The following is a 47,415-nucleotide window of genomic DNA, read 5'->3' as shown; positions in this document are numbered from 1 at the left end:
CAACCTGGGAAATTCACCGAATTGTTTGCCACACGTAGTTGAACAGTGGGTCGCAACACGCCCGCACGACGACGCGCCGAAGAGTACCGAAGGATTTTCAGTTTCGTGATTGTGGAAATTAATCAGGCCTCTGACCTGGTCAAACAGGGTTGTTCACACCCTAATTCCTCAGGTTGTCCACAACGGTTGCACAATCGCTCCCCCGATCACTCACACCTCGTCCACAAGTCCTCCCCAGATTTGTTAACAGTCCGGTTTGAGTCGGCGGCGTCGAGGTCTTAATGTCTCGGCTCAGGTCTCAGTCCCGTCTCGCGCGCACGACAGCACTCTTTGTCGGAGCGGCCCGATAGGAATGGAGACGGACAGAGCATCAAGTGACAGGGCATGACGTCGACACCGGGGACTCGCGAGGTGGCCTACCGGGGCCGACACCACAGAGGTCGTACCCATCCGCCCCGGGCGAATGGATCGAGCGTTGCGAGAGGTTAGACACGCGTGGCTGTTGTGGATGACCGCGGGCGCGGTCCCGCCGCCGGAGACCGCGACCAGGACAGGGGTCGGGGTGATGACGCTCTCCCCACCGAGGACTTCGGTCGCCAACCCCCGCAGGACCTCGCCGCCGAGCAGTCGGTACTCGGCGGCATGTTGCTGTCCAAGGACGCTGTCGCCGACGTCGTCGAGAAGATCCGAACGGCCGACTTCTACCGGCCGGCGCATCAAGCCGTGTTCGAGGCGATCCTCAGCCTCTACAGCAAGGGTGAACCGGCTGACGCGGTCACCGTTGCCGCCGAACTGGAGCGGTCGGGCGAACTCAAGCGCATCGGCGGCGCCCCGTATCTGCACACCCTGATCTCGACGGTGCCCACCGCGGCCAATGCCGGCTACTACGCCGAGATCGTGGCCGAGAAGGCCATCCTGCGTCGTCTGGTGACGGCCGGTACCCGCATCGTGCAGTACGGCTACGCGGGCAACGACGGCCAGGACGTGGCCGAGGTCGTCGACCGCGCACAGGCGGAGGTGTACGAGGTCACCGAACGCCGTCAGGCCGAGGATTACCTCCCGCTCGAAGAGCTGCTGCAGCCGACGATGGACGAGATCGATTCGATCGCCTCGCGCGGCGGTATCTCGCTGGGTGTCCCGACCGGCTTCGCGGACTTCGACAAGCTCACCAACGGTCTGCATCCGGGCCAGATGATCATCGTCGCCGCACGACCGGGCGTCGGCAAGGCGCTTGCCCTCGACACCCCGCTGCCCACGCCCACCGGCTGGACGACGATGGGCAAGGTCGGGGTCGGCGACCAGTTGCTCGACGCTCACGGCCGGCCGACGACGGTGGTCGCGGCGACCGACGTCATGACCGAGCGTCCCTGCTACGAGGTCGAGTTCAACGACGGTGCCGTGCTGGTCGCCGACGAGCAGCATCAGTGGGCGGCCGAGATCGACGGCGAGCGTCAGGTCGTCACCACGGCGGGTCTGCGCGGCCACGTCGGATGTGCCGTCATCCGCAACACCGCGCCACTCGAGTTGCCGCGCAAACGTTTTGCCTATGGGCCGTACACCGTCGCCGCGCTCGCGGGAATGGCGTTCGACGATCCCGAGATCAGCATGCGTATCGACGCGGAAGGTCCCGTCGACGTCATGACGTTGATGGCCGACCTGGGTGGTCGCATCCCCTACGAGTACCTGCGCGGGTCGATCGCTCAGCGTCGCGCGCTGTTGGCCGGCCTCCTCGACGCGCGTGCCACCGTCGACGACGACGGGTGGATCACCGTGCCCGCAGCGACCCGACACATGACCGGGGTCGTGGCCGATCTCGTTGCCGGTCTGGGCTTCAACTACAAGCGTTCGGCGACGGGCTGGTTGCGCGTCGACGCCGATGAGGATGTCTTCACCGTCCACCACAAGGCATTGCGGCACAAGGAACTTCGTCGTAATGCCGGTGTTCGACGCGTCGTCGCGGTGCGGCCGGTCGACTCGGTGCCGGTGCGCTGCGTCGAGGTCGACAACGACGAACACCTCTACCTCGCCGGTGAGGCGATGGTCCCCACGCACAACTCCACGCTGGCCATGGACTTCCTGCGGTCCGCGGCGATCGGACACGGCCTCACCGCAGCCATGTTCTCACTGGAAATGAGTAAAACCGAGATCGTCATGCGTCTGCTGTCGGCGGAGGCGAAGGTCAAGCTGGCCGACATGCGTGCCGGCACCATGAGCGACGACGACTGGACCCGGTTGGCTCGTCGTATGGGCGAGATCTCGGATGCGCCGTTCTTCATCGACGACTCGCCGAACCTGACGATGATGGAGATCCGCGCCAAGGCGCGTCGTCTCAAGCAGCGTCACGATCTGAAAGTCGTTGCGGTGGACTACATGCAGCTGATGACTTCAGGTAAGAAGGTCGAGTCGCGTCAGCAAGAGGTCTCGGAGTTCTCCCGTCAGCTCAAGCTACTGGCGAAGGAACTCGAGGTTCCGGTGATCGCGATCAGTCAGCTGAACCGTGGTCCCGAGCAACGTACCGACAAGAAGCCGCAGGTCTCGGACCTTCGTGAGTCCGGCTCGCTGGAGCAGGACGCCGACATGGTCATCCTGCTGCACCGCCCCGACTCGATCGAGCGTGACGACCCTCGTGCGGGCGAAGCCGACATCATCGTCGGTAAGCACCGTAACGGTCCGACCGCCACGATCACCGTCGCGCACCAGCTGCACCTCAGCCGGTTCGTGGACATGGCGCGGGGGTAGCGCCGGGGCGGGCGATGAACCGACAGAGCTCATCCCGATGACCAGACCTCGATAGAAGTCTGGCCGCCGGATTGAGGTCTGCCGGTCGGCGCGTCCTTTCTGGCGCCTCAGCGCGATGGCTCGGCCGGCGTCGTGGTCGACCAGGCCGGAGGGCATTCGGGGTTGTCGCCGAGCCCGCACATGTCGTTCTCGATGTAACTCGGCACGGTGGGCTGGGTGGTGTCGGCGTGCTGGTTGACGACGTTGTACCCGAGGAAGAAGACCAGCATCGCGATGTTGAACACGGCGCCGAGCGAGAGCACGCGGAGGAATGTGCGTCCCCTGCGAATCTTCAGGCGATCGAGTCCGCGGTCGGTGATCATGCGTCCGCGCGAGTCTCGGAAGCAGTAGATCAGCGCGCTCAATCCCACCATGCCGCAACCCCATACGAGTCCCTCGTACAGCGGGAACTGGTAGTCGGTACCCGGGAAGAGTGAGATGCTGCCGCCGACCCACACATAGCGGTCCACGCCTTGCAGGAGTGTGATCAGCTCGCCGATGACGTCCTGGGCGAACATCAGCACCATCACGAAGGCGATCAGTCCGGCTCGATTGATCCGGGGAACATGCCTGCGCACCCATTTCAGGTACGCGTCGACTCCCATCATGTTCAGCGGCACGAAGAACAGGTAGATCCCGATCCACCAGAAGATGGGCTGGGGATTCACGCCGCCGTTGTCGAACCAACCCGGGATGAACTCGGCCCAGGTGCCGAAGTTGGGGAAGTGCGAGTTGTAGGAGTAGACCGGACGAAGAGCGTTGACAGCGGGTCCTGCCAGGCAGTGAGCATCCACGCCATCGCCACGATCGCCACCGGCGGAAGCTCGCCGTCGCGGATGCGTTTTCGCACGATCCACGTGACGAACACGATGCTGCCGACGATGCTCAGCCCGTCCCAGAAGTAGATCCACACCATGTTGGTGCCGTCGTCGGTACCGGGCATGACGCGTTGGAAGCTGTCCGACGTCACCCACCGGCCGAAGATGTAGAGCTCCAGAACGAGGAAGACCGCGCCGAGCCTGGCCAGCCACACGACAACCGGCGAGTCTGGGCCCACACGGCCGAGCCGACCGCCGAACGGCAGTTCTGTCCGGTCTTCAACGGTATCGGGGGAATCTTTCGTAGTCATGGATCGGCCGGTCCCTCCTAGCGGCTGCCGCTCACGGAGCGAGCGGAACATACACACCTGTATGTTGGGAGCGACGGTACATTCAGTTATCTCTTTACGTCCATGCCCCAACCGGCTTTGCTACGAAGGGCCGCCTTGGCGGAGTGCTCGTGCGAGCTCGGAATACATTGCGCGCATCTCGCTCTGATCGAGCGGCTGCCGGGTTACCTGGATCCCCGCCAGGGCGGCGATCGCGATGGCGGCGAACGCCGCGGCCTGCGTTTCCGGTATGCCGTAGCGTTGCAGCGACGCTGCCAGTCCCTGTCGGCGCAGTTCATCCACTCGACGCTGCGCTGTCGCCACCCGTGGCTCCACGGTGGCCCAGGCGCGCAACGCCGCCTCGGCCGCATGTGGCAACCCGATCGCCAGGTTGGCCTGCTCGTCGATCTGTGACCACAGATCGGGCGCTTCGGGCCGCGCGACCAGGTCGCGGCTGTAGCGCTCTTCCCAGTAGTCCAAGAACTTGGCCACGAAGTCGTCGAAGTTCTTGAAGTGGTGGTAGAAAGAGCCGCGGGTGGCGCCGAGACGCTCACACAATCCGGCGGCGGTCAGTGCGGGGAAGCCGGAGTCCTCCAGCACCCGCATCGCCTCATCGAAATAGTCGCCGGCCGACAGTCGACGGGATGCGGAGTCGGTCACGGGTGCCCTCGGTTTGCCATGGGCGCCATGCTATCCGTCATGTCCGAGGTCGTGGTCAACCCCGAGTTACCCCGGAGGTGAGGCCGCCCGAAAGCAGGGGGCGGACCCGGTCTCTTCAGCGCGATCCTGTGGCAGCTGAAAGCGCTCGCGCCCGCCCTGGAGTGGCTGGGCCGCAACGTCTTCGGTGTTGGCGCGATCCTCGATGTGAATTCCGGGAGCGAGGACCAGATGGCGATCTGGATCTACCTGTTCCTCATGGTGGCGGTCGCCCTTGTCGTCGCCGCGCTGTGGTCGATTCTGGATCGTCGACGTCCCGACTACGCACGGCTGTGGTCCTGGACGGCGCTGCTCCTGCGGCTCGCACTCGGGGGACAGATGCTGTTCTACGGTTTCGCGAAGCTCATCCCGTCGCAGATGGGTCCGCCTCCGCTCGCGGCACTGCTCGAACCGTTCGGGGACTTCAGCCCGGCGTCGATGCTGTGGCTACAGGTCGGGAGTTCGCCGGTCTACGAGATGCTGCTCGGCAGTGTCGAGGTACTCGGTGGCCTCCTGTTTGTTCTGGACCCGGACGGCCACACTCGGGGCGATCATCAGTCTCATCGCAATGGTCCAGGTGTTCATCCTCAACATGACCTTCGACATCCCGGTCAAGATCCTGTCCCTCCACCTGGTGGTCCTCTCGCTCATCCTGCTGGCGCCGCATGTGCGGAACCTGCTGGAGCTGTTTGTGTTCGGACAAGCAGCGAAGCCGCTGACTCCGACTGCACTGTTCCGGCGCGCCGGCTTCAACAGGTGGGCTGCGGGACTGCAGGTGGTGCTCGGCGTCTGGGTTGCGATCGGAGCAGCTCAGATCAGTTGGACCGGGTACCAGGAATACGGTGCCGGGGCACCGAAACCGGAACTGTACGGCATCTGGTCGGTCCAGGACTTCCGCGTGGACGGAACTCTGCTTCCCCCGCTCACGACCGACGAGAAGCGCTGGCAACGAATCGTTTTCGACACCGGCGGAGCGACGACCTTGCAGATGATGGACGGTGCGCTGGTGCCGGTGCCGGCCGACATCGCGGACGAGACACTGCAGATGCAACAGCCGCTCGCCTCGCTGGTCATCGAGCGCCCCGACGACGACACCCTGGTGCTGTCCGGCGAGCTCGACGCAACTCCGACCTCGATCGTCGCGCACCGTATGGACCACGACGCGTTGACGCTACGGAGTCGTGGGTTCAACTGGGTGCAGGAGGCGCCGTACTTCCGGTGAGGTTCACATTCAGAGCATCCACAACCACACGAACCGCAGCACGATGGCGCTGATCCCGAAGATCGCGGTGGCGACCAGCCATCGGCGGGCGCCGCGATCGGCGGTCAGCGGATCGCGCCCTCGGCGCAGGTAGGTGAAGGCCGCCATGATCGCGCACGCCGATGCGATCACCCCGGTGGCGAGGACGAGGACCAGCATCACCATGTTCACCAGCGCGCCCCATCGTCTCCGCACTGCCAGAACTCATTTCGACGTTGCGACCTCGATCGAAGTCGCAGCGTCGAAATGAGGTCTGTGAGTCGGAGGCTCACACCACCCGCTTCAGTTCCCCGGGCACCGCGTCGTTGTCCGCCGCCAGTGCGAGCACCTCGCCGAATCCGGCGACCAGGCAGTCGGCGAAGAGTTCCTGATCCGTCACCGCGGCACCGTCGGAGTTGATTCCGAGGCAGGCGGTTCCGTTGTGAGTGATCATGGTGGCCATCATGGCGCAGCCCGGGAGCGGGCCGAACGGGAACATGCGCTCGACCTTCGCCCCGGCGACGTAGGTGTCCCAGGGGATTCCGGGGACGTTGCTGGCCTGCAGGTCGTTCTGGCTCGTCGTGCCGCTGAAGCGCATGAGAACCGTGCCGGGTAGCCATGCCATCACCGATCCGAGGGTGTTGAAGATGTCGACCGCCGGTTCATGACGGGCCTGTCGTACCTGCTCGCGGATGGTGAGCACGCGCTCGAAGGGGTCCGCGATGCCGACCGGACCGGCCAGGCGGCCCACCGCGATCCGGTTTCCGCCCGCGGGATCTTCGGGACGCCGCACCGAGATGGGAATCGCCACCGGCATCGTGTCGACAGGTGAACCCATCTTCTCGTGGTAGAGCCGGAACCCGCCGATGAGCCCGGCGAGGTAGACGTCGTTGACCGACGAGCGGGCAGCGGTCGCGGCCGCCTTCAAGTCCGGAAACGGCACCTCGAAGGCGCTGAACCGCCACGACAGACTGCGGTGAGCCAACAGCGGTGATCCGGGCGGGCTCACCAGACCGGCGACCCTGGGGACCGAACGGCCATAGCGCAGAGCGGTACTCAGCGCCTGACGCGGGTTCGCCAGCGCGCGTACGCCGCGGAAGGTGGTGTCGATGCGATGCGGGACCCGTCGGACCTCCTCGGCGATCTGCCGTTGGAGCAGATCGAGCGGCGTGATGTTCACCGGGTCGGGACTCGGGGGCTGTGGCTTCTTCGGATTGTGTTCACGCGTCGGCGAATGCAGTTGTGCCAGGCCGATGATCGCGCCCAGACCGTCGGTGAGTGCATGGTGTGCCTTCAGGAAGTACGCGGCCCGGCCGTCGGGCAAACCCTCGATCAGCGTGCCCTCCCACGGCGGACGGGCGGCGTCGAGTGCGGTCATCGCGAGCTGTTCGCAGGTGGTCAGCAGTTCCCGCATGCTGCCGTCGCCGCCCAGCCGGATCCGGCGCAGGTGGTAGTGCAGGTCGAAGTCGGGATCGACCGCCCAACTGGGTGTTCCGGTGCCGAACGGGGAGTCGACGACCCGCTGACGGAAGCGCGGAGCCATCCGACTCGCCCACTCGTGGGCGGCGACCAGGCGATCCCAGTCCGGGTCGCAGTCGTAGATCTCCAGCATGCAGATCGTGCCGCGCATACGACGGTCGGTGTCACCGCGCCACATGATGGTGTCCACCGAACTCATGTGGGGGTCGCTTGCCCAGTCGAGGGGCCGGTCCATGCCCTCGGCCAGATCGGGGTCGTCGCTCATCGGTCTTCCTCCGGTTGTCTGCGCAGCGACTCCACCGCGTCGTCGACGAACGACTCCAGTGGCCAGTCGGCGAGTGCCGTGACATACATCTGCCGCACCTCCTCGGCGCGGGTGCCGATCTCGTCGGCGGTCCACTCGCTGGTGTCGACGGGTGGCAGGACCATCACCTCGACGGTCCCCGGTCTGATGAGTTGCGCACCGCGCCACATCAATTCACCAGTGTTGCGCAACACCACCGGGACGATCGGCACGCCGGCCTGCATGGCGATGTGGAACGGACCCTTCTTGAATCCCCCGATCCGCGGGGTCGGTGACCGGGTGCCCTCCGGCGCGACGATCAGCGACATGCCGTCATCACGCAGCGCCTTCACGGCCGGTGCCAGTTGTTCGATGGCCTTGCCCCGGTTGGTGCGATCGATGAAGACGAGTCCCGCCTGGCGCAGGATCTCGCCGAGGACCGGTACCCGCTGCACCTCCTTCTTGGCCACGCCGGTCGCATCCGACCGGACCAGGTTGATCATGACCGGGAGGTCCAGCTTCGACTGGTGATTGAACAGGAAGACGCACGGCCGGTCCGAGAACAGGTATTCGCCACCGTCGAGCACCTGGACATGAACGCCGGCCAACGACAATCCGACGTCGTTACCGGTGGGGAGCGCTTTGACGAGGGCGTGCGGATCGCGGCGTACCACACCCGCGGCCGCGCCCACGGCGGCCGCGCCGACGAACGACGCGTAGAACGCACCGGTCCGGGCCAGCATCCCCAAGCGGTTGTACGTGGGGTTCTTCAGATCGATGATCGGCCAACCGCGGGACTCCGCCTCCGCGCGCAGGATTCGGCGCGGCGATACGGCCGCCGGATTTCCCACGGACTCGAGGTAGGGGATGTCTTCGTTGCCGTCGCTGTAGGCAAAGGACGCGTCGAGATCGATGCCGTTCGCGCGCGCCAACTCTCGGACAGCCGCCGCCTTACCCGGTCCCCACAGCGGACGTCCCTTGACGTTTCCGGTGACCACGCCGTCGACGACCTCCACGTCGGTGGCGAGCGCGAAGTCCGCCCCGATCTCGCGGGCGATCGGTTCGATCTGGAATCGCGTGGCCGACGACGCGATCACGATGGTGTGCCCCATCTCCCGATGGGCACGCAGGATCTGCCACATCTGGGGACGTAGCTTGGCCGCGGTCTCGTACTTGAAGAGGTGCTCGCCGAAGGCGGTCAGCTCCGCATATGTCTTACCCGCGAACGTCGGTCTCGTGGCCGCGAGAACCTCGGCGTAGTCCTGCTCCGACACGACGCCGCGCAGACCGATCAACAGGAAGTCGGCGAGTTCCCCGAACCCGAACTCCATACTGCGCAGCCGCGCCCGCATTATCGCGGCGGCGGAGAAACCTTCGATCAGCGTGCCGTCGTAGTCGAAGAGCGCGGCCACCTTCGTGCCCGTCGGCGCGGAACGGATCGCCCGCATGCGATCGGTGAAGGCGCTCATTGCTCCTCCTCCTGCACGCCGACCGGCTGTAGGTCCTCGATCGCCGCGATACGTGCCAGTCGATCCCGCATCAGTTCGACCTCGTCGAGCCAGTCCTGGCGAGCGGCCCGCAGATCCACGACCTCCTCACCGTGGATCAGACCGCGGTTGTCGGCGAGGCGGTAGGCCCCGTCGTAGAGATCCTTGGACACCGAGTCCTTGCTACGAAGAACGGCTTGCAGTGCGAGTTGCCGTCCGAGACCCAGGCAGTCGGCGATCAGGGCATCCTTCTCCTCGGCGGTGTTGCCCAGCTCCACCAGCTTGGTCGCGACCACCAGCTGGGCGTCGAAGAACGGTTGCAGCGTGCGCCGCGCGAGAAGTGCTCCGGTGTGACCGTGCAGCACCTCGTAGGTCCATTCCTGGCTGGGGGTGACCGCACGCCAGCCGGGAGCCAGGAGATCGAGTTCGATGCCGAGGCGATGGAGGAACTCGGTCTTGGGCGGGAAGAAGAACTCGAACTTGAGGAGATCCCGGATGCGGAGGGCCTCGCGCTGGGCCGCGGTCAGAAGATTCTCATCCGGAGCCGGCGGGGACCCGACATGGTTGCTACGGATCGGCGTGCTCCCGGCCTTCACCTCGCCCTCGGCCAGCGCGAGCAACCCCATCTCGACGATCGCGCGGTCGACGAAATGGTGCAGCGCGCCGTTGCGGTAGTAGGCGGCGACGGCCCGATTCTCGGGAACCACCGACCAGACCTGTTCGGAACCACCGTCGTAACAGGTCACCACGCCGTTCCCGGCCAGCACTCGCAGAGTTCGGACGAGCCCGACGCCGCGGCACAGCGCGGGATCGGGGCCGGGTAGTCCGCGACGTTCGATGTAGTCGAGCAGGGGAGCGAGCACGGCTTCGATCTCGGGCAATGTGTACGCACGGTCCTGTGCGCCGAGCGCCGCGAAGCCGACCAGGGAGGTCGCCGTGATCGGCGTGGCCGCGTTGATCTCGTCCATGACGCGGAAGGCGACCTTCTCCAGACGTGCGGGCCCTTCACCCGCTTCGTCCAGCGCCTCCCGCAGCGAGATCGGTGTGCCGAAACGGACTCGCGCGTCGCCGAGGTAGCTGCGCTGCGCCTTGGCATAGCGCAGCAGCCAGCCGACGCCCTCGGGTTTCTTGACCCCGCCCGCGTCCTCGGCGGCGATCGCGCCGACCTCCTGCAGCTGGTCGTAGACAATCGACGTCGGCACGATCGACACATCGACGTCGTCGAGCTGGCCCACCGCGTCGACGACGTAGTTCAGGAGCCCGAGCATCGGCTTGCGCAGCTTTCCCGTTCGGCTGCGACCACCCTCGATGTACCACTCCAGGTTGAACCGCTTCTCGATGATGTAGGCCAGATAGGACCGCATCGCGAACTTGTAGACCGGGTCCGAACCGAACTTGCGGCGGATGAAGATCATCCCCGCGCGACGGGCGATCGGGCCCACCGGCCAGAACGACAAGTTGTTGCCCCCGAGTACGAGATTCGGTGGAAAGTCGTTGTTACGCAGAACCTTCGCCAGCACCAATGGGTCGACGTAGGAACGGTGAGAGGGCAGGAAGATCAGGCCGGTCGACTTGTTCAGCGTCCGTAGCGAGTTCAGGGTGTCGACGTCGACCGTGACATTCCACGCGAGTTCGTGGAGCCTGTTGAACGTCGCGGAGAAGATGTCGTCCATCAGCCTGCTCTGGGTGGCGACGAAACCCGAGAGCTTGTCGATTGCCTCGGAGACCACCGCATCGGTCGGTCGGCCCAGTTCGGCGGCGAGCTTGGCCGCCCCGCTCTGGAACCGCGCCGAGCTGCTGATCTGTTCGGCCACCAGCCGGGGGACCTTGTACCGGTCGCCGACGATCTGACGTTCCGCCCGTTCGGCCGACACCGACGCCTGGAGTCGGACGAACTGGTCGAAAGGCTCGCCCTCGGCCTGCTCGCGAGCCTGCCGTTCGCGAAGTTCGGCGATGGTGGCCGGTTCCCCCGCCACCACGCGCAGGGCGTCCGGGCGGCGCCTGCGGATGATGGGCTGCATGAGTCCGAGGGGGCGTCGGGGATTCGACAGCACCAGCACGTCGCCGAGCGTGACCCGCCGCTCACCCTGGCGGGCCGCGGGCAGCCAGACCGGCCGGACGGGTACGAGCAGCGTGCTGGGCGAGAGTGCATCGAAGTCGACGTCGGCACCTTGACGGATCTCGGCATCCGGGTAGGCCTTCGCCGCCCAATCGGTGACCGCTCGCATCTCGCACGACGTGCGGGCCTTCGTCAGGACCAGAACGGGATCGGACATCTGCATCACCCTCACGTCTCATCGTCGACACCGCGCCGGTTTGCTTCATGCCCCGGTGTCTCGCACGTCCCGTCGTCCCCATAGGGGGATAGCCGCCGGGCGAACCCGGCCGCATACCTCATTGTGACGTGGCTTACATCGGGCGGTGCGGGTTTCGGCGACCGCGGCAGGCGGCGGCAGCGGTGGCGACGGGGTCGCGCCGCCCGTCGCCGGCACGGTTAGGCTGTTCACGTTGCCTGGGGGAGGGAAACATGGGGATTCGGTTTCGCGCGTTGTTGGCGTTGGGGGCGTCGACAGCGCTGGTCGCAGCGCCCGCTGCCGTGGCGGATGCCGCGGTGCTCACCGTGAGGTCGGGGATGGCGGTCAGCATCGACGACTCCCTGGTCACAGCGAACAGCTGCACTCTCGGCGCGGTGATCTCTCGCACGAAGGCGCTGACCGCGGGCCACTGTGGGGATGTCGGTAGGCCGGTGTACGACCAAAAGGGCCACCGGATCGGGACGATCACCGCCAATCGCATCGCGCGACAACTCGACATCGCGGTGATCCGCCTGGCGCCGCGTGTGTCCGCCCGGATCGACACGGTGGACTGGGATGCGAAGTTCCACCGTGGCCAACTGGTCTGGAAGTCGGGGATCACCACGGGCTACGGCACGGGCAAGGTCACCGACCCGGCCGAGGTGCTGCGCACTTCGCACGGCGTCTCACTCACGCCGCCGTTCCTGACGAGCCACGATTCGTATTCGATTCAGACGAGTCTTCGGTCGGAGTCGGGAGACAGCGGTGCGGGTGTTCGGAACAGCCGTGGGCAGGTTGTCGGAATACTGTCGTCCGCAACCATCGAGGGAACCGTCGTGGTCCCCGTGTCACGGTTGCCGCGAGCGCTCCGCTGACGAGACCATCTGTCCAACCGGAGATGGACTCCTGGAACCCGAAACGACGAAGCGCCCGTTCGAAAGATCGGATTTTGGCCTGCGTCGACTCCGAACCGGCGTAGAATTCCCCCATCCGCATCGAGATCCACTCCGACAGTTGATGTTTCAGATCCCTTCAGGGTCGATCGGGTTCTCGTCGAGGAGGTGTGATCGGAAATGCCGGCGAGAACAGGCAGGCGCCTGGCCATCGGGCCGTCACGACGGCCCTGTTCGCGGCAGCGTCTCTGTTCGCCGGATCCGGTGCGCAGGCGAGCCCGCGGTCTGGCGGAGAGTGCGCGCCGCTCGGGAAGAACATCGGCTACACGGCCAGCTTCGCCGACGACACTGTGGTCAAGCTCGATCTCGACACGAATACGGTGATCGAGACGATCGAGGGATTCAGCCGTCCCTGGGGGCTCGAGCTGACCCGAGACGGGTCGCTGCTGTACGTGAATTCGGTGGCGCAGGCGAGCAAGCCCTCGCAGTACGAAGTCGATGTCGTGGACACGTGCACCGACAAGATCATCAAGCGGATCCCGACGATAGGCCCCGGATACATCCAGGTCTCGCCGGACCGTTCACGGCTCTTCGTGCCGAATCTGCTCTGGACCGGCCTTCAGGTGGTCGACACCGACACCGCGGAGGTCATCCGGCGATATACGACACTGCCGTTCACCCAGGCCGGCGTCAGCAACGATCAGAAGACGATGTGGCTGCAGTCGTTGCCGAACTTCATCTACACCATCGACATGCGTACCGGCCGCCGCAACGGCCCGGCCTTCGATCGTGAGGGGATTCTGCCGCTGCAGATGACGATGGCGCCCGATGGATCGGTCCTCGCCGTCGCCGACTTCGGCGACCGGGTGTCGATCATCGACACGAAGCCGGGCAGCCCCACCTATCGGACGGTCACGCAGGTGTATCGGACGGGTCGGCAGTCGCAGCCGGGCATCTCGGCATTCAGCCCCGACGGACGTTATCTGTGGGTGGGCGGCTACAGCGGCCAGGTGTCGGTGCTCGACCTGAAGAACCGCACGATGACCTGCTGGAACCTGCAATCGAACGCCTTCGGCACCACCGTGTCCGAAGACGGGAGGCGCGTCTACCTCACCGCCACACCCAACGGCACGGTGCGCAACGGCACCGGATTCGGCGTCCTCACGGCGGCGTATTTCGGTCTCGCACGAAACCTCGGTGGCGTGATCCACATCTATGACGCGCAGAATGTCTACGACCGCCCGTTCGCCAAGACACCCACCTGCTCGGCTGCGGTCCGCAGTGACGGCCCCGAGCTGGGTGGTATCCGGGTGGGCAACATGCCGATCGCGGTGGCCACGCTGGACAGTGCCGCTCATCTGGGCGGGTGATGGCGACCGCCGACCGAGACGGGGCCACGTGACGCGTCGCGGACCGGCGAACACCGTCAACGGCCCGAACACGACGAAGCGCCCCATCCGACCGGAGTCCGATGAGGCGCTTCGTGAAGTCAGGTGTGCTTAGAGCGCGCTGACGTTGGTTGCCTGGGGGCCCTTGGCTCCCTGCTCGACGTCGAATTCGACGCGCTGGTTCTCTTCGAGGTTGCGGAAGCCGCTACCTGTGATCGAGGAGTAGTGGACGAAGACATCTGCGCCCTGATCGTCGGGTGCGATGAAGCCGAAGCCCTTTTCGCCGTTGAACCACTTGACGGTTCCCTGTGCCATACTGCTGTACTTCTTTCTTCAGTTCAGCAGCCACCAAAACTGATGACCGCTCGACAAGTGTGGCACAGAAAATGTGTCCTGGGAAACGGTGGGTGCGAATTTCCACAAAACAGGTGCACAATGGCGGTTTTGCGGGTCGTGTCAGTCCGTCCGCTTCTGCAAACGGATGACGACCGCCTTGGAGACGGGGGTGTTCGAGTCGACGGCGACGTGGTCGAGAGGCACGAGCGGATTCGTCTCCGGGTAGTGGGCGGCCACATTGCCGACCGGCGTGGGGTAGGGCACGAGCAGGGAGTTGTCGGCCCGGCGTTCCTCTACGGACCCGTCGGGTCGCGTCCACTCGGAGATCAGGTCGACGCGCTCGCCCTCGGTGAATCCGAGTGTGGAGATGTCGTCGGCGTTGATGAAGAGCACGCGCCGTCCACCGTCCACGCCCCGATACCTGTCGGACAGCCCGTAGATCGTGGTGTTGTACTGGTCGTGGCTGCGCATGGTCTGAAGGACGAGTCGTCCTTCGGGGACCGGTACCCACTGCAGCTCGTTCACCACGAACTGCGCTTTGCCGCTTGCGGTTTCGAACCGGCGCTCATCACAGGGCGGGTGCGGGAGGACGAACCCGTCGGGTTGCCGTACCCGAGTGTTGAAGTCCTCGAAGCCCGGGATCACCCGGGCGATCGAATCGCGGATCGTGTCGTAGTCATCGCGGAAGGTGTCCCACGGCACGCTGTGGTCGTCGCCGAAGAGTGCACGGGCCAGGTCGCACACGATCGAGACCTCGCTGCGCAGGTGTTCACTCGCGGGTTTCAGGCCACCCCGCGACAGATGGACCACCGACATCGAATCCTCGACGGTGACCAGCTGGCGCTGCCCGTTCTGCACGTCTCGGTCCGTGCGGCCCAGCGACGGCAGGATGAGCGCGGTGCGCCCGGTGACGAGATGAGATCGGTTGAGCTTCGTCGAGATCTGGACGGTCAACGCGCAGTTACGGAGTGCGGCCTCGGTGACCGCGGTGTCCGGGGTGGCTGCGACGAAGTTGCCGCCCATGGCGATGAACACCCCGGCGCGCCCGTCTCGCATGGCCCGGATCGAGTCGACGGCGTCGAGTCCGTGATGGCGGGGTGAGCGGATGCCGAACTCGGTGTCGAGCGCATCGAGGAAGGCGTCCGGCATCTTCTCCCAGATACCCATCGTCCGGTCGCCCTGCACGTTGGAGTGCCCGCGCACGGGACACACGCCGGCTCCCGGTCTGCCGATCATGCCGCGCATCAACAGGAGTGCGACCGCGTCGGAAATCGTTGCCACGCCATGGGTCTGCTGCGTGAGTCCCATCGCCCAGCAGATGATCGTGCGTTCGGATGCGATGAGCGCCTCGGCGGTGCGGGTCAACTGATCCATGGACAGGCCGGTTGCTTCGAGGACGGAGTCGAGGTCGACCGTGCGGATGTGGTCGGCGTACTAGGCCCAGCCGTGGCAGGAGTTCGCCAGGAACTCCTGGTCCAGAACGGTTCCCGGAGCGCGGTCGTCGGCCTCCACGACGAGTCTGGCGAGTCCCTGGAACAACGCCTGGTCGCCACCGATGCGGATCTGGAGGAAGTCGTCGGCGATGGCGACGCCCTTGCCGAGGACTCCGTGGACCTGCTGTGGGTCCTTGAACCGCATCAGACCCGCCTCGGGGAGGGGGTTGATGGCGATCACGCGGGCGCCGTTGGCCTTCGCCTTCTCGAGGGTGGACAGCATGCGGGGATGGTTGGTGCCCGGGTTCTGTCCGGCGATGAGGATCAGGTCGGCGGCTTCGAGGTCGGGCACGGTGACCGACCCCTTGCCGATGCCGATGGTCTGGCCCAGTGCGGCGCCGGAGGATTCATGGCACATGTTCGAGCAGTCCGGCATGTTGTTGGTGCCGAAGGCGCGGATCATCAGCTGGTAGACGAACGCGGCCTCGTTGCTGGTCCGGCCCGAGGTGTAGAAGACGGCTTCGTCCGGGGAGGACAGCGCGCGCATCTCCGCGGCGATCAGGTCGAACGCGGCCTTCCACTCGATCGGCTCGTAATGATCGCTGCCCGGCATCAGGGCCATCGGATGGGTCAGACGACCCTGCTGTCCCAGCCAGTAGTCGCTCTTGCCGAGCAGTTCCGAGACGGGGTGTGCGGCGAAGAACGCGGGGTCGACGACTCGTCGGGTGGCCTCTTCCGCGACCGCCTTGGCGCCGTTCTCGCAGAACTCGGCGTGCTTGCGATGACCGGGTGTCTCCGGCCAGGCGCATCCGGGGCAGTCGAATCCCTTGCGCTGGTTCAGCTGCGCGAAGGCCTTCGCGGTCCGGACGACACCCATCTGTTCGACGCCGCGCCGCAACGACACCATGACTCCGGGGACACCGGCGGCATAGGCCTTCTCCGGTGAGACCACGACCCCGTTCTCGTCGAAGTCCTCAGCACCGCGTCGCATCGATTCTCGTTCCTCTCGAGGTGTCGGTGGACCAGAGCCGTCGGGTCATGTGGTGGGCCGCAGTCGGTTCGGGTCGAGTGGCAGGCCGTGCCACACGGCGAAGGATACCGCCGCCGCCGGACGAGACGGTGCATTGGGCCGCGTCGACGACCCACCGAGTGATGACTGCCGGCCTCATCACGACGACCACGAAACGGACCGCGCCGCGCCTCGCGCCGAGGTGCACAGCAGGCAACCCGACTCGACCTCGACCACACCCGGCCGTTCGGCCATGGCAACCCCGACGCGGCGGCCGCACCCTCGTTCTGACCCCGATCGAACAGAAACCGCCACGCACCTGGGTCGTCGATCCGTCATCGCAGACCGAGCAGCTCAAGGCTTGCTCAGCAGGTCAGAGGATGTGCAGGAATATCCCCGGTCCAGGCGTGCCTTGAACTGAACACGGTCGCGCGTCCCTCGGGCTCGGTTGCGCCATCATCGGCGACCCGGTGCCGAGGCACGCCCCAACGAAAGGACAGATCGCGCATGACAGTCCCGAACATCACACTCAACAACGGCATCACCATCCCGCAGTTGGGCTTCGGCGTCTTCCAGGTTCCGCCGGAGGACACGCGGGCAGCAACGCTGACGGCCTTCGAGGTCGGCTACCGCCACATCGACACCGCCGAGATGTACGGCAACGAGAAGGGCGTCGGTGAAGCACTGCGCGATTCCGGACTCGCCCGTGACGAAGTCTTCATCACCAGCAAGCTCAACAACGGATTCCACGACTTCGACGACGCGCTCAAGGCGCTCGACAAGACGAACGCCGATCTCGGGATCGACCAGGTGGATCTGTTCCTGATCCACTGGCCGCTGCCGGAGGTGGGCGACTACGTCCAGACGTGGAAGGCCCTGGAGAAGGCCTACGCCGACGGCAAGGCCCGTGCCATCGGCGTCTCGAACTTCCAGCAGGCGCACCTGCAGCGTCTGTTCGACGAGGCCGACGTGGTCCCTGCGGTGAACCAGATCGAGGTGCATCCGTATCTGTCGCAGAACCCGTTGCGGGTCTTCAACTTCGAGCACGGCATCGCAACCGAGGCGTGGTCGCCGATCGCGCAGGGCAAGGTCGTCGACGACCCGGTCATCGCGAAGATCGCGGAGGCCAAGGGACGTTCGGCCGCCCAGGTCACGTTGCGGTGGCACATCCAGCGCGGCGACATCGTCTTCCCCAAGTCGGTGACGCGCTCCCGCGTCGAGGAGAACTTCGCACTCTTCGACTTCGAGCTGTCCGACGACGAGGTCTCGGCCATCGACGCCCTCAACGCCGATGCCCGTATCGGTCCCGATCCGGATACGTTCAACTACGTGCCGGAGTGACCGGCCGATCAGGGAACCCGGAGCGATGCCCGCAGCTGGCCGAAGCGGAACAGCGCGGGTTCCCCGACCGCCGACTGGTATCGGTCGACCACGGCGGCGACGAACGCATCGATCTCCGTGTCGGGTAATCGGCTGGTCCAGTCGGAGGCGCCCACCGCGAACCAGTCACGAAAATCGTCGACCGAATCGAATTGCCAGGACAGGTCTTTCACCGGCAGGTCGTCGACGGTGAAGCCGGCCGCCTCGGCGAGGTGGCCGAAATGGGCCGGTTCGACGTGAACGTACGGTGCGCGGAATCCGTCGAATGCGGGGGCCCAACGCGAATCGGTCGCGACCTGCATCGCCACGTCCTCGATGCTCGGGGGCGCTCGGTCGCGCAGACCATCTGCAGCACCGCGCGTCCGCCGCCGACGAGACTCCTCCCGATCTGTCGCAGCGCCTCCCCCTGATCGTGGACCCAGTGGAGGGCGTTGAAGGAGACCACGATGTCGAAGTCGTGGTCGAACGGCAGCGCCAGCACGTCGTCGACGTGGAACTGGACGCGCAGCATGTCGAACGGCACCCGGGCCAGGGCACGCTCGATCATCCGGTGCGAGGCGTCGACCCCGACCACCGAGCCGTCGGGCAATCGTTCGGCCAGCAGCATCGTGATGAAGCCGTCCCCACATCCGACGTCGAGGAGTCGCTCGCTCGTCACCTGCAAGCGCGAGGCCGGTGATCGCCTCCTCGGCCACCATCCGCTGCAGGCCGCTCACCTCCGCGTACCGTTCACCGTCCCAGTCGACCATCGCATCTCCCGTCGTCGAGCATCGGCGTCAATGGTCCACCGCCGACCGCGCCGAGACATGGCATTCGCCACATCCGTGTGCTCCTGCGTGCAGGTTTCCATCCCGCGCGACCGCTTCCCAGCCGCTGATCGGATCCGATCAGCGCGAAGGAGACACGCCGGCGGGAAGAACGCCGGCGACCGTGTCCGCGATCTCGCGATAACGGTCGTACACCTCAGGAGTGGCTGGAGCGGTGAGGGTTTCGCGCGGCATGTCCCGTTCGGGCAGCTCGCCGGTCAGGGCCCAGGCCGCCTGACGCGCAGCGCCGAGCGCCACGTGCTCACCCTCAGTGGGGACCTCGACCTCGCCGCCGAAGAGCGCCGGCGCGATGGTCCGTACCGCAGCCGATTTCGCGCCACCACCGGTGAGCAGGACGCGGTCGACGTGGACTCCTTGCTCCTCGATCTTCTCCCGGCAATACACCAGGGACGAGATCAGCCCCTCGGTCGCGGCGCGGGCGATCGACGCGGAGGTGAAGTTGCCGGCCGTGATGCCCGTCAGGGTCCCGCTGGCTTCCGGGAGGTTGGGGGAGCGCTCGCCCGCGAACCATGGCACCATCGTCAGCCCTCCGGCGCCCGGTTCTGCCGAGATCGCCAGTCGCGCGAACTCGTCGAAGTCCACGCCGAGCATCTTCGCGGTCGACGCCAGCACCGGCGCCCCGTTGAGCGTGCAGACCGGCGGCAGGTGCCGGCCGGTCGCGTCGGCGAAACCGGCGACCAGACCGGCAGGGTCGCTGGGCGCGGTGTCCGAGACGGCGCAGACGACGCCCGACGTCCCCAGAGACACCACCGCATCTCCCCCTCGGGCATGGAGTCCGAGGGCTGCGGCGGCGTTGTCACCGGCGCCCGCGCCGACGACCACGCCGGAGGGAGTGGTTCCCGCCCGGTCGCCCGGTCCGACGACGCCCGGCAGAGCCGGACGACGGCCATGGAAAGCCAACTCCAGCAGATCTTTGCGATACTCGCCGGATGCCGCGTCGAAGTATCCGGTTCCCGACGCGTCGCTGCGATCGGTGGTCAGCCGGGCGATGTCGGTACAGCCACGAAGACGCCACGTGAGCCAATCGTGCGGAAGGCACACGGCGGCCGTGGCATCGGCGTTCTCGGGCTCGTTGTCGGCGAGCCAGCGGAGTTTGGCCGCGGTGATCGCGGCGACGGGGACGACGCCCACCGCCTCCGCCCACGCTGCCGGGCCGTCGAGGTCGTCAACGAGGTCGGTGGCGCTGGACGACGATCGAATATCATTCCACAGCAGGGCATCCCGTACCACCTGTCCGGAGCTGTCCAGGCACACCATCCCGTGCTGCTGTCCCGCAACCGCCACCGCGGACACGTCGTCGAATCCGCCGGCCGCGGAAACGGCCGCGCACAGTGCCTCCCACCAATGATCGGGGTGCACCTCGGTTCCGGGCGGGTGCGGTGCACTCGCCGTGCGGATGACCGCACCGGTTTCGGCGTCGCAGATGACGACCTTGCACGACTGGGTGGACGAATCGATCCCGGCGACCAGGGTCATGAGAGCAGTTCGGTGAGTGTGGCGCGGGCACCCTTGGTGCGCAGGGATTCCAGCGCGGACAGATAGGGCGTCGTGAACAGTTCCTCGTCGGCGAGGGTGCCGAAGAGGTCACGGTCGGCGACGAACGCCAACGGGTCGGTGCGCGATCGCTTGGCCCGCGGAACGAGCTCCGCAGCAAGGGGATCGACGACGTCGATCGGTGCACCCTGTTCGTCGACGCCCTCGGCGTACCGGGTCCAGCTCGCGACGACCGCCGCTGCCAGTTCGCTGCGCTGGCCGGCCGCCAGGCGCTCCCGGATCACCGGCAGCAACCACTTCGGGATCCGATCCGATGAGTCTTGGCACAGCCGGGCGATCGTGTCGGCGATCGCCGGGTTGGCGAAGCGCTCGAGCAGGGTGTCGATGTAGGCCTCGACGTCGACGCCGGGCAGTTCCTGCAGGGTCGTCTTGCCCTCTTCGGTCATATAGCGGCGCAGCAGGTTACGGATGTCGTCGTCCGACGCGGCGTCGTGGACGTAGCGGTAGCCGAGTAGATGACCGAAGTAGCAGAGCGCCTGGTGTCCGGCGTTGAGCAACCGCAGTTTCATCAGCTCGTAGGGAGTGACGTCGTCGACGACCTGCACCCCCACCGTCTCGAGGGCGGGGCGTCCCATCGAGAAGTCGTCTTCAAGGACCCATTGGGTGAAGGGTTCGGCGACCACCGGCCACGCGTCGACGATCCCGGTACGTGTGGCGACCTCGGCGGCGAGACCGGAAGGTGTTGCGGGAGTGATGCGGTCGACCATCGAGTTGGGGAAGCAGGTGTTGAGCTCGATCCAACCGGCGAGATCCTGATCGCGGAGCCGTGCATACGCGAGGAACGTCGACCGTGCCATGTGCCCGTTGCCCTGGATGTTGTCGCAGGACATCACGGTGAACGAGGGGACACCACGTTCGCGACGCCGGGCGAGTGCCTCGGTGACGAGACCGAACACCGTGCGCGGAGGTGCTGAACCTTCGAGGTCAGCGACGATGTCAGGGTTCGTGGCGTCGAACTCGCCGGTCGAGGGGGAGAAGTTGTACCCACCCTCGGTGACGGTCAGTGACACGATCCGGGTCGACGGATCGCTGAGGCGTTCCAGAACCTTCTCGGGATCGTCGGGGGCGTAAAGGTATTCGACGATCGAGCCGATCACCGACGTCTGGATGTCACCGTGTGGATGTTTCAGTGTGAGCGTGAACAGGCCGTCCTGCGGGACGAGTGCATCGCGCATGGCGGCATCCGCCGGACGGACCCCGACACCACAGATTCCCCACACCGCGGCAGCGGGATCAGATGCCAGCAGTCGGTCGAGGTACATGGCCTGGTGGGCACGGTGGAAAGCGCCGACACCGAAGTGCACGATGCCCGGGGTGACAGCCGGGCGGTCGTACGCAGGGACCTCGGCGTTCTGGATCCGGGTCAGCGTGTCGGCCTTCAGCGGGATGCTCATCGGCGAGCCTCTCCTGTCTGTACAGATCCGGGGTGGGCGGATCCGGGATGATCGATGTTCTGCCACTGCGAGATACCGGGATAGACGACGGCCTTGATGTTCCCGGGCCGGAGGTCGGCGTTGAGTGCGTCGGTCAGTTCGTCGAGGCCGAACCGTGCGGTGACCATGGCGTCGAGGTCCACCGCGCCGGTGCGGACGAGTGCCAGGGCGGTCGGCCAGGTGTTGGAGTACCGGAAGACGCCGGTCACGACGAGCTCGCGGTTCTGGATGAGCGTCACGGGTAGTTCCATCGTGTCGGAGCCCATCCCGACGAGGACGACGTGTCCGGCGGGGCGTACCCGGGCCATGCCGTCACGAACGGCTGCCCCGACACCGCTCGCGTCGACGAAGGCGTCGACCGGGTCGATGTCCTCACCGGGTGCGATCGCGTCGGTCGCACCGAACTCCGTCGCCCGCGCACGGCGCTGCTCGTCGGGTTCGCTCACCACGATGCGTGCCAGGCCCGATGCCCGCGCGACCTGGGCGATCAGCAACCCGATGGGCCCGGCGCCGGCGATGAGGACGGAGTCACCGGCCGCGACGTCCGCCTTGCGCAGTGCGGCGATTCCCACGGAGAGCGGCTCGAACAGTGCCGCGGCCTCGTCGGAGACCTCCGGCGGAACCGGGTGTGCGAAGTCGGCTCCGATGGTGACGTATTCGGCGAAGGCGCCGTCGATCGGCGGCGTTGCGTAGAACTCCATATGCGGGCACAGGTGATAGTCCCCGCGCTTTGTCTCGGCGGTCCTCGGGTCGGGTCGTTGCGGCTCGATCGACACGCGTTCGCCGATCCGGCCAGGGCTGACACCGTCGCCCACCGCCACGATCACGCCGGATGCCTCATGGCCGAGAACGAGCGGGTCGCGCACGACGTGGTCCCCGATGCGTCCATGTCTCAGGTAGTGGGTGTCGGAGCCGCAGACGCCGACCGCCCGCACTGCCACGAGCACGTCCCCGGGCGCCGGATGCGGCGACCGGCGGGTCTCGGTGCCGACCGACAGATCCGGGTGGAGAACGCCGGCCCGCATCACCTCGTTGGTGCCCGGGACGTTCGTATCGGTTGTTGCGTGGGTCACACATCGGATGCTAGCTTATTGAGCACATTCACCGCCAGTGAGCATCTGCTCACAGAGAACGGGGGTAGGCCACCGATGGCACCTCGCAAGCAGGCGGCCGACACCGCCGACGACCAGCAGGGTTCGTCGGGGCGTTCTGTCGGCCCACGCGGCAACGACACCGGCCAGGACCTGCGGCTTCTGGTCCGCGCCGCCACGATGTACCACCTCGAAGGCCTCACCCAGGCCGAGATCGCCGCCCGGCTGGGTGTCTCCCGACCCACCGCCGGCCGCCTCGTCGCCCGGGCGCGGGCGCAAGGGTTGGTCCACGTCTCCGTGTCGGCACCGGCACATCTGTCGTCGTCGATCCACACCGAGCTCGAGCGTGCGGTCGAGGAAACGTTCGGTCTCGACGAGGTTCTGGTCATCGACGAGGTCGCCGACGGATCTACCACCGGAAACGCCGCACTGGGCCGGGCCGGCGCCTCGGTGCTGACCCGACGCATCCAGGCCACCGACACCTTCGGCTTCACCTGGGGACCCGAGCAGGTCGCGGTTGCCGACGCCATGGGCGCGTCGGCATCATGCCAGCGAGTCGTACAGATGGACGGTTCGATGACCTCGGTGGAGTACCACACGGGTGTCGACCACGCGCTGTCGCGATTCTCCGAACGCCTCCACGCCCGGCCCCTGCGGCTGGTCGCGCCGCTCTACGTCGATCCAGAGACCGTCACCGCGGTGAACCGTGATTCGATTCTGTCGCAGTCGCTCTCGGCCGCACGGGGTGCGCAGGTCATGCTTTTCGGGGTCGGGTCCGTGTCGACCTCGACGACCCTCTTCGAAGGGTCCTTCATCGACGCGATCGTGCTCGACGAACTCGTCGAGTTGGGCGCGGTCGGCGAGATCGGCGGCCGCTTCTATGACGCGAACGGAGATGCGGTGGCATCCAGCCTCGTCGACCGGACTGTCTCGGTCCCCCTCGACGCGGTCCGGGCGTGCCCTACCTCGATCCTCGTCTCCGGCGGCGAGCACCGGCAGGAATCCATCCTCGGCGCTCTCCGCGGTGGTTACACCACCATCCTGGTCACCGACGTCGCGACGGCGGAATGGCTTGTCTCGAAAGAGAAAGGTGAACAATGAAGTTCTCCCGACCCCGAATGCTCGGCGCTCTCCTGGCGACCGCGGCCCTGGTGATGACCGGCTGCTCCGGCGCCGGCTCACTCACCGGCGGAGGCGGGCGCGAGATCACCGTTGCGATGGTCTCCAACTCCCAGATGCAGGACGCGGTCGCGCTGTCCGACCAGTTCGAAGAGCAGAACCCCGGTGTCACGGTGAAGTTCGTGACGCTCTCGGAGAACGAGGCCCGCGCGAAGATCACCGCGTCGGTCGCCACCGGCGGCGGCGAGTTCGACGTCGTGATGATCAGCAATTACGAGACCCCGATGTGGGGTGAGTACGGGTGGCTGGTCAACCTCAGTCCCTATATGGACGCCGATCCCGAGTACGACGCCGACGACTTCATCCCGACGCTGAAAACCGCACTGTCACATGACGGATCGATGTACTCGGCACCGTTCTACGGCGAATCGTCCTTCCTGATGTACAACAAGAAGCTCTTCGCCGAGGCCGGCGTCTCACTCCCGGCGAATCCCACCTGGCCCGAGGTGGCGGAGGCCGCGAAGAAGCTCGACAACGACCGCACCGCGGGCATCTGCCTGCGCGGCAAGCCCGGCTGGGGTGAGGTGCTCGCACCGCTCAACACCGTCATCAACGCCTTCGGTGGCCGCTGGTACGACGAGGAGTGGAACGCCCAGCTCGACAGCCCGGAAGTCGAAGCGGCGGTGCAGTTCTATGTCGACACCGTCCGCAACCACGGAGAAGCCGGCGCGTCGTCGTCGGGCTTCCAGGAATGCGGAAACCTGCTCTCTCAGGGGCAGGTGGCGATGTGGTACGACGCCACGTCGGCGGTGTCGGTACTCGAGAGCCCGGAGACCTCGTCGATCGCCGGCGACGTCGGCTACCTCCCGGCGCCGAGTATGGCGAAGCAGGACAACGGCTGGCTCTACACCTGGTCGCTCGGCATCCCGTCGAGCAGCAAGCATCCCGACGAGGCGTGGTCGTTCATCCGCTGGATGACCAGCAAGAGCTACATCGAGTACGTGTCGGACAAGCTCGGTCCGAGCCACGTCCCGCCGGGTAGTCGACTATCGACCTATGAACTACCCGCGTACAAGGAGCTCGCGAAACCGTTCGCCGAGCAGACCCTGACCGCGATGCAGGCGGCGAATCAGCTGAAGCCGACGCTGGAGCCGGTGCCCTACACCGGAGTGCAGTTCCTCGCGATTCCCGAGTTCCAGGACCTCGGTACCCGTGTCAGCCAACAGATCTCGGCGGCGATCGCCGGACAGATCAGCGTCCGGGACGCGTTGGCGCAGTCCCAGGAGTACGCCGCGGTCGTCGGCAAGTCCTACCAGAGGGAGCAGTGATCATGGCCACCGCAGTCTCCACGCGCTCGCCCGAGGAATCCTCGCCCGAGCGGACACCCCTGACGTCGTCACGCGACCGGATCTCGCGGGCGGAGGGTTGGCGCCGACGCGGCCCGCTGCTGCCGGCTTTGATCTTCATGATCGTGGTCACGCAGATCCCGTTCGTGTTCACCCTGTACTACTCCACCCAGTCGTGGAACCTCGTCCGGCCGGACTCCCGGGCATTCGTCGGCCTCGACAACTACGTCGCGGTCTTCGGCGACAGCCAGTTCTGGCGGGTCACCGTCAACACGATCCTGCTGATCGTCGGCACCGTGCTCATCTCGGTGATCCTCGGGTTGATCTTCGCGCTGCTCCTCGACCGGAAGTTCCTGGGGCGCGGCGTCGTTCGGACGTTGCTGATCACTCCGTTCCTGGTGACCCCGGTGGCGGCGGCACTGCTGTGGAAGACCAGCCTGGTGTCGCCGACCAACGGACTGGTCAACTGGGTGCTGAGCCCGTTCGGCATCAAGACCGACTGGCTCTCCGAGTTCCCGCTTATGAGCGTCATGGCCGAACTGGTCTGGCAGTGGACGCCGTTCATGATGCTGCTCATCCTCGCCGGACTGCAGTCGATGCCCCGCGACATCCAGGAGGCCGCCCGCGTCGACGGCGCAACGAGCTTCCGACTGTTCCGCGAGCTGACGCTGCCGCACCTGCGACGGTTCATCGAGCTGGGTGCCGTGCTCGGCGCGATCTACCTGGTCAACACCTTCGACGCGGTGTACATGATGACCTCGGGTGGTCCGGGTGTCTCGAGCTCCAACCTCTCGTATTACATCTACCAGCGCGCCTTCCTCGGCTTCGACATCGGTCAGGCGGCGGCGATGGGTGTCGTGACGGTGATCGGCACGATCGTGGTCGCCTCACTCGCACTGCGTCTGATCTTCAAGTCATTCACCGGAACAGAGGAGCCGGCCTGATGAGCACCGACATCCGTCCCGACCGCACCGCGGCGGGACACGCAGAGAAACAGCCCGGCAACGAGATCCGGCGCCGCCGCAATCCGCGACAGGGTCTGCTGACCGCGGTCACCTGGATCATCGCCATCGGATTCTTCTTCCCGGTCCTGTGGATGGTGATGACCGCCTTCAAACAGGAGAGCGACGCCGCGACCAACCCGCCGACGTTCTTCTTCGAGCCCACCCTGCAACAGTTCCGCGACGTCTTCGACGCGGGAATCGCGACACCACTGCTCAATTCGCTGTTCGCGACGATCGTGTCGACGATCCTGGTCCTGCTGCTCGGCGTACCCGCCGCCTTCGCCCTGTCGTTGCGGCCGGTGCGGAAGACCAAGGACGCCTTGTTCTTCTTCATCAGCACCAAGATGCTGCCGATCGTCGCGGCGATCATCCCGCTGTACGTGATCGTCGGCGAGATCGGCATGCTCGACAACATCTGGACGCTGGTGATCCTCTACACCGCAATGAATCTGCCGATCGCGGTGTGGATGATGCGGTCGTTCTTCCTGGAGGTCCCCGGCGAACTGCTCGAGGCAGCCAGCATCGACGGCGCAAGCCTGTGGACGTCGGTGCGTGAGGTCATCCTCCCGCTGATCTCCCCTGGGATCGCCGCCACAGCACTGATCTGCGTGATCTTCTCGTGGAACGAATTCTTCTTCGCCGTCAACATGACCGCGGTCAACGCGCAGACGATGCCGGTGTTCCTGACCGGCTTCATGTCCGGACAGGGCCTCTACTGGGCGCAGCTGTCCGCGGCGTCCGTCCTGGCCGCACTGCCGGTCGTCATCTGCGGCTGGATCGCCCAGAACAAACTCGTCCGCGGGCTCTCGTTCGGCGCGATCAAGTGATGCAGCAGTCGCGTAGGGCGTCACCTGTCCCGGCTCGGCGCGATCAAGTGACCACCGCCCACGCCCACCGACTCGAAAACCTCTGAGAGAACCGGAGAACATCATGGCTTCCATCACCTACGACAAGGCCTGCTGCGTCTACCCGGGCGCGGACAAGCTGGCCGTCGACTCGCTCGACCTCGACATCGACGACGAGTTCGTCGTCCTCGTCGGACCGTCGGGTTCCGGCAAGTCCACCGCGCTGCGGATGCTCGCCGGTCTGGAGGAGATCGACTCCGGGCAGATCCGGATCGGTGGCGACAACATGGTCGGCGTCGCACCCAAGGACCGCGACATCGCCATGGTCTTCCAGAACTATGCGCTCTACCCGAACAAGACCGTCGGCGAGAACATGGGTTTCGCGCTCAAGATGCGCGGCGTGCCCACCGAGGAACGCAAGCGCAAGGTCGCCGAGGCCGCCAAGCTGCTCGACCTCACCGACTTCCTCGACCGCAAGCCGGCCAAGCTGTCGGGCGGTCAGCGGCAGCGCGTGGCCATGGGGCGAGCCATCGTCCGTGAGCCGCAGGTGTTCTGCATGGACGAGCCACTGTCCAATCTCGACGCCAAGCTGCGCGTCCAGACCCGCACCCAGATCGCGGCGCTGCAGCGTCGTCTCGGCACGACGACGGTCTACGTCACCCACGACCAGGTCGAGGCCATGACCATGGGTGACCGGGTCGCGGTCCTCAAGAACGGTCAGCTGCAGCAGTTCTCGACCCCGACCGACCTCTACGACAAGCCTGTCAACGCCTTCGTCGCCGGGTTCATCGGCTCGCCCGGAATGAACCTCTTCACCGCACCGGTCGTCGACGGTGCCATCACCGTCTCCGGTGGCACGGTGGACATCGACGCGGAATCCGAGGCGGCACTGCGTCGGTCCGGTCTGGAATCGGTGATCGTCGGCATCCGCCCCGAACACCTCGCGCTCGCCGACGGCACCGGGATCGACGCCGAGGTGGCGCTGCTCGAGGAACTCGGCAGCGAGACCTACATCTACGCCAACCTCGCCGACCAGTCCGTGCGGAATCTGGACGGCGAGCCGATGGTCATGGTCGCGCGGTCCGCCGAGCGCTCACCGGCCAAGCGTGGCGCGGGCATCCGACTGCGTCAGGCCGACAAGGCTGTTCACCTGTTCGACCCGTCGACCGGGGATCGCCTGGTCTGAGTCAGGCCAGTAGCCGCCATAACCCGATCAGACCGACGACGACGATCACCCCGCGAAGTGCTCGGGGTGAGAGGCGTCGTCCATAACGGGCCCCGACCACGCCGCCGAGGAGTGAGCCGACGGCGATGAGTCCGGCCGCCGACCAGTCGATCCGGTCGAAGGCGACCAACGTGTAGGTGACCGCCGCGACGACGTTCACGACCAGGGACAGCAGGTTCTTGGCCGCGTTCATCCGCTGCAGGTGGTCGGGGACGACGACGCCGAGAACCGCCATGAGCATGATCCCCTGGGCGGCGGTGAAGTAGCCGCCGTAGATGCCGACCGCGAACGTCCCGGCCACCATCGCGGCGATGCGGGGAGCGGTCAGGTGGGGCCGACCCGCACCGGTGGGCGAGATCGAACGGTGGCCGACCCACTTCTGAATCCACGGCTGCGCCACCACGAGGATCAGCGCGGCCACCAGGAGAGCCGGAACGATCGCCTCGAACACCGTCTCCGGGAGATGCAGCAGTAACCAGCACCCGACGATCGCGCCGAGGAACGACGCGGGGATCTGCCACCGCAGCTGCGGCCACTGTCCCTCGAGTTCACGCCGATAGCCCCAGGTCCCGGACACGCCGCCGGCGACCAGGCCGATCGCGTTGGAGATGGTCGCACTCACCGGTGGGACGCCGAACGCGACGAGCGTCGGGAACGTGATGAGGGTGCCGCTACCGACGACCGCGTTGATGGCGCCCGCACCGATACCGGCCAGCAGAACGGCGAACAGTTCCCATGTGCTCACGATCTCTGAGGGTGCCCGGTGCGTCGGATGGTGCGGTCACCGGGGCGGTGAAATGCGCCCCCGGAGTGCGCCCGGCCCGGAGCTGCCGGCGACATATCGTCGTCGACGCTGCTGCTGAGGGCGGATTTCAGGGGCGCATTTCAGGTAGGAGCGGTCGGGATCAGTGCGCCGCCGCGTCCTTCTTCTTCCGCTTCGGGATGACGTGCAGGATCGCTACGACGATCGCGCCGACGACCAGTCCGACGAGTGCGGACAGGACCGTTCCGGCCGTCCAGGACAGCACGCCGCCGAAGCCGCCGTGAACGAGGTCGCCGAACCAGTGCTCGATGTGGTGGAGCTGATCCGCGGGCCAGTGGAAGCCGGCCTCGCCGACGTTGACGATGAGGATGTGACCGCCGACCCACAGCATCGCGGCGATCCCGACCACGGTCAGCGTCGACATGATCTTTGGCATCGCGGTGACCAGGCCGCGGCCGACCTTCTGGCTGAACGTCGACTCCCGCTGGGCGAGCGCGAGTCCGATGTCGTCCATCTTCACGATGATCCCGACGACGCCGTAGACGAGCGCGGTGATCAGGAAAGCCACGACGATCAGAACTGCCAAGCGGGTCCAGAACGGTTCGTCCTCGACCGACGACAGGGAGATCACCATGATCTCGGCGGAGAGGATGAGGTCGGTGCGGATGGCGCCGCTGATCATCGTCTTCTCGAACTCCGGGCCACGCTCGGCGGCCACCTCCTCCTCGGCGTGGTGTCCGCCGCCGATCGCCTCGTAGACCTTTTCCGCGCCCTCATAACAGAGGAACAGGCCGCCGGCGATCAGCAGGTAGGGCAACGCCTGCGGGAGGAACTGGCTGAGCAGCATCGCAACCGGAAGGATGACGAGCAGCTTGTTGCGGATGGAACCCACCGCGATCTTGCGGACGATCGGCAACTCACGGTCCGGGGTGAATCCGTGGACGTACCGCGGCGTCACGGCGGTGTCGTCGACCACCACGCCGGCGGCCTTCACGCTCGCCTTGCCGGCCGCCGCCCCGACGTCGTCGAGTGACGCCGCGGCCACCTTGGTGAGAGTCACGATGTCGTCGAGCAATGCGACGAGACCACCGGCCACGGGAACCTCCTGGTCTGAATCCGAGTCATCGAACAGTATGCCCCCGCCTGCGATGCCACGACGGTGGGCGCTCACGGCGGGGCAGCTCAGGGATGTGGCGGAATGTCCGAAACCGGTCGTTATACGTGGCGGATTGTGCCCCGCGACGGGTGGTGACCTGCGAAATCCACGATGCCGACCGGCGAAATTCTCCGGCCACGAGCGGGTTTCCGTGCCGACACGGAGACGGTGTCGAATGGCGTGGGAGGTCGTGGGAGACCACGACGACCATGCTTCGTCGACGTCGAGGAGATCTGATGAACGCCATCGAGAACGCCATCGATGCCCTGCGAGCGGGCCGCCCGGTGCTGGTGACCGACGCCGCCGACCGGGAGAACGAGGGCGACGTCATCCTGGCTGCCGACCGGGTCAGTACCGAGTGGACCGCCTGGACCGTGCGGAACACCTCCGGCCTGTTGTGCGCGCCGATGACCTCCGAGCGGGCGGACATGCTCGAACTGCCGTCGATGGTCACCAACAACGAAGATCCCAAGGCGACCGCGTACACGGTGACCGTCGACGCTGCCGAAGGGGTCACGACGGGCATCTCGGCCGCCGACCGTGCGCTCACACTGCGCATGCTGGCCGGGGCCGCATCCGGCCCCCGAGACTTCACCCGGCCCGGGCATGTACTACCCCTTCGTGCCCGGCCGGGTGGGGTTCTCGAGCGTCCCGGCCACACCGAGGCGGCCGTCGACCTGTGCACGCTGGCCGACGTCGCTCCGGTCGGGGTGATCGCGGAACTCGTCGCCGACGACGGTTCGATGATGCGGTATCCGCAGGTTGCCGCGATGGGGTCCCGCATGGGCCTCCCGGTGCTCACCATCGAGGAGTTGGTCAATTACCGCCGGATCCACGACGCGGACCGCTGGTCGGTGGCGCCCCGGGTACGACGCGGCGCGGAGACGGTCCTGCCGACGCCGACCGGCGAGCTGCGCGCGATCGGATACCGCGACACCGAGACCGGTGCCGAACACATCGCGCTCGTGAGCGCGGGCGTCACCGGCCAAGGGTTGGACCAGGGCGTCCCATTGGTGCGGGTCCACTCCGAATGCCTCACGGGAGAGGCATTCTCGTCCCAGCGATGTGAATGCGGACCTCAGCTCGAGACGGCGCTGGAACGCATCAGCCACGAGGGCGGTGTGGTGGTCTACCTGCGTGGCCACGAGGGTCGCGGCATCGGGCTGCTCAAGAAACTGGCCGCGTACCGGCTGCAGGATCAGGGCTTCGACACGGTCGAGGCGAATCTCGAACTCGACGAACCGGTCGACGGACGTGAATACGGTGCAGCCGCAGCGATTCTCGCAGACTTGGGAATCGACCGGGCGCGGGTGATGACCAACAACCCCGACAAGGTACGTGGTCTGACCGACTCCGGAATCGAGGTCACCCAGCGCGTCCCGCTCGTCGTGGGTGTGATGCCGGCGAACGTCCGCTATCTCGATGCCAAGCGCCGCCGGCTCGGGCACCTGCTGGGCGCCGCATCCGGCCTCGGCGCACCGCACGATCGTCACTTCTGTGGCGAAGGCGCTGTTTCCAACTAGCGCTTGTCTTGTGAACCGGCGTTTCGGCGTCCGGGGCCGGATCTCGGATCAGAGCCGGCCGAGCAGTTCCGCCTTCTTCGCCGAGAACTCCGCGAGAGGTGCGGGAGATGACGGTGCCGGTCCGGCATCACAGCCCAGAGCGGTCGACGGCGGGCATGTTCGCGTTCCGCAGATTGCGCGCACTGGTCGCGCGATGGTGCTCCGCGACCGCCGCGTCGGATCGGTCGATGAAGTCGTCGACCTCGGGACCGAAGAATCGATCGCCGAGTCGACTGGCCAGGAGGTGCTTGCCCCACGCGGCGACGACGATCCACCAGGGCACGAAGATCCGTCGCTGTCGTCGCGCGATCCCACGCACGAAGGCGTCGGCGCAGACGTCGACGGGGACGATGCGGTCCAACGGCGGCCCGAGTTGTTTCAGGTAGTCGGCAAATCCGGGTAGATCTGCCTGGACGTCGCGGATGAGCGGGGTGTCGATCCAGGTCATGTACGCGCACCCGACCGCTACGCCTCGTCGTCGGAGTTCGGCGCGCAACGACGTGGCCAGGTGATCCACCGCGGCCTTGCTGGGTGCGTACGGCCCCATCCCCGGGCCGGGGAGGAACGCGGCCATGGACGAGACGAGCAACAGGTACCCGCGGCGCTCGATGATCGAGGGCAGGGCCGCCCGGACGGTGAAGTACACGCCGGTGACGTTGATGTCCATTCCCCGTCGGAAGGCCTGAGGGTCCAGGTGGCGGAACGACCCGTATGTCGCGACGCCGGCGTTGGCCACCACGATGTCGATTCCGCCGAACCGCTCGACACCGGCCCGGACCGCGGCCTCCAGAGCCGAGTAGTCGGTGACGTCGGCGACCTGAGCGCTTGCCCGTGTGCCGATCGCCGCGGCCACCGTCTCGACTGCAGATCGATCGATGTCGACGAGTATCAGACGCGCGCCCGCAGCGGCGAGTCGGTGCGCTGTGGCGCAACCGATCCCGTTTCCGGCACCGGTGATCAACGCGACCTTTCCGGTGAGATCGGGTGTGGTGCGCGCGCCGACGACGGACAGGTGTGTCATGACAGGCTCCCGGGGCTGGCCTCGTCCCCGACCTGCGTGCCAGTATGCGCTCCGGTGCGTGGGGTGTACAGGTTGTTTCCGGTCAGGCAACGACACAGAGGACGCGCCCGTAGACGCCGTCGTGCGGCGACCCGGCCGAGTCAGGCGCTGAGACGCGCGAATGCGGAGCGGTGGAAGACGATCGGCTGCTTCGAGTGATCGTTCGCCAGACCGGTCACCCGCAGCACGACGATCTCGTGATCCCCGGCGGCGTGCGAACTCTCGATGGCGCACTCGAAATGAACCGGGGCGTCGTCGAGGAGCAACGCCCCGCTGGGCAGCACCGTGGTGCCGACACCGGCGAAGCGCTGTGTCTTGTCCTTGGCGGACAGCTGCCGGATGACGTCGGTGTGGCTCTCGCCCAGAACCGAGACGCCGAGACTGGGCAGGTCGCGCAGGATCGGCCAGGTGGTCGAACTCTGCTGCACCGCGAACATCACCAGGGGTGGCTCCTGGGAGACCCCGACCGCGAAGGACGAGGCGACGATGACGGTCGGCTCGGGACCCGACATCCCGGCCAGCGCGACGACGCCGGTAGGAAAGGCGCCGAACGCCTTTCGCAGTTCTGTGCTGTCCATCCCCGTGGTCGGGGTGACGTTCGCGGTCATCGGTCACCCGCCGGCACCGTTGCGTTCGCCGAGGCGAGCACGACGGCACCCCAGCGATCGATCCAGGGCGCAAACGCCTCGGTGTCGTCGTAGAGCTTGTCGACGACGTAGAGGCCGGCGGCGGGAACGATCGCGCCGAGTTCGACGAGAACGGGCTTCAGCAGGAGGTCCGGCGCCATGTAGTGGGCGGGGCCGGCACCCAGCATCAGAGGTATGGCAGTGACGTCCTGGAGGCCGTCACTCGTCGAGAACTGGTCGAGGAAGAGTTTGAGCAACCCCGTATAGGTGGCCTTGAAGGTCGGTGAGGCGAACACGACGAGGTCGCTGCCGGCGACGGTCTCGACGGCCTCCGCCACCGCGGCGTCGCCCCAACCGAGCAGACCCGCGCCCAGGTCGACCACGTCGACGACGTGATCGGGGTCCTTGCCGGTGAGGGTCGACGCCAGCAGGCTTGCCGCCGTCAGTGTCCTCGATGCAGGCTTCGGATTGCCTGCCACTACGGAAACGATCACGATGCTCCCCTTCGAATGTCGCGAGATGCGTTCTCCTGCAGGGTGCGCGGGTGATATTGCCGAATCGTCAAGCGATCATTTCACCCAGATTGCGCGAGAGAACCGGTCGCGCCGGGAGGTGATTCCTGCGGTAACTCATTGGTGCTCAACGATTCCTCCGGAGAGGGAATCTGGTCGGGCTCCGGACACCAGGTCACATCGGAGTGGTCGATCTGCGATTCGAACCGGATCCGGTCCGCCCGGAAGCGGTCGAAGACGATCTCCACCGGTGTTCCATCGGCGGTGGTGTAGAGGATCTCGCGTGACAGCAGCGTCTCGCCGGGGCGGACGTCGAGCAGACGCGCGGTTCGGTCGTCGGCGCGTTCGGCACCGATGGAGACCGAGGCGCCACCCGGTGCGACGCCGAAGAACTCGGCGAGTGTCCGTGCCATCGACATCGGTTTGTCCCGAAGATCATTGGGGTCGGCATTGAAACGCGGAGAGAAGTAGGCACTACGCATCCCGATGATCTCGTCGTGCGCGATGAACGAGTTCTCGACGAGACGGACCACGTCGTCGTCGATTCGAAGACGTTCGCGGATGAGCGGGAAGGTCGGCACGATGCACTGGTCGGTCACCTGGATGTGAACCAGTTCGCCGCCGGTCGCGGAGATGTCGTCCAGTGCGACACCGAGATCCCGCCGGTTGACCCGCGTGCCGACACGAGGCCGGCGGATGACGACACCGGTCTCACTCAGCTCGTTCAGTGCCGCTCGCACCGATCCGCGGCTCGAGTTGAACATGATCATGAGATCTTCCTCGACCAGCTGCGCGTCGATGTCGATGGTGCCGTTGCGAATTGACGCGAGGATGAGGTCGCGGACGCGTCGAGAGGAGACCTGACGACCGCGTGCGGAGCCGCCGCGCGAGCGGGGGTGATAGGGGGGTGGTGTCGTCATGGGTATGACTTCCGATCTTGCGACAACGGGGGTCGAACTGCCGATGCGTAGTGAGTCTATGGACTCTTGTCGGCATCGGCGCGGGCAAGTTGTGCGCGTCACATCCGGCGCAAAGACGACCGCATCGATGCCGAACGACCTCGTGACCTGCGACAACACCTCGATGAGCGCGAGTGTGAACCCGCGCAAATGATCAGTCACGCCAGGGCGCGGGTTTCGAAACAAATCGGCCTGAGGATCAGGACCCAATAACTCGAGCCGTAGATGGGAGGGATCGAATGACCGTCGATATCAGTGTCCAGCCAGGCATTGTCGACCCGGGTGACCTCGATGCACGACGTGGGGCGACTGCCGCGGGAGGCGGCAGCACCGGGACGAAGCGCTCCGCGTTCGGGGGAGTCGTGTCACGACTGTCCGAGTGGGCCTGGATCGGACGCGCGGCCGGCCGCGGCGTCGTCAACTTCCTGATCTTCGTCGTCGTCGCGTTCTTCCTCGTCCAGCTCATCCCCGGTGATCCGCTGGTGTCCGCCTCCGGTGGCCGCCTGTCCGGTGCCGCACTGGAACAGGCGCGAGAATCGTATGGACTGAACGGTTCTCCGGTCTCGCAGTTCTGGACTTATCTGACCTCGCTGTTCAGCCTGGACCTCGGCAACTCGATCGCCACCGGCCGGCCGGTCGCCGAGGACATGGCCACGCGAGTCCCGGCAACCCTGGAGCTCATCGGCGCCGGCCTGTTCTTCGCCTGTCTGATCAGCCTGCCGATGTCCTACCTGATCGTGACCCGGCCGACCAACCGGTTCTCCAAAGTGCTTCGCTCTTACGCCAGTTCGGCGGGCGCGATCCCCGAATACGTCGTCGGCATCCTGTTCCTGTTCGTCTTCTTCGCCACGCTGGCCTGGGTTCCGGCCCCGTCCGGACGGCTCGACCCGATCCTCCTGCCGCCGGCCGAGGTCACCGGGTTTCCGATCCTCGACGCCGTCATCGCGGGCGACACCGCGGCGGCCAACTCCTACATCGCCCACCTGATCCTGCCGGTCGCGGTGATGACGGTGTCGCACTCGGCGATCCTGGTCAAGTCGCTGGTCTTGGCCCTCGACACCGAGATCGACAGTCCGGCAACTCGATTCCGGATCGCCTCCGGCGCACCACGACGGGTGGTCGTCCTGAGCGTCTACCGCAGGGCGCTGCCGTCGGCAGTCGCGATGCTCGGCATGATCTTCGGCCTGCTCCTCGGTGGCGCGGTGGTCCTCGAATCGCTGTTCGGACTCGGCGGGCTGGGCCAGTACGCGGTCGACGCGGTCCGGTCGTCGGATGTGTTCGCCCTCCGGTCATTCCTGGTCGTCATCGCCGGCCTGTGTCTGATCGTCTACTTCCTCACCGAGGTGGCCACCGGTCTTCTCGATTCCCGCCGACGCGACTCGCGCAACCAGGAGGTCTGACACATGGTCATGGCGCCGCTCTCCACGACGGCCGAAACCTCCCACACGGCCCCGCGCCTCGGGAAGACAGCCCGACTACGCGACTACGCGGGTCTGATCCCGTTCGCACTCTTGCTCCTCCTCGCGGTGTTCGGACCGATGCTGGCACCGCAATCGGCCACCGAGGTGGTCGGAACCCCGTCGAGCGCGCCCTCGGGGGACCACTGGTTCGGCACCGATTCCAACGGTTTCGACGTGTTGTCCCGGACGCTCACCGCCTTCCGCCTCGACATCGCCATCGCGATCGGGGTGACCCTCCTCGCGACCGCCGTTGGCATCGCGATCGGATCGATCGCGGGCATGTACGGCTCGAAGGGCGGCCTGCTCGGCGCGATCGCGGCGACGCTCGGGCGCACCATCGATCTGGTCCAGGCACTGCCCGTCATGATCGGCGGGCTGGTCATCGTGTCCTTCTTCGGACGCAATTCGGTGGTCATCGCACTGGCACTGGCCCTGGTGCTCATGCCCTTCCAGGGCAGGCTGATGCGTACCGAGGTGTTGCGGACACGGAACGACGGTTTCGTCACCGCCGCGCGGATGAGTGGCGAATCGGAGTTCCGAATCCTCCTGCGCCACGTGATCCCGAACTCGTGTGCACCGGTCCTGGAGAACGCTTCGGCGATCTTCGGGATGGGGATCATCTTCTGCGCCGGCCTCGGCTTCCTGGGCGTAGGCATCCCGCTCCCGACCGCGGAGTGGGGGAACATGCTCGCCGACGGGGCCGCCGACGCAGCAGTCGGACGCTGGTGGCCCGCCCTGTTCCCCGTCATCGCCCTCGCCTACTCGGTGTGGGCGGCCTCCCGGGTCACCACCTTCATCTCCCGTCGTCGCCGCGTCTGACCTGACCGGCGCGCGTCAACCGGCCCTCTCTGCATCCCATTCATTCCCAGAACGGAGTACCCGATACCCATGAAACGACTGTCCACCTTGGTTAGCGGAACCGCGCTCGCCCTCGCCGCCGCACTGACACTCAGCGCGTGCGGTGGCGGGTCGTCGAACAACTCCGCCGAGGGCGGCGTGGTCATCGTCACCGCGGCCCAGCCCCCGAGCTTCAGCTACGAGACGAGCGCCACCGGCTACGAGGCCGCGGAGTTCTTCCTGAACACCGGCGCGACCCTCATCCGCAACCCGTACGTCGCAGGAACAGATGGACTCTCGGCACACCAGGAGCTCTTCAAGTTCGAGCCGGTGCTGGCCAAGAGTTACGAGGTGAGCCCCGACGGCAAGGTCTACACCTTCCATCTCAACACCGAGGCCAAGAGCGCTGCGGGTAACGCCCTCGACGCCGACGACGTGATCTTCTCGTTCAAGCGCAAGTTCGAGGTCGACACCAGCATCGTGTCGTTCGTCAGCGCTCCCGTGATCACCTCGACCGACCAGGTGAAGAAGGTCGACGACGCGACTGTCACCATCAGCATCGCCGATCCGTCTCACGGCTTCACACTGCTGTCGCTGCTGGCGAACACCCCGTACTCCATCTACGACTCCGAGGTGTTGACAGCACACGCCACCGCCGACGACCCGTACGGCGTCGAGTATTCGAAGACCAACGCGGACTTCGGCTTCGGGGCCTACAAGCTGAGCAGCTACACCCCCGGCCAGCAGATGGTCTACGAGGCCAACCCCGGATACGCCCTCGGTGAGCCCGAGGTGAAACGCGTCGTCCAGCGCGTCGTCGCCGACGCCGGCCAGCGGTCCAACCTCGTCAAGAGCGGTGACGCATCGGTCGCCACCCAGCTGCGTCCCGCCGACCAGGTCGCCCTGCGCGATGCGAACGCCGCCCAGATCTTCACCGTGCCGAGCAACGCATATGTGTACGTGCCGCTGACCACCACCATGGCACCGTTCGACAACGTCGAGGTCCGCCGCGCCTTCTCCTACGCGGTTCCCTACGACGCGATCATGAAGGACGTCTACAAGGGCCGGCTGGGCCCGATCTCGTCGATCCTCAACGACACGCTCCCGGACTACAACGGCAACGGACTGAAGAGCAACACCACCGACCCGGCGAAGTCGCTGGAGATCCTGCGCAACGCGGGGATCACCACCCCGGTGAAGTTCGAGTTGACCGTCAACAACGCCGTGCCCGATCTCAAGGAGACGGCGGTCCAGATCCAGACTGCTGCTCGCGCCGCGGGATTCGAGGTCACCCTCAACGAGGTGAACTCGGCGGTGTTCCAGGAGGGACTGGCCAACAAGACGTTCCAGGCATCGATGGGCCGTGACTACGCGGTCGTGCAATCCCCGCCGTACGTGCTGTCCCTCTTCTACACCCCGGGATCGCCGATCAACTGGCCGGACTTCGACTACGCACCGCTGAACAACGCCATCGCCGCCGGCAACGCCTCCGGCGAGCCTCTCACCCCGGCCGCATGGGGCAAGTGGAACGAGGCCGAACGCATCCTGCAGGACCAGATGCCGACCGTCTACATCGGATACGTGCAGCCGCTCAACGCATTCGCAAACGGTGTCGAGGGCTACGTCTTCCGCACCGACAGCGTGATCGACTACTCGGAGCTCAAGCCATGACCACGCTCACCGACCAGGTCGCGGTAACCGCAGAGGACGCGTCGGGCGATGCCGCCCCGGTCCTCGAGGTCATCGATCTGACGATCCGTTACGGCGGGGTGGAGAAGGTCCACCCGACCTCGTTCACGATCGGCCGGCGCGAGCGGGTCGCGATCGTCGGCGAGTCCGGTTCGGGAAGGTCGAGCATCGCCAACGCGCTCGGCGGGTTCATCCCGCCGGGTGTGGGCGAGGTGTCGGCGACGACGATGTCGCTGTCCGGCCGCTCGCTGCTCGCAGCGAAGGCTCAGCGGATTCCGGCTCGGCGCCAGGGGATCTCGATGATCTTCCAGGATGCGATGAGCTCCCTCGATCCGATCTGGTCGGTGGGCAGCCAGCTCACCGCGGTCCTGCCGAAGAGCAGGTACGGCTCCCGTAAGGACCGCGCCACGGCCGCCGAGGTCCGTCTGGAGCAGGTCGGCATCGTCGAACCGCGCCGGGTCATGTCGTCGGTACCCGGCCAGCTCTCCGGCGGCATGCGTCAGCGCGTGATGATGGCGATCGCGCTGGCCTCCGAGCCGGAACTACTCATCGCCGACGAGCCGACGAGTGCTCTCGATGCGTCCCTGGCGGTGTCGGTCATGGAACTCATGACCGGTCTCACCATCGAGAACGGGGCGTCGCTCGTCTTCATCACCCACGACATCGCTCTCGCTCGACGCTTTGCCGACAAGGTGCTCGTCATGCGGGCCGGCAGCGTCGTGGAGACCGTCGCCGCAAAGGACCTCGACCACGCGAACCACCCGTACACCCGGGGATTGCTGGAATGCATGCCCACGCTGAGTTCGGCTCAGCTGGAACGTCTTCCGACCCTGGACACGGTCATGAGAGAGGAGGCAGCAGCATGAGCACGATCATCGAGGTCGTCGACGTGCACAAGCAGTACGGGCGCAAGGTCACCGCGGTCGGTGGGGTGACCACCAAGCTGGAGAGTGGCCGCGCGACCGGTATCGTCGGCGAAAGCGGTTCGGGCAAGTCGACTCTCGGCAAGATGATCGTCGGTCTCACCGCGCCGACCTCGGGTCAGGTCCTGGTCGACGGCCGCGACCTCTCCCGCCTGCTGGAACGTCGCCCGGGTCGTCTCGAGTACCGCCGCAAGGTGCAGCTCGTCGCCCAGGACACCACCACCACGTTCGATCCGCGCCGCGTCGTCCGCGAGGCGATCCGACGTCCGGCGCAGATCCTCGGGGGGCTGGACGCGAAGGCGGCCGACGTCGCCGTGGACGCGATCGTCGCCGAACTCGGCATCGCGCCCGAACTCGTCGAGCGGTATCCGCATCAGCTCTCCGGCGGTCAGCGGCAACGTCTTTCGATCGCCCGCGCGCTGGTCGTCGGTCCGGACATCCTCGTCTGCGACGAGGCGGTGAGCGCCCTCGATGTCTCGGCGCAGGCGGTGGTCCTGAACCTGCTCAAGGACTACGTCAAAACGCACTCACTGGGCCTGGTCTTCATCTCGCACGGACTCCCGGCCACCGCGTTCATCACCGACGACCTGCTGGTGATGAACCGCGGCACGGTCGTCGAATCGGGCGAGACGATGTCGATTCTCGACGCGCCGTCGAACGACTACACACAGACGCTCGTCGGCGCCTACCAGGCCATGGAAACAGCGGCCTGACCCAACGATTCACCGGCCGACCCGGTCGGCGGACAACACCTCTCACAACCACTTCGCACGACAGGAGATCGCAATGTTCCACATGGGTTGGTTCCTCGGAGACGGCTTCGGCATTCACCCCTGGAGCCCCACGAACGGTGACGGTCCGTGGACCGGCACCAACCACCTGGACTGGATGAAGCCCGACATCCACGTCGACATGGCCAAGAGCCTCGAGCGTGCCGGCTTCGACTACATCCTCATCGAGGACACCTCGATGGTCGAGGACTCCTACAACAACTCCGCCGAGACCTCGCTGCGCCGCGGTTTCATGGCCCCCAAGAACGATCCGCTGCCGCTGGTCCCGCTGATGACGCAGGCCACGAAGCACATCGGCATCGTCCCGACGGTCTCGACCATCCAGTACCCGCCGTTCCTCGCCGCACGTGCGTTCACCACCCTGGACCATCTCACCGAGGGCCGCGTGGGCATGAACGTGGTCACCAGCGTCACCGATCGCGTCGCCCAGAACTTCGGCTACGAACGGCATCTCGAGCACGACGAGCGCTACGAGATGGCGATGGAGTGGATCGACGTCGTCAAGGCACTGCAGAACTCGTGGGAGGAGGGCGCCGTCATCGCAGATCCCTACGCCGGTGTCTATGCCGACCACACCAAGGTCAACCCGATCGAGTTCGTGGGCAAGTTCTTCAAGTGCCGCGGCCCGCTGAACACCATCCCGGGTCCGCAGCGTGAGGTACCGATCTGCTCGGCCGGTAGCTCGGAGCCGGGTCGTGTGCTCGCCGCCAACTACGACGACACCCAGATCGCCATCGTCGAGGACGCCGCAGACGCAAAGGCCTACCGCGAGGACATCCGTGCCCGGGCGGCCGCCGCCGGACGCAACCCCGACCACATCAAGGTCCTCTTCATCGCGACCCCGACGATCGCGGCCACCGACGCGGAGGCCCAGGCCGCCTACGAAGCGGCCCAGGCGTTCCGCAAGACGGACAAGGCCATCGAGTACAACCTGTGGAACATGTCCTACACCTCGGGCGGTCGCATCGACTTCGGTGCCATCGATCCCGACACCAAGGTCGGCGACATCGACCTTTCCAAGCAGAACGGCGAGTACACCTCGATCGCCGGACTGTTCGGTGGCCGCGAGGACGAGACGCTTCGTGAGGTCGTCGCGAGCAGCTTCCAGGTCAAGGACATGGGTCTCATCGGTTCACCGTCCACCATCGCCGACAAGATGGGCGAGATCATGGAGGAGGCGGGTGGTGACGGCTTCCTGTTCTACCTGCCCACCACGCGCATGAACCTGGCGATGATCTCCGACGGCCTGGCACCGGAGCTGCGCCGCCGCGGACTCATCCGCGAGGAGTACACCGGCTCTACCCTGAGGGAGAACCTGCGCGCCTTCTGAGCCACGAAACACCCCGTCCCCACCCGCCGTTCGCGGGTGGGGACGAGGTGTCTGTCGTCACCGGTAGGCGGCGCGGGCGTGCGGCACCATCCGGATGGCCCTGGGCAGCCGCGGGATGACCAGCCGCGACTGCAACGAGATCAGGCGGAAGAGCACACGTCGTCCGGTGCCCCAGTCGATGCCGAGCAACTCGCGCAGTTCCGGTGTGAGGAGACCCGCGGTGACGGTGGCCAGGACGAGGCCGGCGACGGGACGAACCGTCGTGTTCCACACGAGCGCGTGCCGCAGGACCGGGATGTGCGGCGGCGGCTTGGGAGACGTCACCACACCGAAGACCCGATCGGTCATGTCCGACCGCTCGAGCCTGGTGCGGGTCATCTCGTCGAACCAGGTGCAGAAGGCCTCCCAGTTCTCCGGCATGTCCTGCTCGCGCACCCCGTACATGCGTCCGACCTGACGCATCTCGAGATAGAACTGCTCGACCTCGCCCGGCTTCCAACCGCGACCGAGTTCCTTCTGCTGGGTGTAGATCCCGTGCACCAGACTCGCGTGAACCCAGTGGAACGCTTCGGGATTCAGTGAACTCCAGCGCGAGCCGTCGTGTTCTGGCCCTTGATGTCGCGGTGGCGCTCACGCAGCCGGCGTGCCATGTCGAGCGCGTCCTCGCGGCCGTAGACGACACCCATGATCATGTCGAGCGTGCGTTCGGCGCGCCCGTACGGATCGGTCTCGAAGACCGAGAACTCGCGCACGCCGGTGGCCACCACGGGGTGGGCGACATCGATGAGCAGACGACGCGGTGCGCCCAGGACGAACGTCAGATCACCGAAAACCTTCCAGGCCACCGAATCCGGGCCCAGGGGCGCGATACCGTCGGTCGCGATGTCGTCCGCGGCGATCTCGGTGTCGGCGGCATCGTGTCGAGCGGGGGCTGGATCTGCCGTCATCGGCCTTCACTCATTCCGGGATAGAAGGGGTCGACCTGGAAACAGGGTACGCGCGTGGCCTCTGCTGGTGTCAACGCGTTTCGCACATGCCGCCAGGTGCGCTCGCTGAAGTTGATCGACAGATGTTCGGACAGATCGACCGGGCAGTCATCCTGCAGAAGGATGTTCGTGACATTGTCGCCCTCGAGGAAGCCGTTGGTGAACGGGGTCGCGATCTCGTCGTACTTGGTGACGATCGTCGGGTAGTGCGGGCCCGGCTTGGTGTCACCGTTGCCGTAGACCTTCCGGACCAGATCCGAATACTGCGCCTGCTGCGCGAAAGCGGGGAACAGCGCTTTGAAGATGTCGTAGCCGACAGGTCCGAACGGCGGGATGAAATACCTGACGTACGTGAGCCTGTCGCCGGTCGACCCGTGGTTGCCGGGCGCGATGCCGATGACCTTGTCGACCTTCTTGTCGCCGCCGAGGAAATCGACGTAGTAGTGCGGCAACAGGCCACCGCCTTGCGACCAGCCGACCAGGTCGACCTTCTTCGCGCCCGTCTGACGCATGATCCGGTCGACGTTGCGCGAGACCTCGCGGGCCGACCTCTCGATGTCGTCCAGACCCTGGATCGGGAAGCTGGGGATCGGCGTGATGTTGCCGTAGTTGAACGTGTACACGCAGTACCCACGGTTGGCCAGGTACGGAGCGCCCGCGGTGTAGGCCCACTGCGTGGTCGCCGTGGCGTTCAGCAGGATCACCGGGGTTCGGGCGTTCCTTCGTCAGCTTGCACGACGGGTCGTTGGTGCCCGGCGGGGACCAGTTCGCGTCCAGCGTCTGGTTGAGCACGTTCGGAATGGCGGACCGGAAGTCCCAGGACACGGGGTACTTCTTCGCCGGCGCGGCCCCGGCCGCACCCACTCCGGACAGACCCAGCGTCGCTGTCATCGTGCATGCCACCGCAGCGGTGACGATCGTCGTCAACCGTCGAAAACTGAACATGTTCCTCCGCCCTCGATCTGATGACAGATGTTGTCAGAGTTGTCGCGAAATCGCAACGAATCGGTAATCCGATTCCGGCAACGTTCGCCGGGTATCCGGGCCGGGAAAGTCCGGTGATCCGGCAAGCGTTGGCACCGAACCGATTTCGGCGAAGCGGACATCGACCGCCGAGTGGCGCCCTACTCTGGCACCTGCTTCGGCCATTGGTGACGCCCGTGACCAACCGCGGGGTCACCCGAGCCGACCCGTGGGCGCGGACAGCGGCTCCCGCCGCGAAAGGTGGGTGGACATGGTCTCGGTGACCGGTGCGGTCGGGACTGCCGTCGAGCAGGTGCAGGACGCCGTCGGAGCGCTCAAGGTGCTCAGGCGTTCGGGGCTGCTGGACCCCACACGTCCGAAGGAGCTCCTGACAACGGTCAAGCGCGCGAAGACGGTACGGACCCTGCGCTTCGGTGGTGGCACACGGCGCGGACGAGTACCCGGAAGCGGGTGCGGTCGCCGACGAACGCGGCGAACTGACCTACGGCGAGTTGAACGCGAACGCCAACGCGCTCGCGAACCACCTCGAGGCCTCCGGCGTCGAGCGAGGCTCGGTGATCGGAGTGATCGCCCGCGATCACCGGGGCCTGCTGACGACGATGAGCGCCGCGGGAAAGGCCGGTTACCGACTGGCCATGATGAACACCGGATTCGGCAAGACCCAGTTCGTCGAGGTCGCCGAACGCGAGAAGATCGTCGCGATGCTCTACGACGAGGAGTTCACCGACCTCGCCGATGCTCTGCCTGCCGAGACGCTCCGGATCGTGACCTGGGTCGACGGCGAGCGTCCGGTCCCCGAGGGGGTTCGCACCCTCGACGACATCGTCGCAGACGGGGACACGGCGACGCCTCCGGAACCGGACTCGTCATCCTCACGAGCGGCACGACCGGTCTGCCCAAGGGGGCACAACGTTCCAAGCTGTCGCCGTTCTCCAGTGCCCTCCTGCTCGACCGCATCCCGTTCCCGCAGCGCGGCACCATGGTGATCGTCTCGCCGATCTTCCACTCCACCGGTTTCGCCCTCTGGGGTGTGGGGACAGCGCTGGGCAACAAGACCGTCGTGATGCGACGGTTCGACCCGGAGAAGACCCTGGCCGCGCTCGCCGAGCACAAGGCGGAGGTGCTGGTCGCGGTGCCGACGATGCTGCACCGCATGCTCGCTCTCGGACCCGATGTCATCAAGAAGTACGACACGTCCGCGCTGCGGATCATCGTCATCGCGGGATCGGCTCTGTCACCGGCGCTTTCGGAAGCGGTGCAGGACACTTTCGGTGACGTCCTCTACAACCTCTACGGGTCCACCGAGGTGGCCGTCGCCTCGGTCGCGCAGCCTAAGGAGCTGCGACTCGCGCCGGGCACGGTGGGCCGCCCGCCGGTCACCAGCCGGCTCGCACTCTTCGACGACGAGGGCCGTAGGATCTCCGGAACCAACGTCCGCGGAAGACTTTTCGTCCGTAACGGCGCACCCTTCGAGGGGTACACCGACGGACGGAACAAGGAGATCATCGACGGCTACATGTCGACGGGTGACATGGCGCGCTTCGATGAGCACGGCCTGCTGCACATCGACGGCCGCGACGACGACATGATCGTCTCCGGCGGCGAGAACGTGTATCCGCTCGAGGTGGAGAACCTCCTCGCCGAACACCCGGACATCGACGACGTCGCGGTGATCGGCGTGGACGACGACGAATTCGGGAAGCGGCTGCGCGCCTTCATCGTCGCGGCGCAGGACGCGAACCCGTCACCCGAGGACATCAAGGCGCACGTGAAGGCCAATCTGGCGCGGTACAAGGTGCCACGTGACGTCGTCTTCGTCTACGAGTTGCCGCGCAACCCCACGGGCAAGCTCGTCCGCCGGCAGTTGCCCGCCGGGCCGCTGTAGGTTTCGACGAGCTCAACCGGCAGGGGGGAGAGCTCAACCGGCAGGGGGGAGAGCTCAACCGGCAGCCGGTGGCGAGCGCGGGCGAGCCGATACTGCCACGTGACCACGCTCGTTGAGCCGGTAGCGAGCGCCAGCGAGCCACCGCGTCGAAACGACGAGCAACCGCCACACAGGGGCCGCTCCACCAGTAGCAGGGGACAACTCGACAAGGGAGGTCAACCGGCGGCGGGGCTTCTCTCCAGCTGCGCGACGACCAGGTGCAGCGCGGCGGTGGTGGTGAGGGAGCGGACCCGTTCCCGGTCGCCGGGGAAACGTCGCGTGACCGTGTAGGTCGGGCAGCCCTTGACGGCGACGCCGAAGCAGACGGTGCCGACCGGTTTGGCTTCGGTGCCGCCTGCGGGTCCGGCGATCCCGGTGGTCGAGACCGCCACATCGGACTTCAGGCGACTCAGAGCTCCCTCGGCCATCGCGGCGGCGACCTCCTCACTGACCGCCCCATGCGAGGCGATCAGTTCTGCGGGCACGTCGATCAGGTCGGACTTCGCCTCGTTCGAGTACGACACGACGCCGCCCGTGACGTAGGTGGAAGAACCGGGGCGGTCGGTCAGCCGCGCCGCGATGAGCCCGCCGGTGCAGGACTCCGCCGTGGCGATCAGCCGTCCGTCGAGCGTCGCAATCAGCTGATCCTCGATGGTCGAGCCATCGGTCGAAAAGATCTGTCGCCCATGGTGTTCGGTGAGGAAGGTCAGCAATTGCCGGTAGATCGCGGCATCATCGGCGGCGAAGCGGGTGACCATGTCGAGTTCCCCGCGGCGCAGACAGGTGGTGATCTCGAGGGCGTCGAATCCCGGGATCGAGTCGTCGGCACGACGCAATGTCTCGGCGAGTTCGGCCTCGTGCAGTCCGTACGCCCGGATGGTCTCCTGCGTGAGGTCGTCGGCCCGGGACAGCACCTCGGCGATGGCGGGTGAGGCGATCGCGGTCGGCCACATCGCCTGCAGCTCGACGGGTGGGCCGGGCAGGATGAGGATCGTCGGCAGCGGCTCGTCGGGTGTCGCGGGGACGGCGACGCCCGGTGCGGTGCCGGTGGGCGGTATGGCGGTGGCGCCGACGGGAACGTGGGCCTGCTTGCGGATCCCGATCCGGGTCGGCCCGTCGTCGAGGTCCACGGTGTCGGGCCGCCAGCGCCGGATGATTCCGGCGATGTGGTCCTCGAGTGCGGGGTCGAGCTGCAGGTCGCGTCCACAGAACTCGGCAACCGTCGCCACGGTGAGGTCGTCGGCCGTGGGACCGAGGCCTCCGCTGGTGACGATGAGATCCATCTGCTGGTCGGCGAGGAAGCGCAGCTGGGCAGTGAGGTCGGCGGGCCGGTCACCACAGATGGTGATGTGGGCGACGTCCACCCCCAGCTCGAGGAGCTGCTCGGACAGCCACGGCCCGTTCTGGTCGGCGATACGCCCGGTCAGAACCTCGGTTCCGGTCACCACGATGCCTGCGCGCACACTCACGGGATCGAGCCTAGTTGTACTGACGACCCGAGAGGTTGGGTACGCGGCTGGCTGGTGGTTGTCCTCCGAGTGCTGTGTGACCGCGGTGGTGATTGTA

The 47,415-nt window shown here is 66.3% G+C and carries 36 protein-coding genes and 4 pseudogenes; 18 read left to right on the top strand and 22 right to left on the bottom strand.

Annotated elements, in window-relative coordinates:
* Positions 1-495 precede the first annotated feature (495 nt).
* Positions 496-2,739 (top strand): replicative DNA helicase, encoded by a 2,244-nt coding sequence (gene dnaB / locus GOAMI_RS19940; protein WP_006438397.1) that lies wholly within the window; start codon positions 496-498, stop codon positions 2,737-2,739.
* Positions 2,740-2,846: 107 nt separating this feature from the next.
* On the opposite strand, the gene GOAMI_RS19935 is transcribed toward dnaB, so the two are convergent.
* The 3 genes from GOAMI_RS19935 to GOAMI_RS19930 all read right to left on the bottom strand — a co-directional run bounded on the left by GOAMI_RS19935 (position 2,847) and on the right by GOAMI_RS19930 (position 4,585).
* On the bottom strand, positions 2,847-3,557 hold the full coding sequence (locus tag GOAMI_RS19935) for a spirocyclase AveC family protein (RefSeq protein WP_243829137.1): 711 nt from the start codon (positions 3,555-3,557) through the stop codon (positions 2,847-2,849).
* Complete coding sequence (locus GOAMI_RS23670) at positions 3,443-3,958, bottom strand: hypothetical protein (protein ID WP_243828552.1); 516 nt, start codon at positions 3,956-3,958, stop codon at positions 3,443-3,445. The genes GOAMI_RS19935 and GOAMI_RS23670 overlap by 115 nt, the downstream gene beginning before the upstream one ends.
* A gap of 69 nt (positions 3,959-4,027) precedes the next feature.
* Positions 4,028-4,585 carry a TetR/AcrR family transcriptional regulator gene (locus GOAMI_RS19930; RefSeq protein WP_006438394.1) on the bottom strand — a complete coding sequence of 186 codons (558 nt, stop codon included), beginning with the start codon at positions 4,583-4,585 and terminating at the stop codon, positions 4,028-4,030.
* Between the two features lie 604 nt (positions 4,586-5,189).
* Between GOAMI_RS19930 and GOAMI_RS19925 the strand changes: the two genes are divergently transcribed.
* On the top strand, positions 5,190-5,843 hold the full coding sequence (locus GOAMI_RS19925) for a hypothetical protein (protein WP_243828551.1): 654 nt from the start codon (positions 5,190-5,192) through the stop codon (positions 5,841-5,843).
* A gap of 9 nt (positions 5,844-5,852) precedes the next feature.
* Here the strand turns inward: GOAMI_RS19925 and GOAMI_RS19920 are convergent, their stop codons facing one another.
* The 4 genes from GOAMI_RS19920 to GOAMI_RS19905 all read right to left on the bottom strand — a co-directional run bounded on the left by GOAMI_RS19920 (position 5,853) and on the right by GOAMI_RS19905 (position 11,392).
* Positions 5,853-6,041 (bottom strand): hypothetical protein, encoded by a 189-nt coding sequence (locus GOAMI_RS19920; protein WP_051995446.1) that lies wholly within the window; start codon positions 6,039-6,041, stop codon positions 5,853-5,855.
* A 109-nt stretch (positions 6,042-6,150) separates the two neighbouring features.
* Complete coding sequence (locus tag GOAMI_RS19915) at positions 6,151-7,605, bottom strand: wax ester/triacylglycerol synthase domain-containing protein (protein WP_006438391.1); 1,455 nt, start codon at positions 7,603-7,605, stop codon at positions 6,151-6,153.
* Entirely contained in the window at positions 7,602-9,092 is a 1,491-nt protein-coding gene (locus GOAMI_RS19910) for an HAD-IB family hydrolase (protein WP_006438390.1), read from the bottom strand. Before GOAMI_RS19910 ends, GOAMI_RS19915 begins: the two co-directional genes overlap by 4 nt.
* Positions 9,089-11,392, bottom strand: a complete 2,304-nt coding sequence (locus GOAMI_RS19905) for a glycerol-3-phosphate 1-O-acyltransferase (RefSeq protein WP_006438389.1) — start codon at positions 11,390-11,392, stop codon at positions 9,089-9,091. Before GOAMI_RS19905 ends, GOAMI_RS19910 begins: the two co-directional genes overlap by 4 nt.
* 245 nt (positions 11,393-11,637) lie before the next feature.
* Between GOAMI_RS19905 and GOAMI_RS19900 the strand changes: the two genes are divergently transcribed.
* Together GOAMI_RS19900 and GOAMI_RS19895 are read left to right on the top strand one after the other, a co-directional pair.
* The gene (locus GOAMI_RS19900; RefSeq protein ID WP_040005036.1) at positions 11,638-12,279 is read left to right on the top strand and encodes a trypsin-like serine protease; all 642 of its coding nucleotides are present in this window, start codon (positions 11,638-11,640) and stop codon (positions 12,277-12,279) included.
* Positions 12,280-12,467: 188 nt separating this feature from the next.
* Positions 12,468-13,667 (top strand): beta-propeller fold lactonase family protein, encoded by a 1,200-nt coding sequence (locus tag GOAMI_RS19895; protein WP_006438386.1) that lies wholly within the window; start codon positions 12,468-12,470, stop codon positions 13,665-13,667.
* A gap of 129 nt (positions 13,668-13,796) precedes the next feature.
* On the opposite strand, the gene GOAMI_RS19890 is transcribed toward GOAMI_RS19895, so the two are convergent.
* Both GOAMI_RS19890 and GOAMI_RS19885 read right to left on the bottom strand, forming a co-directional pair.
* Positions 13,797-14,000, bottom strand: coding sequence for a cold-shock protein (locus GOAMI_RS19890; RefSeq protein ID WP_004020476.1), 204 nt, complete (start codon positions 13,998-14,000; stop codon positions 13,797-13,799).
* Between the two features lie 141 nt (positions 14,001-14,141).
* Positions 14,142-16,445, bottom strand: a pseudogene (locus tag GOAMI_RS19885) (FdhF/YdeP family oxidoreductase).
* A 525-nt stretch (positions 16,446-16,970) separates the two neighbouring features.
* On the opposite strand from GOAMI_RS19885, the gene GOAMI_RS19880 reads away from it, so the two are divergent.
* Positions 16,971-17,804, top strand: a complete 834-nt coding sequence (locus GOAMI_RS19880) for an aldo/keto reductase (protein WP_006438383.1) — start codon at positions 16,971-16,973, stop codon at positions 17,802-17,804.
* Positions 17,805-17,812: 8 nt separating this feature from the next.
* On the opposite strand, the pseudogene GOAMI_RS19875 reads toward GOAMI_RS19880, so the two are convergent.
* From GOAMI_RS19875 to GOAMI_RS19860, 4 genes and pseudogenes are all read right to left on the bottom strand, one after another.
* Positions 17,813-18,592: pseudogene (locus GOAMI_RS19875) on the bottom strand (class I SAM-dependent methyltransferase).
* A 138-nt stretch (positions 18,593-18,730) separates the two neighbouring features.
* Positions 18,731-20,146 (bottom strand): xylulokinase, encoded by a 1,416-nt coding sequence (locus tag GOAMI_RS19870; RefSeq protein ID WP_006438381.1) that lies wholly within the window; start codon positions 20,144-20,146, stop codon positions 18,731-18,733.
* Entirely contained in the window at positions 20,143-21,618 is a 1,476-nt protein-coding gene (locus GOAMI_RS19865) for a mannitol dehydrogenase family protein (RefSeq protein ID WP_006438380.1), read from the bottom strand. The genes GOAMI_RS19870 and GOAMI_RS19865 overlap by 4 nt, the downstream gene beginning before the upstream one ends.
* Entirely contained in the window at positions 21,615-22,682 is a 1,068-nt protein-coding gene (locus GOAMI_RS19860; protein WP_051995445.1) for an NAD(P)-dependent alcohol dehydrogenase, read from the bottom strand. The genes GOAMI_RS19865 and GOAMI_RS19860 overlap by 4 nt, the downstream gene beginning before the upstream one ends.
* Before the next feature lie 123 nt (positions 22,683-22,805).
* On the opposite strand from GOAMI_RS19860, the gene GOAMI_RS19855 reads away from it, so the two are divergent.
* The 5 genes from GOAMI_RS19855 (at position 22,806) to GOAMI_RS19835 (ending at position 28,248) form a co-directional block, all read left to right on the top strand.
* On the top strand, positions 22,806-23,849 hold the full coding sequence (locus GOAMI_RS19855; protein ID WP_006438378.1) for a sugar-binding transcriptional regulator: 1,044 nt from the start codon (positions 22,806-22,808) through the stop codon (positions 23,847-23,849).
* Positions 23,846-25,195: an ABC transporter substrate-binding protein gene (locus tag GOAMI_RS19850; RefSeq protein ID WP_006438377.1), complete on the top strand. Its 1,350-nt coding sequence runs from the start codon at positions 23,846-23,848 to the stop codon at positions 25,193-25,195. Before GOAMI_RS19855 ends, GOAMI_RS19850 begins: the two co-directional genes overlap by 4 nt.
* 2 nt (positions 25,196-25,197) lie before the next feature.
* Positions 25,198-26,157 carry a carbohydrate ABC transporter permease gene (locus GOAMI_RS19845; protein ID WP_040005039.1) on the top strand — a complete coding sequence of 320 codons (960 nt, stop codon included), beginning with the start codon at positions 25,198-25,200 and terminating at the stop codon, positions 26,155-26,157.
* The gene (locus tag GOAMI_RS19840) at positions 26,157-27,044 is read left to right on the top strand and encodes a carbohydrate ABC transporter permease (RefSeq protein WP_006438375.1); all 888 of its coding nucleotides are present in this window, start codon (positions 26,157-26,159) and stop codon (positions 27,042-27,044) included. The genes GOAMI_RS19845 and GOAMI_RS19840 overlap by 1 nt, the downstream gene beginning before the upstream one ends.
* 103 nt (positions 27,045-27,147) lie before the next feature.
* On the top strand, positions 27,148-28,248 hold the full coding sequence (locus GOAMI_RS19835; RefSeq protein ID WP_006438374.1) for an ABC transporter ATP-binding protein: 1,101 nt from the start codon (positions 27,148-27,150) through the stop codon (positions 28,246-28,248).
* 1 nt (position 28,249) lies between these two features.
* Here GOAMI_RS19835 and GOAMI_RS19830 read toward each other — a convergent pair whose 3' ends face one another.
* Complete coding sequence (locus GOAMI_RS19830; RefSeq protein WP_006438373.1) at positions 28,250-29,032, bottom strand: sulfite exporter TauE/SafE family protein; 783 nt, start codon at positions 29,030-29,032, stop codon at positions 28,250-28,252.
* 160 nt (positions 29,033-29,192) lie between these two features.
* Positions 29,193-30,146, bottom strand: coding sequence for a DUF808 domain-containing protein (locus GOAMI_RS19825; protein WP_006438372.1), 954 nt, complete (start codon positions 30,144-30,146; stop codon positions 29,193-29,195).
* Positions 30,147-30,442: 296 nt separating this feature from the next.
* Between GOAMI_RS19825 and GOAMI_RS19820 the strand changes: the two genes are divergently transcribed.
* Positions 30,443-31,729, top strand: a complete 1,287-nt coding sequence (locus tag GOAMI_RS19820) for a bifunctional 3,4-dihydroxy-2-butanone-4-phosphate synthase/GTP cyclohydrolase II (protein ID WP_006438371.1) — start codon at positions 30,443-30,445, stop codon at positions 31,727-31,729.
* A 127-nt stretch (positions 31,730-31,856) separates the two neighbouring features.
* Here the strand turns inward: GOAMI_RS19820 and GOAMI_RS19815 are convergent, their stop codons facing one another.
* The 4 genes from GOAMI_RS19815 to GOAMI_RS19800 form a co-directional block, all read right to left on the bottom strand.
* The gene (locus GOAMI_RS19815) at positions 31,857-32,789 is read right to left on the bottom strand and encodes an SDR family oxidoreductase (protein ID WP_006438370.1); all 933 of its coding nucleotides are present in this window, start codon (positions 32,787-32,789) and stop codon (positions 31,857-31,859) included.
* 140 nt (positions 32,790-32,929) lie between these two features.
* On the bottom strand, positions 32,930-33,436 hold the full coding sequence (locus GOAMI_RS19810; protein ID WP_006438369.1) for a flavin reductase family protein: 507 nt from the start codon (positions 33,434-33,436) through the stop codon (positions 32,930-32,932).
* A complete protein-coding gene (locus GOAMI_RS19805; protein ID WP_006438368.1) occupies positions 33,433-33,948 on the bottom strand; it encodes an NADPH-dependent FMN reductase in 516 nt (171 codons plus the stop codon). The genes GOAMI_RS19810 and GOAMI_RS19805 overlap by 4 nt, the downstream gene beginning before the upstream one ends.
* An 80-nt stretch (positions 33,949-34,028) precedes the next feature.
* Complete coding sequence (locus GOAMI_RS19800; RefSeq protein WP_006438367.1) at positions 34,029-34,886, bottom strand: GntR family transcriptional regulator; 858 nt, start codon at positions 34,884-34,886, stop codon at positions 34,029-34,031.
* A 401-nt stretch (positions 34,887-35,287) separates the two neighbouring features.
* On the opposite strand from GOAMI_RS19800, the gene GOAMI_RS19795 reads away from it, so the two are divergent.
* The 6 genes from GOAMI_RS19795 (at position 35,288) to GOAMI_RS19770 (ending at position 41,955) form a co-directional block, all read left to right on the top strand.
* Positions 35,288-36,325, top strand: a complete 1,038-nt coding sequence (locus tag GOAMI_RS19795; RefSeq protein WP_243828549.1) for an ABC transporter permease — start codon at positions 35,288-35,290, stop codon at positions 36,323-36,325.
* 3 nt (positions 36,326-36,328) lie between these two features.
* Entirely contained in the window at positions 36,329-37,204 is an 876-nt protein-coding gene (locus GOAMI_RS19790; RefSeq protein ID WP_006438365.1) for an ABC transporter permease, read from the top strand.
* Positions 37,205-37,273: 69 nt separating this feature from the next.
* Positions 37,274-38,893, top strand: a complete 1,620-nt coding sequence (locus GOAMI_RS19785; RefSeq protein ID WP_006438364.1) for an ABC transporter substrate-binding protein — start codon at positions 37,274-37,276, stop codon at positions 38,891-38,893.
* Positions 38,890-39,777 carry an ATP-binding cassette domain-containing protein gene (locus GOAMI_RS19780; protein WP_006438363.1) on the top strand — a complete coding sequence of 296 codons (888 nt, stop codon included), beginning with the start codon at positions 38,890-38,892 and terminating at the stop codon, positions 39,775-39,777. Before GOAMI_RS19785 ends, GOAMI_RS19780 begins: the two co-directional genes overlap by 4 nt.
* Entirely contained in the window at positions 39,774-40,547 is a 774-nt protein-coding gene (locus tag GOAMI_RS19775; protein WP_006438362.1) for an ABC transporter ATP-binding protein, read from the top strand. The genes GOAMI_RS19780 and GOAMI_RS19775 overlap by 4 nt, the downstream gene beginning before the upstream one ends.
* Positions 40,548-40,620: 73 nt before the next feature.
* Positions 40,621-41,955: an NtaA/DmoA family FMN-dependent monooxygenase gene (locus tag GOAMI_RS19770; protein WP_006438361.1), complete on the top strand. Its 1,335-nt coding sequence runs from the start codon at positions 40,621-40,623 to the stop codon at positions 41,953-41,955.
* Positions 41,956-42,012: 57 nt separating this feature from the next.
* Here the strand turns inward: GOAMI_RS19770 and GOAMI_RS19765 are convergent.
* Together GOAMI_RS19765 and GOAMI_RS19760 are read right to left on the bottom strand one after the other, a co-directional pair.
* A pseudogene (locus tag GOAMI_RS19765) lies at positions 42,013-42,902 on the bottom strand (oxygenase MpaB family protein).
* The gene (locus GOAMI_RS19760) at positions 42,899-43,645 is read right to left on the bottom strand and encodes an esterase/lipase family protein (RefSeq protein WP_006438358.1); all 747 of its coding nucleotides are present in this window, start codon (positions 43,643-43,645) and stop codon (positions 42,899-42,901) included. Before GOAMI_RS19760 ends, GOAMI_RS19765 begins: the two are co-directional and overlap by 4 nt.
* Before the next feature lie 530 nt (positions 43,646-44,175).
* On the opposite strand from GOAMI_RS19760, the pseudogene GOAMI_RS19755 reads away from it, so the two are divergent.
* Positions 44,176-45,810: pseudogene (locus GOAMI_RS19755) on the top strand (acyl-CoA synthetase).
* A 215-nt stretch (positions 45,811-46,025) separates the two neighbouring features.
* On the opposite strand, the gene GOAMI_RS19750 reads toward GOAMI_RS19755, so the two are convergent.
* The gene (locus GOAMI_RS19750; RefSeq protein WP_040005035.1) at positions 46,026-47,318 is read right to left on the bottom strand and encodes a competence/damage-inducible protein A; all 1,293 of its coding nucleotides are present in this window, start codon (positions 47,316-47,318) and stop codon (positions 46,026-46,028) included.
* Positions 47,319-47,415: the final 97 nt, after the last annotated feature.

It is taken from the genome of Gordonia amicalis NBRC 100051 = JCM 11271 (genome assembly GCF_000332995.1).
In the GTDB taxonomy this organism is placed as follows: domain Bacteria; phylum Actinomycetota; class Actinomycetes; order Mycobacteriales; family Mycobacteriaceae; genus Gordonia; species Gordonia amicalis.
This window is presented reverse-complemented; position numbering and strand designations above follow the sequence as displayed.

Excerpts from the sequence above, each read along its gene's own strand:
- GOAMI_RS23670 (WP_243828552.1), bottom strand. The coding sequence starts at position 3,958 with ATGTTCCGCTCGCTCCGTGAGCGGCAGCCGCTAGGAGGGACCGGCCGA.
- GOAMI_RS19925 (WP_243828551.1), top strand. The coding sequence starts at position 5,190 with ATGGTCCAGGTGTTCATCCTCAACATGACCTTCGACATCCCGGTCAAG.
- GOAMI_RS19920 (WP_051995446.1), bottom strand. The coding sequence starts at position 6,041 with ATGCTGGTCCTCGTCCTCGCCACCGGGGTGATCGCATCGGCGTGCGCG.
- GOAMI_RS19915 (WP_006438391.1), bottom strand. The coding sequence starts at position 7,605 with ATGAGCGACGACCCCGATCTGGCCGAGGGCATGGACCGGCCCCTCGAC.
- GOAMI_RS19910 (WP_006438390.1), bottom strand. The coding sequence starts at position 9,092 with ATGAGCGCCTTCACCGATCGCATGCGGGCGATCCGTTCCGCGCCGACG.
- GOAMI_RS19905 (WP_006438389.1), bottom strand. The coding sequence starts at position 11,392 with ATGCAGATGTCCGATCCCGTTCTGGTCCTGACGAAGGCCCGCACGTCG.
- GOAMI_RS19900 (WP_040005036.1), top strand. The coding sequence starts at position 11,638 with ATGGGGATTCGGTTTCGCGCGTTGTTGGCGTTGGGGGCGTCGACAGCG.
- GOAMI_RS19890 (WP_004020476.1), bottom strand. The coding sequence starts at position 14,000 with ATGGCACAGGGAACCGTCAAGTGGTTCAACGGCGAAAAGGGCTTCGGC.
- GOAMI_RS19880 (WP_006438383.1), top strand. The coding sequence starts at position 16,971 with ATGACAGTCCCGAACATCACACTCAACAACGGCATCACCATCCCGCAG.
- GOAMI_RS19870 (WP_006438381.1), bottom strand. The coding sequence starts at position 20,146 with ATGACCCTGGTCGCCGGGATCGATTCGTCCACCCAGTCGTGCAAGGTC.
- GOAMI_RS19865 (WP_006438380.1), bottom strand. The coding sequence starts at position 21,618 with ATGAGCATCCCGCTGAAGGCCGACACGCTGACCCGGATCCAGAACGCC.
- GOAMI_RS19860 (WP_051995445.1), bottom strand. The coding sequence starts at position 22,682 with ATGCGGGCCGGCGTTCTCCACCCGGATCTGTCGGTCGGCACCGAGACC.
- GOAMI_RS19855 (WP_006438378.1), top strand. The coding sequence starts at position 22,806 with ATGGCACCTCGCAAGCAGGCGGCCGACACCGCCGACGACCAGCAGGGT.
- GOAMI_RS19850 (WP_006438377.1), top strand. The coding sequence starts at position 23,846 with ATGAAGTTCTCCCGACCCCGAATGCTCGGCGCTCTCCTGGCGACCGCG.
- GOAMI_RS19845 (WP_040005039.1), top strand. The coding sequence starts at position 25,198 with ATGGCCACCGCAGTCTCCACGCGCTCGCCCGAGGAATCCTCGCCCGAG.
- GOAMI_RS19840 (WP_006438375.1), top strand. The coding sequence starts at position 26,157 with ATGAGCACCGACATCCGTCCCGACCGCACCGCGGCGGGACACGCAGAG.
- GOAMI_RS19835 (WP_006438374.1), top strand. The coding sequence starts at position 27,148 with ATGGCTTCCATCACCTACGACAAGGCCTGCTGCGTCTACCCGGGCGCG.
- GOAMI_RS19820 (WP_006438371.1), top strand. The coding sequence starts at position 30,443 with ATGAACGCCATCGAGAACGCCATCGATGCCCTGCGAGCGGGCCGCCCG.
- GOAMI_RS19815 (WP_006438370.1), bottom strand. The coding sequence starts at position 32,789 with ATGACACACCTGTCCGTCGTCGGCGCGCGCACCACACCCGATCTCACC.
- GOAMI_RS19810 (WP_006438369.1), bottom strand. The coding sequence starts at position 33,436 with ATGACCGCGAACGTCACCCCGACCACGGGGATGGACAGCACAGAACTG.
- GOAMI_RS19800 (WP_006438367.1), bottom strand. The coding sequence starts at position 34,886 with ATGACGACACCACCCCCCTATCACCCCCGCTCGCGCGGCGGCTCCGCA.
- GOAMI_RS19790 (WP_006438365.1), top strand. The coding sequence starts at position 36,329 with ATGGTCATGGCGCCGCTCTCCACGACGGCCGAAACCTCCCACACGGCC.
- GOAMI_RS19785 (WP_006438364.1), top strand. The coding sequence starts at position 37,274 with ATGAAACGACTGTCCACCTTGGTTAGCGGAACCGCGCTCGCCCTCGCC.
- GOAMI_RS19780 (WP_006438363.1), top strand. The coding sequence starts at position 38,890 with ATGACCACGCTCACCGACCAGGTCGCGGTAACCGCAGAGGACGCGTCG.
- GOAMI_RS19775 (WP_006438362.1), top strand. The coding sequence starts at position 39,774 with ATGAGCACGATCATCGAGGTCGTCGACGTGCACAAGCAGTACGGGCGC.
- GOAMI_RS19770 (WP_006438361.1), top strand. The coding sequence starts at position 40,621 with ATGTTCCACATGGGTTGGTTCCTCGGAGACGGCTTCGGCATTCACCCC.